We start from the raw sequence: 57,671 nt of genomic DNA, 5'->3' as shown, positions 1-57,671 counted from the left end.
ACAATCCGCCCAAGTGGATCGCCGATCCGAAATTCGCGCTTTCTTCCATCATGATGATTACGGTATGGGTGTCGATCGGCTTCAATCTGATTATTTACATCGCCGGCCTTCAATCTATACCGCGCGACTTGTATGAGGCGGCGGATATCGACGGGGCTAACGCTTGGGTGAAGTTCGCGCGTATTACTTTTCCGCTGCTATCGCCTACGTCCTTTTTCTTGCTCGTAACCGGCATTATCTCTTCGTTCAAGGTGTTCGACATTATCGCGGTCATGACCCAGGGAGGGCCGATCGGCTCTACGAGTCTGATGGTCTGGTATCTATACGATCAAGCCTTCAACAACTTGAAAATCGGCTATGCGTCATCCGTATCCGTCGTTCTGTTCCTGTTCGTTCTTCTAATAACGGCAGGGCAATGGATCGCGCAGAAAAGATGGGTCAATTATTGACCGGGAGGAGAGAACAACATGCCTGAACAATTGCCCCGGCCGGACTGGCGAAAAATGGTCGTAACGGCCGTCCTATTCGTCATAAGCATTCTGTTCCTGCTGCCGTTCTTGTGGATGCTCGCGACTTCCTTCAAGATAGAGAAAGACGTATTCGTCTATCCCATCCAGTGGATCCCGAAGCAATGGAACGCGATTACCAACTATAAGGAAGTGTGGTTCGGCGATTATCCTTTTTACGTCTATTACTTGAATTCGATCAAGATCGGCATCATTACGACCTTGATCTCCTGCGCGACGGCCAGTTTGGCCGCTTACGGGTTCTCCAAGGTTCGCTTTAAAGCCAGCAAGTTTCTATTCGTTATCGTCCTTGCCACTTATATGGTACCGAACCAGGCGATACTCGTTCCTCAGTTCATCCTGTACCGCAATATCGGCTTGTTCGACAGCCATTTCGGGCTTATCATTATCGGAAGCTTCAGCGTTCTGGGAACGTTCATGCTTCGGCAGTTTTTCATGGGAATCCATCAGGAATACATCGAATCGGCCAAGATCGACGGAGCCGGACATCTCCGCACGTTCTGGTCCATCGCGATGCCTCTGGTGAAGCCGGCCATTGCCACTTATGCGATTCTTCGTTTCATCTGGACATGGAACGATTACCAGAATCCTCTCATCTTCTTGCGTACGGATAAGCTGTATACGATTCCGCTCGCGATGCAGAAGTTCACTTCCATGAGCGGCGAGTTCTACTCGTTAATCATGGCTGCTGCGGTATCGGCGATCGTGCCGCTGCTCGTCGTATTCATCATAGGCCAGAAGAGCGTCATCGAAGGGATCGCGCTTGGCGGAGTAAAAGGGTAGCGTCTAGCTCTATATTCAATATTAGAACAAAATAGTAAAAATATTTCACTAAAAGTAAATATAGTTTCATGGAGTGTCCAAGAGTCGCCTTTATAATGTGGATTGTCAATACCAGAACGAGTATCCCATGGGAGGGTGTCAGGCGATGAGAAAAAAGTGGTTGCACGGAATGGCGGCCGGAATCATGCTGGTCGGTTTGCTTGCAGGATGCGGAGGAAATAACAACGGCGAGAATGCCGCCGCAAGCTCAAGCCCGAGTCCTAGTCCTAACGCAAGCTCGAGCGCTCCAGCGGAGTCGGCAGCGCCGGCGAAGGACGTTCATCTCCGGTTGTACACGTTCGGACCGGAAGCGACCTATAACTGGTCCCAGACGCTGAAAGCCTACGAAGAAGCAAACCCAGGCGTTACGGTCGAGGCGTTAGTGCTCAGCGATAAGGGCGATACGCAGGAAGCGATGAAGAAGCTGGATCTTGCTTTCGCCTCCAAGGAAGATATCGACATCTTGATGTTCAGCGACCCTGCCGGATATGCGCAACGCGTATCGCTCGGTATGACCGAACCGTTAGACGATTACATTGCCAAGGACGGGGGCTACAAGGTTGTCGACGAGTACAAGGTAGACACGACTTTGAACGGCAAAGTGTATGCGCTCCCAGGAAAGTTCAACCCATGGTACGTTCTGCTGAACAAAGACCATCTGGACGAAGCGGGACTTGCCGTTCCTACCGATTGGACATGGGATGAATACGCGGAATATGCTAAGCAGTTAACGAAGGGCGAGGGAACTTCGAAGCGTTACGGCACTTACTTCCACGGACCGCAAGGCGGAGGCTGGATGGAGTTTCTGAAGCTGGGAATGTTGAACCAACCGACCAACTCCGACTTCCTGAAGGCGGACGGCTCCTCTAACTTAAGCGATCCGAACTTCAAGAAAACGTTGGAGCTGAGAGTCAAGATGGAGAAGGAAGACAAGTCTTCCGTCCCTTACTCCGACATCATCTCGCAAAAGCTTGCGTACCGTAACCAGTTCTTCAACCAGTCCGCGAGCATGCTGACGATCGGAAGCTGGATGAACACGGAAATCGGCGGAACCGATAAGCTGCCGCTTACGTTCCATGTAGCCGTTGCTCCGTTCCCTAAGAATAACAAGGAAGATACGATCGGTTACGCGCCGGTGACGACGGATTACACGGCGGTATCCTCCATCTCCAAGCAGAAGGAAGAAGCCTACAAATTCGTCCGCTGGTATACGACCGAAGGTCAATTGATCCAGGGCAAGAACGTTCCGTCTTGGAGCAAGGTCACCAACGATCAATTGAATCCGATTATCGATACGATTCTTGCCGGAACGATGAATCCTGAGCTCGTCGACAAGGATTCCCTGATCAAAACGTTGCTGATGTCCAAAGCCTCCGAGATGCTTCCGGGCGCTTCTTACCAAGGCGAGGTCTACAAGGCTATCAACGAAGAATACGAGAAGCTGATCCTCGGCCAACAGGACGTTGACGCGATGGTTAAGAACAGCCAAGACCGGACGCAACAAATCATCGAAGCGAATAAAAAATAAATGTTATACTGGCATTGCGGGGACAGCTTATCGCTGTCTCCCTTTGTCATTGCTAGGGGGACTGCCATTGCTGCGGATGAAGAAATGGTTCGGGTTGCAATCCATGCGACATAAGCTGATGATCGCTGCAATCGCTTGCATTCTTATCCCGGCAGCGTTAACGCAGTTTATCTACACCTCCCTTACGCAAGACGCCGTACAGCGTCAGGCCATTTCCAACGCGCAGGATTCCTTGCTGTTAGTGGACGGCTCCGTCACGAATTTACTTCAAAGCATGATTAACATCGCTAACTATATTCAGATGAACCCGGATATGAACGCTTATTTTAAGCTCGTGGTTTCGGGCAATACGGAAAACGACAACGCCTACCGGAAGTTTACCGATAAAAATCGAATCATCCAGCAGTTGGACAGCTTGACCGTCAGCGAGAAGAGCTACGTGACCGTTTTGCTTACGGACGGGACGACGTTCACGAATTATTCCACAAGCGACTATAATCCGTTGTCTTTGCTTGAAGAACCTTGGTTTAAGGAACTGGGCGACTTAAAGTGGCTTAGCTCCTACTGGATCGGGACGAATCCAACCGTGTTTGCTTATATGTTGGAGGAAAGCCCTTATCAGATTTCCTTGGCCCGCACGCTCCGGCGCGATGATTCGAGGATCTACGGCTATATCGTCGTTACCGTAATGGAGAAAAGGGTGAATCAATTATTCAAGTCTCTGCCATCCGAACAAGAAGTGATGCTTCTCGATGCTAATAATCGGATACTCTCCAGCGGGGACGCGGCGAAGATCGGGCAAACGTTCACGGATGCGGGTACGACGACGGGCGGTTTACATACCTCGATAGCCACTGTGGGGAACAAGAAATATCTGATTACCGAAAAGCCATTCTCGTTCAATGAATGGAGGTTGGTGTCCAAGCAACGATACAGCGAAGCGATCGTCGATATCAGCTCTATTTTCAACCGGGTATTCGTCGTGCAGTTCACGTCACTCGTCATCTTCTTGCTATTATTGCTCGCGTTGCTTCGCGCTTTCACGAAACCGATCGTGTTGCTGGGGAGAACGACCTCTTCCGTGCAACGGGGGAATCTGAGCGTGAGGTCGGGCATTCGCGGGAAGGATGAGATCGGCCGTTTAGGCTTTCTTTTCGACCTGATGTTAGACCGGATACAGGAGATGATCGCGGAAGTTTCGGACACTCAGGCGCGTAAGCGCAAGGCTGAGCTGAAAATGCTTCAGGCCCAGATCCATCCGCACTTTCTGTTTAACGTCCTGAATTCGATTCGAATGAAAGTGATGCGGCGAGGGGATCCGGAAAGCGCGAAGATGATCGGCTCTCTTTCGACGCTGCTTCGGATGACGATCAACGGCGAAGAGGACGAGATCTGCCTGCACGAAGAACTGGAGCTGCTTACGCATTACGTGGAATTGATGAACCTGAGGCAGAAGGAAGAGGTTCGCTTATCTTTGGATATCGCTTCGGAGGCGATGCTCGTCCGGGTGCCGCGTTTCTTCCTGCAGCCGGTCGTGGAGAACGCGCTTATTCACGGCTTCAGCCAGAGAGCCGGACTTATTCGGATCCATGCCGTTATGAGGGAAAGAGTGCTGACCTTGACGGTAGAGGATGACGGAATCGGTATGGATGAACCGGCCGTGGCGGCGCTTAATCAAAAGCTAGTCGCAGCCGGCGGCTCTTCCCAGGCTGGAACCGAAGCGGGGGGCGGCGCCGCGGGGGCATTCTCCGGCATGGGCTTGGTTAACGTGGCCGAGAGGATGCATCTGCTTCAAGGGGAACGGTTCAAGATGGAAGTGGAGAGCGATCCGGGCAAGGGGACGCTGATCCGGATAATCATAGCTTACGAGAGGGCTGATGGCGATGTATAACGTCATGTTGGTGGACGACGATTATCCCGTGCTTGAGCTGCTGTCGGAGACGATAGATTGGGAAGGAAAAGGGCTTCGGCTGCTCGGCACGTTCGAGAACGGGGCCATGGCTTGGGAGCATGCCCAGAACGTCATGCCCGACATTCTCATCACCGATATCGGAATGCCGAGGATGAACGGGCTTGAGCTTTGCGAGAAGATCAAGGAGAGGAAGCCGGAAACCCGCATCATTATTTTGTCTTGCCATAATGATTTCGCATATGCGCAACAAGCGATGAGGCTGAACGTGCAGGAATATTTACTTAAAGAATCGTTGCAGCCGGAAGATCTCGCCCGTATGCTGGATCGGTTTAAGCTAGGGTTGGACGAAGAGCGGCACATCAACGGAGAGAACCTGAGGCTTCATGCATTGGTGAACGATTCGCAGGAATTGCGCAAGGAGCAAGCGTTCAAGAATTTCATTCATCAGCCCTTGCTGACCGCGGACAAGTGGATGCGGGAGGCAAACGGCTTCGGGCTCTTCGTCGAGGATGAAGCGTGCTTGCCGGTGATCGGGTATGTGGACGATTACCAACAGGTTAAACACCGATTCGCTTCGGAGCAGACTTTAAGATTCGCCATTGCGAACGTCATGAACGAAATCCTTGGCGGGGTTGACGCTCGCATGCTGCACATTGCCTATAGCGAACGGAAGCAATTGCTGCTGTTCTCTTATAAAAAGAGCCTGAAGACGAATATTTACGATATGGCCTCCGGCCATATCCGAACCATTCAATCCGCGCTGAGCAAGGTGCTGAAGATTCGGACGACATACCTTCTGGGAACGGAATGCGGTTCCCCGGAATCCCTCAAGCGCAGCCTTCAAATGATGTTAACCGATGAGGACCAACGGTTCTACCTCGACCCGGGTTCGGTAGTCAAAAGCCGAACGGAGCCCATCGCGGAAGAGGATTTGTTTATCCATTACGATACGGCCAGCTCGGAGCTGCGGGAAACGATGGTCGGCAAACGACCCGCCGACGCGCGCAAGTTGGCCGATTCCTGGATCGAGCGGATCGCGGGAGAGCGATATCCGCCCGCCGCGGTTAAGGACTGGGTGCTTAAGCTGCTGCTTGATCTCAAGCTTAAGCTGCGCACGCTGCAGTATGTCCGATCAGGGTACTCCGCGGATACTCTGCATAAGGAAATCTCGGAGATCGATTCGATAGGCGAGCTTCGGGATTGGTTACACGGGCAGCTCATGTCCGCGGCGGAAGGAGAAGGAGCGTTATCCGTCAGCAAGCGACCGGAGATCAAAGAAGCTTGCAAATACGTTTCTCTCCATTTGAATCGCAGGATCAGCTTGGACGAGGTGGCGGAGATTCTTCACTTAAACGCCAGTTATTTCAGCAGAATGTTCAAGAAGGAGACGGGAGAGACGTTCATCGAATACGTGACCCGGATGAAGATGGAGAGGGCCAGGGAGATGCTTGACCGGACCTCCAATACGGTAGGGGAAATATGCGAGCAGCTCGGCTACGACAACCAAAGCTATTTCATCAAGACGTTCAAGGCGCACTCGGGCGTGACGCCTATGGAATATCGGGGATAAGGCGGTGAGGCTATTGGATAAGCATAATGTCAGAGCGGCCGTGGAACGGATCGCTCCCGCGACGGACAGTCTTTATTATGGTCGAGGAGAGATTTCGGACGCTTATTGGCAGCGAGTTGCGAATGCTCCGGAATACGGTTGGATCGTCGATGAAATTCGAGCCGAAGGAGCTAGGTTGCTCAACGAACTACCCCCTGAGCTAACGGATGAATTATTCTCGATTTATGCACGAACGGGCTCCCGTTTAGAGTACGAGAGGGCTTATTTTGAGCGGCGGAGGAGATTGAATACGTTCATGCTCTTGTCCTTGCTTGAGCCGGAAGAAGAGATTAATCGCAACAATCTTCATGAGACGATAAGGGTCATGCTCGACGAGCCGACCTGGTGCTTGCCCGCGCATGTAAAAGGCAGGGATATCGGAAAGACGATCGACTTGTTCTCCGCGGAGACGGGCTTCGCATTAAGCGAGATCGCTTGCGTTCTCGGCGATAGGCTTCCCTCTTCGCTCGTGGAGGAAATCGACAACGCCGTTTCGAAGCGGCTAATCTTGCCTTTCCTGCAGCATGGGCCTCACAACTGGGAGACGGCGCGGCACAATTGGTCAGCCGTATGCGCGGGATCTATCGGTTCCGCGGCTTTGCTAAGGGTCAGCGATACGGACGTATTGTCCGAAGTGCTGGGCAAAGCGCTGACGAGCTTGGAATATTACTTGGAAGGGTTCGGGGAGGACGGAGCTTGTCCGGAAGGACTGGGCTACTGGAATTACGGCTTCGGCTATTACGTTTACTTCGCCGATCTGCTGAAGAAGCTGACCCGGGGGGAGTTGGATTTACTCCGGAAGCCGAAGGTGCGAAGCATCGCGATGTTCCAGCAAGCCGCTTACTTGCACGGCGACGCTGTTGCCTGCTTTTCGGATTCGTTGCCGCGCATACCATTCCATGGTGGCCTTACGCACTACTTGGCCGGGGAGTATTCGGAGATGGAGGTGCCCGCCTTGAGATATGCGGCGGGATTCGCGGATGATCACTGCAGCGGCTGGGCTCCGGCCTTTCGTGATTTGATTTGGTTCGATCCTACGAAAGCGGGAGCGGAGTGGGGCTCGGCATCGCGCTATTTGCCCGACGCTGAGTGGCTCGTCTCCAGGCACGTCACGGCTTCGGGAAGGCGATTCGGCTTCGCTGCCAAAGGCGGGAATAACGACGAACCGCATAATCATAACGATATCGGCCAATTCATGCTGATCGCGGACGGAACGACCGTCGCCGCGGACCTCGGCAGCGGCGAGTATACGGCGGCTTATTTCGGCGAAGGGCGCTACGACTACGATTGCAACGGGTCGCAAGGGCATTCCGTTCCGATCGTGGACGGTTGCATGCAGGCAGCGGGAGCGGACAGCTTTGCGACCGTGTTGGAGGCGATGACCGGAGAACGGGAAGATTTGCTGCGGCTGGAGATGTCGCGCGCTTACCCCATGTCCGGGCTGAAATCGCTTGTTCGCGAGCTTAGGTGGAGCAAGACGGACGATGTGCCGACACTTACGCTAACGGATGAATTCGTTTTTTCGGGGCAATCGCGCGACATTGTAGAGAGGATCGTGACGCTTCATCCACCCGTACTGGCGGGTAACGGAGTAGTTCGCCTTTATCGCGAGGGAGACGACAGCGAGCCTGCCGCGTTGCTTCGTTATGATGACTCGCGGCTTGATGCTTCGATCGAGCAACGGTCTTACCGTGATCATTTCGGTCTGGAAAAGGCTTGGTACGCGATTGATTTCATATGGAGGAGTCCGGAACTTTACAACCGGATTGAGCTTCTATTCGAATTCTAAAATTATATTAGAATAACTGTTTAATACTATTAAAGAAGGGTTAATAAGAAGTAAGAAAGCCCATCGTTAACCGAATTGAATTGCAAAGCAGTACCTGATTGAACGGTTTTACTCGGCTTCAGGCGAATTCGAAAGTGAACCGGAAGTCCTCCGCCGTCGGACAGGTTCACCTTAGCTTAGCTAACCGACTGGAGTCGATTAAAATAATTCCATGACGAAAGGGGATAGTCCATTGGAGAAGGCAAGCGAAGCATGCTAGAACCGAATGGTTTCATGATTCGCGGGCATGCGGGAACTCAGGGAATACGATTTCGAAGACATGCAGCACGCTTGTCGGATTGAGAGGATAGGGAAGTCCATAAATGAATAGCCGAAGTCAAGGATAGCCTCCGTTTATCACGCATATAAACGGGGGCTATTCGCTGCGTTACATAGCGCGATGTTATATAGACTTGTCGCAATTCTTGATATACAGCCGTTTCCAGATTTGATACCCTGATCTTGTCTTAGACCGATATTCATAACGCGGGAGGGAAATTCAAATGAGCAGGTTACGCATCGGCATGATCGGCACGGGAGGCATTGCGCAGTGGCACGGCCGTCAGCTGCTGGAGCTGCCGGAGGTAGACATTATCGCAATCGCAGACACTAGCGAGAAGAGTAGGGAAACTTTCACGGGCAAATTCAACTTGCAAGACGTACGGGAATTTTCCGATTATGCGGAAATGCTTGATCAAGTCGTCGATTTGGATGCCGTCGTCATCTGTTCTCCGCACACGCTGCACTATAAGCAAGCGACCGATGTTCTGAACCGGGGCTTGCATGTCTTGATCGAGAAGCCGATGACTTGCTCCTCCGTGGAAGCGAAATCATTAATCGAGACGGCGAAGCGCTCGGGGAAAATCCTGCAAGTTTCGTACCAGCGTCATTTCCAACCCGAATTTCTATATATTAAGGACGCGATCGCAAGAGGCGAGATCGGTAAGTTGACCTCTATTACCGCCTCGCTCTACCAGGAGTGGAGGCAAGGAACTCCGGGCTCTTGGCGACAGGACCCTTCCTTGTCGGGAGGCGGATTCCTCATGGATTCCGGCAGCCATATTATCGACGTCTTATTGTGGACGACCGGACTTACTCCGATCGAAGTCAAGCCGCAGCTGCATCAGCACGGGTCTCCCGTAGAGATCGATACCTTTACTTCGATTCGTTTCGCCGAAGGGGCGGTAGCAGGCTTGAACCTCGTCGGTTACGCGCCATGCTGGCACGAAACCTATGTTTTCTGCGGAGAAGAAGGCGGAATTTTCTACGATAACGGGAAGATCACGCTGCGCCGCCTCAAGGAGGAGCCTGTCGTGCCTGAGCTCCCGCCGCAGACGACCAATCAGGATAAGAGCTTCGTTGACGCCATTCTAGGTCGGCAAGAGGTAGCGGTTAGCGGACAATTCGCATACAAGGTCGTTAAGTTCTCGGAGATGGTCTACCAAGCTGCAGGATATTCTCCTAACAAGATTGCGAGCGAAGCGGGAGGCGTTAACGCGTGAATTTCAACATAGGCATGAGAATTCCTCCTAAGATCGGGGAGCAAGGGATCCGGAAGGTTGCCGAATGGGCGGCGAAGACGGGTTTGGACGTTCTGGATGTTCCCTCGCTTACAGTAGAAGTAAAAGCAGCATGCGATCAAGCCGGTATCGGGATCGGTTCGGTGGATGCCCAGCGCGTAAGCCAATTGCTTAGCCGGAACGAAGAAAGCCGGGCGAACGCTTCCGAAGCTCTGAAGAAGCAGATGAACGAGATTGCCGCCTTGGGCGGACGAGTACTTTTCATGTGTCTCGTTCCCGAAGACTTGACGCTTCCGCGCGCCGAGGGTTATGCGATATGGAAGGAGACGTTTCCGGAGATCGTCAAGCATGCGGAGAGAACCGGAGTATACATTGCCATCGAAGGCTGGCCGGGGCCGGCGCCGTATTATCCGACTCTGGGGTGTACGCCGGAGATGCTGCGGGCTATGTTCGAAGCGATTCCGTCGAAGCATTTCGGCCTGAATTACGATCCGTCCCACCTGGTACGGCTCGGCATTGATCACCTCCGGGCGTTGTCCGAGTTCGGCGACAGAATCAACCACTGCCACGGCAAAGACACGGAGATCTTGACCGACGAACTGTACGAGTGCGGAACGCTTACGGCGACGTTCGGGGCGAAATACGGTTTCTCCGAAGGCTCTTGGCGGTATACGATTCCCGGGCACGGAGAAGTGGACTGGGGGAAAGTCGCCGTTCGTCTGGAGAGGCTCGGTTATCGCGGAGCGATCAGTATCGAGCTTGAGGATCATCGATACTGGGGTTCGCTGGAAGCGGAGCGGCAGGGCGTGGAGAAAGCTGCGGCTCATCTAGCGAAATTCTTTAAATAACCGATAGATCTCCTTCCGCAATCGCGGAAAAATCGGGAATAGCCACCGTGAAACAGTTGGATAACGGCGGCTATTCCTTTTGCTGTTTTTTATGATAGGATGGACAAATAATACGCTAGAAACTGAAGGTGGAGCACATTGACCAAGAAGACTTTAAGCCGATACGTCCTTACCGACCAGTTGTATCTGCTGATTAAGAATCAAATTCTTACGCATGCCATGCCCGCCGGAGACAAGATCAACATCGACAAATTGGCGAGAGATCTTGGCGTCAGCAACATTCCGATCCGGGAATCCCTTTTCCGGCTTGCATCGGAAGGATTGGTCACTATCGTTCCGTTCAAGGGGATGTTCGTCGCCGAGATGAATCTGAGGGATATCGACGAAATCTTCGAAATCCGTCAGTCGTTGGAGGAGTTGTCCGTCCGCAAGGCAGCTTCGCGCATACCGAAGGAGATTCTGCTTCAGATCTCGCAAGAGCTTTCTGCCGGCAAAAGCGCTGATAATGAGGTAGGCAAAGAAGGCGCCGTCTCGAGAATGAACGAGGATTTGCATGGCACGATTCTGAAATACGCCAAGAATGAAAATCTAAGATTAACCGTAGTGTCGCTTATCGAGCGCATTTATCGGTATTTAAGCCTGCATCAATTTCGAATCGATCTTAGCGCGGAGAAGTCCGAACACGAGAAAATCGTTCAAGCGCTCCTTGAAGAGGATACCGAGAAAGCCGTGCAAGCGATGAGGTCGCACCTGAACAATTCGCATCAACGACTCAGGGATAACTTCGAATAATTCTTATGTACGTTATAAATCGTGTATGATATTATTTAAATCATACACGATTTATAATTTAAAAAGCTTATCATTCAGAAAGGAGGGGTGAAAAGGCCATGGTTCTTTCGGGTAAAGTCTGCTTCATCACGGGAAGCGGTTCCGGTATCGGGGAAGTGACCGCCAAACGATTTGCGGCGGAAGGCGCAACCGTTATCGTAGTCGATATCGATGATCGGGCAGCTAATCGGGTGGCTGAAGAAATCAAACAAGCACACGGTCCAGCCGCGGCTTATGCGATAACCGCGGACGTTTCATCCGAACAAGACGTTCGCAAGCTGGTTGAGGCGATACTTGAGCGGTCCGGAAAGATCGATGTCCTATTCAATAACGCGGCGAAGATCTTGCCGAAAGCGTTGGAAGAAGTTGAAGAGTACGAGTGGACAAAGCTCATGGACGTTAACTTGAAGAGCGTCTACTTAATGACTAAGCATACGATTGCCTCGTTGCGCCTGACGAAAGGGATTATCGTCAATATGGCTTCTTTGAACGGGTTGGTCGGACAGAAGCAGAATTCGGCGTATGCGGCAAGCAAAGGCGCCATCATCGCGATGACGAAAGCGCTTGCGCTTGATTACGCGGAAGACGGCGTACGGGTCAATTGCATTTGCCCAGCAGGCGTGATGACCCCGCTTCTGGAGCAATGGATCAAGGAACAGAACGATCCTCAGGCAACGCGCCAAACGCTGAACGACATGCACGCGTTGGGAAGACCCGCGCATGCAAGCGAAATCGCGGACGCGGCGTTGTTCCTGGCGAGCGAGCAATCGAGATTCATGACGGGAGTCGCTCTGCCGGTAGATGGAGGAGCATCCTTAGGCTACTAAACAAGGGAGGAAATCATAATGAAAATCATAAGCGCGGAAAGCTTTATCCTGCACGTCCCTATCACTCCGCCGATCACGGACGCCATTAACATCGCGACCCATTGGGGAGTAACGGGGATTCGCATTCGCACGGACGAAGGCATCACCGGTTACGGTTATACCGGAACCTGCGCGAATGGAGACGAGATGATCGCTCAGACGATCGATCTGTATTACGCGCCGGCGCTGATCGGCAAGGATCCTTTCATGGTCAAGCAGATTTGGGATGAGCTTCGCTTCGGACCGATGCACTGGATCGGGAGAGCGGGGATTACCCATATGGCGCTGGCCGCCGTCGATATCGCCTTATGGGACATCATGTCCAAATCGGCGAACAAGCCGTTATGGCAATACCTTGGCGGGCATAAGCCGGATAAGATCAAGGCTTACAACACGAACGGCGGTTGGCTGAACTGGAGCAAGGAGAGATTGATCGAGGACATGGGCGCCATTCTAGAGCAAGGCTTCTCCGCGGTGAAAATGAAGGTCGGCAAGCCGGATCCGCGCGAAGACTTCGATCGGGTTCAAGCCGTACGCAAGGCGATCGGCGACGACATCGGATTGATGATCGACGTGAACCAGCAATGGAATATCACGACGGCGATGACCTGGGGCAAGAAGCTGGAGCAGTTCGATCTGATCTGGCTCGAGGAACCGCTTAACCCGGACGACGTCGGCAATCATCGTAAACTGGCCGACGAATTAAACGTGCCTATAGCGCTGGGCGAGCACGTCTATAATAAATACGCTTTCCGAGATTATATCGAGAAGGGTGCCGTCGAATACGTTCAAGTGGACGTAACCAGGGTAGCCGGCATTACGGAATGGCTGCAAGTTGCCGGGCTCGCCGCGGCATACGATCTGCCCGTATGTCCGCACGTCGGCGATATGGGACAGATTCATCAGCATCTCGTTGCCGCCACTCCGAACGCGATCATGCTCGAGTACATTCCGTGGATTCGCCACATTTTCGAAGAACCGGCAACCGTGAAAGACGGATTCTACGCTCTTCCCCAGCAACCAGGGGCTTCGACAACGATCATTCCGCGTTATTTTGACGAATACCGGGTCAAATAGAAGGAAAATCGTACGTTAAAAACCAAAAATGTACCTTACGGGGAATCCGGAAATCGGGTAACATTTCGTATTAGAAAGCGCTAACAAGATTCTAATTACGGGATGGTGCAACATGGATGGAATGAAGCTTCGGTATTCGCGTCCTGCGATGAACTGGTCGGAAGGACTTCCAATAGGAAACGGAAGATTGGGTGCCGTCATCCAAGGCGGGATAGAGTCCGAAATATGGAGCATGACGGAAGTCACTTATTGGTCAGGCCAACCGGAAGAGATCGAGAGCACTTCGCAAGGCAAAGCGGATCTTAAGCGAATGAGGGAGCTTTTCTTTGCAGGAGACTATCGCCAAGGGGAGAAACTTGCCCAGCAAGTTCTTGAGCCCACCAAGAAGAACTTCGGTACGAACTTGACGTTATGCGACGTTAAGCTGCGCTTCAACGACGAGCAAGGCGAACAATTCGGGCGCGAGCTCAATCTAGAAGACGCAATCGTTTATCATTCTTACAAGGTTAACGGGAAAAGCCGCACTCGGGAGGTTTTCTCTTCGCATGCGGACGGCATCGTGGTTTCCCGGATCCGCAGCGAACAATCCGGAGGACTGTCCTTCGTTCTGGGGCTTGAAGGCAGGACGCCGCATTTCACGACTACCGTTTCAGACGATGGAACGATCGAATTCGCGGGTCAAGCAACGGAAGACATGCATAGCGACGGAAGCTGCGGCGTCTTATCCCGGGGAAGAGTCAAAGTAGTCGCCAGGGGCGGAACGGTCGTAGGAGAAGCGGGCAGCATTGCCGTCAAGAACGCCGACGAGGCGATCATTTACTTCGCCGTCGCGACCGAATACGGGAGAAGCGGCGAGGACTGGACCCGGGAAAGCGCCAGGCAGCTGGAGCAAGCGATATCCAAAGGATACGAGCGCCTGAGGGAGGATCACGTTGCCGATTACCGCAAGCTTTATTCGCGGGTGAGCCTCGAGCTTGGGAGTTCCGTTCGTTCGGAGCTTCCGACCGACGAAAGAATACGTATGCTCATGGACGGTCAAGGGGAAGACCCGCAGCTGTTCGCTTTATTTTACCAGTATGGCCGTTACTTAATGATAGCGGGTTCCCGCGAGGATTCTCCCCTGCCGATGAATTTACAGGGAATATGGAACGACGGGGAAGCGAACCGCATGCAATGGAGCTGCGACTACCATCTTGACGTGAACACGGAGATGAATTATTATCCGGCGGAGACGGGCAATCTGGCGGAATGTCATGTTCCCTTGATGGCTTTCGTGGAAAAGTTATCCGTCGCGGGCAAATCGGCCGCAAAAGCATTCTACGGCTGCGAGGGTTGGGTAGCGCATGTGTTCACCAACGCATGGGGATTCGCGTCGCCGGGCTGGGGATATTCCTGGGGGATGAACGTAACGGGCGGTTTATGGCTGGCGACCCACCTTCGCGAGCATTACGAGTTCGGCTTGGATAGCGAATTCCTAAGAAAGACGGCTTATCCCGTTATGAAAGAAGCGGCGGCCTTCTTTCTGGATTACATGAGCGTCCATCCGAAATACGGGTGGCTGGTAACGGGACCATCCAATTCTCCGGAAAATAGCTTCTATATCGGCGAGGAGGAAAGCGAAGTCCACCATTTATCGATGGGATCGACGATGGACCAGATGCTGGTTCGGGACTTGTTCGAATTCTGCTTGACCTCCGCCGAAGCTTTAGATACGGATCCCGAGTTCAGGGAGAAGCTGAAGCAATCGATCTCTTTGCTGCCTCCGCTGCAGATCGGCAAGAGGGGACAGCTGCAGGAGTGGCTTGAGGATTATGGGGAAGCCCAGCCTGACCATAGGCATTTGTCCCATCTGTTCGGACTCTATCCGGGCAATCAAGTAACGCCGCGCGGAACGCCCGATTTAAGCGCCGCGGCGAGAACGACGCTCGAGAACCGAATGGGACGCTCCGACCTGGAGGACGTGGAATTTACGCTAGCGATGATCGCGGCGAGCTTCGCCAGGTTAAAGGACGGGGCGAATGCTCACAAGCAATTAACCTATCTAATCGGAAGATTGTGCTTCGACAACTTGTTTACGTTTTCCAAGGCGGGAATTGCGGGAGCCGAGACGAATATTTTCGTCGCGGACGGTAATTTCGGAGGGACGGCGGCTATCGCGGAGATGCTTCTGCAGAGCCATGCGGGAGAAATCGACTTGCTGCCCGCATTGCCGGAGCAATGGAAGACGGGCGAGGTTACCGGACTGCGGGCCAAGGGGAACGCGGAAGTGGATATCGCATGGAAGAACGGCAGTTTGATTGAAGCTAGGATTAAAGCATACGCGGACGGACAGACTTCGTTGAGGCACGGGAAGCAGACGGTTCACCTCGATCTAGAACAAGGACGCGTCTACAAGATAGATAGTCAACTGCGCATCGTTTAGCGACATTTAACGAAAAAATCTTAGAGAATAAGCAACTACGGTAAGTTCCTTATCGTCAGTTGCTTTTTTCTACGCAAACTATTGCAGAATAGGCTTTGATCGGTTATGATAACGCTCTCAATCGAGAAAGGAGGATTGTTCGTGCCTAGGTATTCCAGAGTGTTCAGAAGATTCCTGATCTCCTATATTATCATTCTGTTAATCCCAAGCATTGCCGGATATATGTCGTACCGTACTTCGATTTCAGTCACCCAATCCGTCTCGATCGAGAACAGCGTGACTCAGCTTCAGAAGAGCAAAGAAATCTTGGAGCGAAGAATGGCCGAAGTTGAAGGGTTTACGAGACAGCTTGCGATTAATCAAGATTTGAGCGTCTTGATGAACGAGAAGAGCTCCGACGATAAGTCTAACGTTTACGGCATATGGAAAATGATGAGGGACGTTCTGACATTTGGTCAAACTAACGATTTTCTTGAGCATTATTTCGTCTACCTCAAAAATTATAATGTCGTGCTAACGCCCGGATCGGCGTATTTCCGACCTGAACATTATTACGATAGTTATAAGTATAGAGATCTCTCCTTTACGGAGTGGAAGAGTAATATTCTTGAAATGACACACAGAAGCGAGACCATGCCTCTTACCCCTTTTGTCAACAAAGACACGCAGACCTCCGTCGTCACCTACATGCAATCGTTACCGCTAGACAGCTTCAACGGTTCATCACCCGCTATCGTAGTCGTCATTATCGATCAAAAAAAGATAACAACCCTGCTCTCGGGCATTACTGACCGATATGGAGGATGGACTCATATAACCGATGCGCAAGGCCATACCATTGGGTTACAGGGAATCGATGAGCAATACGTGGAGAAATTGTCTTCGGATAGTCGCTTCGATAATGAAAAGGTTAGCCAATTTTACGAAGATGATCTTGTCATCACGATCCGTTCTAAGACGAACGATTGGGTATACCGGGCCGGAATTCCGAGGCACACCTTGCTTGAGAATGCGAATAAGATCAAATACATCACTTGGTCTGTAACCGGTATCGCACTACTGATCGGTCTGCTCGTGGGCTTGCTGCTTTCTTACCGGAACAGCGCTCCGATCAATCGGCTGGTAGGCGTCATGAAAGAGCAATTCGGCCAAGACGGGAATGCCGGACGCAACGAGTACGATTTCTTGCACGGAAACATTTCCGAGATGCTCACGAACAACAAGCGACTGGAATCTGAACTGCATCGTCAACTTCCTCTCGTGCGGGACGCTTTTCTCAAGCGACTGATCGCGGGAGAGTTTCAATCGCGGGACGAGATCATTGCCGCAGCCGTCCAGTCGAACTCCGGCTTGAACGGTAATACTGGTTATGTTGGGATTCTACAGATAAATGGCTATTCCGGCATGGATAACGTGGATATACTCAACGAGCTTAACGTGGCAAGATTGATCTTGAAGCAAGCGCTCCTCGCAACGGGAAGTCCGATCCCGATGACGGATATCAGCTCCGATAAGATTGTCTTCTTATTCGCGTTCGAGGATCGGATGACGGCTAATGAAATCGGCAGGGAGGAAATAACGAAAACATTGACTCATCTTTCCGGGCTCGTGTTTTCGGAGTACAGAATATCTGTTACAGCCGCTTTAGGCGATCTTTTCACTTCGGAAACGGAAATAAGCTATTCTTTCGAACAAGCCAAACAGGCGATGGAATACGCCCTACATTCGAATAAAAAAGACATATCATGGTTCGATGAGACTCGAATGGATAGCTCGACCTACTATTATCCTCTTGATATCGAACTTCGGATGATCAGCACGATCAGAGCGGGGGAAATCGAAGAAGCCAAACGGATATTTCAATCCATCATCTCGCAGAACACGGAGCATCGGGAGCTTTCCGTCGAGATGAAACATCAGCTGGTCAGGGAATTGAAAGGAACTTTCTTGAAATTGCTTGACCAGAAAGCTTTCCTGGAATCCGATCTTTTCGAATCCGTCAAAAACCAGATTATAGATATCCAGGAGACGAGCTCGATTGAATCGATTCATGAAGAGATGACAGGAATCATGGAAGCGTTGTGCGGCCTGATTATTAGCAAGAAAAACGAAGGTCATACGAGAATTGTCGAGCAGATCAAACAATATATCAAGGAAACTTACTCCAACTCCGAGCTTACCTTGTACCGGGTAGCCGAACAGGTGGAACGTCCGGAGAAATATATTTCCCAATTGTTCAAAGAAGTGACCGGGATGAATCTATCCGATTATCTGGAGAAAGTCAGAATGGATCACGCCGCGTTGTTATTAAGGGATAACGAATTTACAGTCGACGAAATCGCATCGAGGGTCGGTTATAATAGCTCGCATTCCTTCCGGAGAGCTTTCAAACGGGTCATTGGCATTTCCCCAAGCGTGTATAGATTATCCGCCCAGGAATGACCGATATCAAGGAACCAAATCAAACAAAAAGACCGTTTCCACCTAACGGTCTTTTTTTGATTAAAGCGAAAAATAGTCTCGGATAAGACAACTACAGATAATTGTACGTACCAATGGACATTTGAACCCCCGAAAAAGGGGGATTTGTACGCCAAACTACCTAAATGTACCTGTTCGACAAAAGCCGTCTTCCACTATGATAATTTCTAGAAAGCGCTATCATTTAGCTGTGGCAACTGAATTAGGAGGGATTGTTCTGGAGAAAGAGATGGCATTAAATCGTAATACCGTGACGCGCAATATTAAACGGGGGGTATTCGAAGAAGCTGGAATGAGCTTCAGGAAACATTGGCAGTTATACCTGCTCGTCATACCGCCGGTATTGTTCTTTCTGATTTTTAAGTATTATCCGATGGTGAATGCGGTTCTTGCGTTCAAGGACTACAACGTCATCAAAGGAATTTGGGGGAGTCCTTGGGTCGGGTTCAAGCACTTCAGAATGTTTTTTGAAAACCCCGTCTTCTGGACACTGGTGAAAAATACGCTTGTGATCAGTTTCTACCAGCTGCTGGCGGGATTCCCGATTCCGATTCTGCTTGCTCTGATGCTGAATGAAGTGCGAAGCGCAAAATTCAAACGGCTTGTTCAGCTCGTATCGTTCGCGCCTTACTTTATTTCGACGGTTGTCATGGTATCCATCATCATGCTGTTCCTCGCTCCCAGACTCGGCTTCGTCAATACGGCTTTTAACTACTTCGGACTGGAATCGAAGAACTATCTTGGAGATCCGGGCATGTTCTCCTCCATCTTTGTATGGTCGGACATCTGGCAGACGGCCGGTTACTCGGCGGTCGTCTATCTCGCCGCCCTGGCGGCGGTCGACCCTACGCTGTATGAAGCGGCCAAAGTTGACGGGGCATCCCGCATCCAGAAAATCATGAACGTGGATTTGCCGGGGATCCTTCCCACTATCACCATCATTCTGATCCTCAACGTGGGGAGCGTCATGGCCCTCGGCTTCGAGAAAATCTATTTGCTGCAAAACAAGCTGAACATCTCCAGCTCGGAGGTCATCTCCACCTATGTTTACAAAATCGGCCTGTTGAACGCAAACTACAGCTTCGCCACGGCGGTCGGCCTGTTCAACTCGGTTATCAATCTCGTGCTGCTGGTCGCGGTGAACGCCTTGGCCAAACGTTTGTCCAACAACAGTATCTGGTAGAGAAAGGTGTGCAGGACATGGCATCAATGAGCCGAAAGATCCAAGATTCCACAAATGACAAGATTTTTATGATATTCGTATACGCGATTCTCTGCATCGTGCTGGTTGTCGTGATCTATCCCTTGATTTACATTGTCAGCAGCTCGATTAGCAGTCCGCACGCCGTAACATCCGGCCAAGTATGGCTGTGGCCGGTCGATATCTCTTTCACCGGATACTTGACGTTATGGTACACTCCCATGATCAAGACCAGCTACTTGAATTCCTTCATTTATACATCCGCCGGCACGGCGATCAGCGTCGTGCTGACGATCATGATCGCTTACCCGTTATCTCGCAAGACGTTCTACGGCCGCAGCGCGATCCTCGTTATGGTTACCTTTACCATGCTTTTCAGCGGAGGATTGATTCCGACCTACTTGGTGGTACGGGAGCTTGGGATGATCGATACCCGGTGGGCTGTTCTCATTCCCAACGCGATATGGGTATGGCAGATGATCATCGCGAAATCCTTCTTCCAATCGAACATCCCGGAAGAGCTGCTGGAAGCCAGCGAGATCGACGGCTGCAGCGATTTCCGGTTCATCAGTAGCGTGGTGCTGCCTTTGTCCAAACCAATCATTGCCGTACTGGTCCTCATGTATGCGGTCGGTCAATGGAACGCCTACTTCGATGCCCTGATTTACCTTAAATCGGATAAGCTGTACCCTCTGCAATTGATCCTGCGCAGCATTATTATCCAGAACAACAGCGGCGGCATCGCGGATGTAGGATTGCAGGTGCAACGGCAACAGTTGACGGAGCTGTTGAAATACTCGCTGATCGTCATCGCCACTTTGCCGGTGCTTCTTATTTATCCGTTTGTCCAGCGTTATTTCGTTCAGGGAATGATGGTAGGTTCCATCAAAGGATAAAAACCGCCTGGCTTGAGAGGAGTGATGGGTATGTAGGGTACTACAGCAAGGATATGAATCGAATACCATTTGAAAAGGGAGCGAAGCACATTGAAAAAGAGAGTCTCAGGCTTATTGGCACTAGTATTAATTATAAGCGTAATCATTTCCGCTTGTTCCGGAAGTAAGAATGAACCGTCGGCATCGCAGCCCGCCTCGTCAGGCAGCGCGCCGGCAAGCGAATCCGCACCCGCTTCCCAGGCCGGGCCGGTGGATATCAGCGTGTTTGCGGTACAGGAAAACGGCATCGACCTGCCGACGAATAAATTCACCAAGCATGTGGAAGAAAAGTTTAACATCAAGTTCAAATTCGAGACGGTTCCCTCGGATGGCGCCAAAGAAAAACGGCAAATTTCGCTGGCGAGCGGAGATTACCCCGACGCGTACATCCTGACGGCCTATGTTGACCAATTCTCGCAGGCGGATCTGTTGAAATTTGGCCAACAAGGAGTGCTGATTCCCCTCAACGATCTCATCGACAAGTATGCGCCTAATATCAAAGCTGCACTTGATAGCAATGCGGACTTCAAAGCGTTTGCAACGGCCCCGGACGGAAAAGTTTACGGACTTCCCGCTTACGCCCAATGTTTCCACTGTTCTTATCCGAACAAGCTGTGGCTGAACACCAAATGGCTCGAAAAAGTGGGTCTACCGCAGCCGAAGACGCCGGAAGATTTCAAAAAAGTACTGGAAGCGTTCAAAAACGACGATCCGAACGGCAACGGCAAAAAAGACGAAGTGCCCCTCAGTGGATCGACGGAGGATTTCGGCGTACGCGTGATTCCTTATCTGATGAACGCCTTCGTATACGACGATGACCGGAACCACCTCAACCTGACAAACGGAAAAGTCGAATCGGCGGCGATCAAGCCGGAATGGAAACAAGGCCTCGCTTATATCAAGTCCCTGTATGACGAAGGATTGATCGATCCTGGCGCATTCACTCAAAACGCGGAAGCCTTCAGTAAGATCGGCAAAAACGCGGATGCGCAAATTCTGGGTGCAGGCGCGGGTATGCATCCGGCCATTTTTATCGATGTCGCAAGCAGCAGAGATACGAAGGAATACAATCCGCTTCCTCCGCTGACCGGCCCTGGAGGCGTATCGTACGCCACGCATGATGGCGGCGGCGTCGCTCCGGGAGCGAAATTCGCCATCACGAACAAGGCGAGTGAGGAAGCGCAAATCGCGTTGATCAAAATGGTCGATTACATGTTTACGCCCGAAGGCCAAACGAATGGCGCATCCGGTATGAAAGGCATCGATTGGGAAGATCCGGCACCCGGCGACATGGCGCTTGGAGAAGGAGTCGAACCGAAAGTCAAGCCGATTCCCGGCAAGGAAGGCGAAGAGCCGCGCAATGCCACCTGGAGCGGAGTGGCCCACTTCTATATGCCGAGGGAATACCGTGACAGTTGGGTTCAAGGAACGGATATTTATGATGGTTTCGCCAACTACGAGCGCCGCCTGTACCAAGCCACTCAACTTTACGAAGGCCACGAGCCGAAAGAGCTTTTCCCGATTTGGGCGCTTTGGATAGACCCTGCAGATTCGGATGAGGCAAACATCTTGCAAACCAACATCAAAACTTATATTGACGAGAATTCCCTCCAATTCGTCACCGGCAGCAAAAGCCTGGACAAAGATTGGGACTCCTATGTTAACGGGCTGGAAGATTTGAAATTGGACCGTTACCTCGAAATCCTGCAAAAAGCGTACGACGCATCAGCGAAATAATAAGATTTTCTAAAATCAGGCGCTTTATTGCGAAATAGAGCGCCTGATTTTTACTTTAATGATCAAAGGAGGATGAATAACGCTCTGAGAGTTACACCATAACGGTTCGATTGAGCCCTTCCGTACGGGAGGAGGGCTCGATTCCATATGGGCGGGCACAGAGCGATCGGATATGGGAGTGGGCCAGGAGCCGGTTTACTTGAAAGTCGAACGCAACCTCGAAATCATAATCATAGGAGATGAATCATGTGGCAAAATCGTTAAAAAAATTCAGGATCTGGTTGCTGGCATTCATTATGATTGCTGCTCAATTGGGATTTATAGTTCCGGTTTCGAACGTTGCGAAGGCTGCGGACAACGGATTAGCGCAGAAGCCGTATATGGGCTGGAGCAGCTATAGCATGCAGGTTTACTCCGGCAATGGCCATTGGATAACCGCGGCCCAAATAAAAGCGCAATCGGACGCCATGCACGAGAAATTGCAATCGCATGGCTACGAATATATCAACATTGATGCCGCATGGAACGGGGGCATGGACGGTTACGGCCGCCCCATACCTAGCACGACGCTATACCCTAACGGTTTTCAGGAAGTAATCGACCACGTACATAACAACGGGCAGAAAATCGGAATATACGGAATCCCAGGCTTGTCGCCGCAAGCCTACGCGGATGATCTCCCGATATATGGAGCACCGGGGTGCTCCATGAAGGACATTGCCGCCCAGCCATTGGCGCAATCGGATTATTGGGGTTTCGGCTACAAGATAGATTTCTCCAACCCTTGCTCGCAGAGTTACATTGATTCCATTGCCAACCTGTACGGGGAATGGGGAATCGATTTTCTGAAATTCGACAGCGTCACGCCGGGTTCGGGCATCTCCGACCTTTCCCTCGATGCCCGGGATGACGTGGCTGCTTGGTCCAAGGCGCTGAAGCCGCACGGGATATGGCTCGAATTGTCGTGGGCTCTGGATATTAAATATATCGATACGTGGAAGAAATACGCGAACGGCTGGCGCGTGGATTGGGATGTCGAATGCTATTGCGGGACGAACGGGTTAACGAAGTGGGAAAACATAGCCCGGCTATTCCCGATAGCGGCACAATGGTGGCGGCATGCCGGCCCGGGAGGCTGGAACGACTTCGATTCCCTTAACATCGGCAACGGAGCGATGGATGGCATAACGCCGGAAGAACGTCGGACCGCCATGACCTTTTGGTCTATTTCGTCGGCGCAATTGTATACGGGCAATGATCTAACCAATTTGGACAGCTACGGACTCGAGCTATTGACGAACGACGAAGTGATCGCCGTCAATCAAGCGGGGCGCCCCGCGCATCCCGTGTCGATAGACACGGAACAGCAGGTTTGGTATGCCAACAATGGAGATGGAACCTATACCGTCGGTCTGTTTAACCTTGGAAGCTCGGCCGCGACGGTTACCGTCAATTGGAGCGATATCGGGTTGACCGGCCCCGCATCCGTCCGGGATTTGTGGAGTCATTCCGATCTTGGAACCTTCGACACCGGCTATAGTTCCGTTAATCTGGCCTCGCATGGATCGCGATTGTTCAAAGTAACGTCCCAGGGCGGCACGGCATCTCTCAATGATGACGATACCGGCGTGAAGTATACGGGCTCCTGGAAACGAAACGATGGAATGGAACTTACGGAAGCGAAGCAAAATTTATTAATCTCGGTTAAGGATGCTTCGGCGGAAAACAGCACGATAAGCCCGACAACCGGAAGCTTTGATAAAGAAGTATCCGCTCAGGCCGATGTGACGACAACGATGACGCTTAACGGAAATGAATTAAGCAGCATTGCGAACGGCGGAACGATATTGACTCTAGGTACCGACTACATGGTTTCGGGCGACGAGGTCACGATCAAGAAAGAATATCTTGCGAACAGGCCCGTCGGTATAACCCATCTCACCTTCTCTTTCAGCGCTGGGGCAACGCAGACCTTAGACATAACGGTAAGCGATACTACCATTAGGGACAGCGATGTTACTCCGGCTGCGATAAGCTTCGATCAGAAAGCAACGGCTCAAGCCGACGTAACGACGACGATGACTTTGAACGGAAATGAATTGAGCGGCATCTCTCACGGCGAAACAACTTTGGTACCGGGCACGGACTATACGGTGTCGGGCAATTCAGTTACTGTCAAAAAAGAATACCTTGCCGCCTTGCCGCTGGGAACAACGAACCTGAGCTTCTCCTTCGATGCGGGAGCCGCGCAAACCGTTGCCTTGATCGTTAAAGATTCGTCCAAAGGCGGATCGATTTCCCTTAACGATGACGACGCCTCCATCGTATATACTGGCGCATGGAACCATAGCACGAACAGGGGACTCGGGGATTACAAGAACGACGTCCATTGGACAGAAACCAATAATGATTACTTCGAATACGAGTTTACGGGCACGGGAATCGAAATGATTACGGAAATGGATCCCTCGCAAGGCGAAATGGATATTTACGTTGACAATGAATTCAAACAAACCGTAAGCACTTATAACTTAGGAAGGTTGGCCCAGCAGACCGTTTACAATATTACCGGATTGCCGAGCGGAGCCCATACCCTTAAGGTCGTTAAGAAATCATCGGGATTCTTCATGCTGCTCGATAAATTGACGGTTACCGTCCCCGATCTGATCAGCCCTTCGACGGCTAGCTTCGATAAAGCGGCAACGCAACAGGCTGATGTATTGACGACGATCATCGATGGGAATAACTTGAACGGGATTGCAAACGGTGGAACAAATCTGACTTCAGGCACCGACTACACTGTTTCTGGCGACGAGGTCACGATCAAGAAGGAATACCTTTCGGCTGAGCCGATCGGAACGACCAACCTGACTTTTTCCTTCAGCGGAGGAGCCACGCAAATTCTTGCTATCACCGTTAGTAACACGGGGCAACAGAATAGTACGGCTTCCATCAATGATAGCGATCCCGGCATTACGTACTCGGGTCCGTGGGGACATAGCACGGGCAGGGGACTCGGGGATTATCAGGATGACGTTCATTACACCGAGGCAAACGACGCTTACTTTGAATATTCCTTCACGGGAACCGGGATCGATTTCATTACGGAGAGGGATTCCTCGCAGGGTGATGTCGATATCTACTTGGATAACGAGTTCAAACAAACGGTGAGTACTTATAACGATAGTAGATCCGTTCAACAAACCGTTTACAGCATTTCGGGACTGTCCAATGATTTGCATACGTTCAAGGCAGTGAAAAAATCGGGATCGTATATGCTGTTAGATAAATTGAGCGTCAGCGTAAATGTCGGGATCAGCCCGGCAACGGGCAGCTTTGATAAGAAAGCAACCGCCCAAGCGGATGTCAGCACAACCATGACGCTGAACGGAGACACGCTAAGCAGCATATCGCAAAGCGGAACTCCATTGGTGTTAAACACGGACTACTCGGTATCGGGCACCGAGGTCACCATCAAAAAGGAATATCTCGCAACCCGGCCGGTCGGAACGACCAATCTAACTTTTACCTTCGGTTCGGGAGTCGTGCAAACCCTTGTCATCACAGTTAGCGATTCGACGCCGCTGAACAGCACGATCACCCCGTCCGTATTAAGCTTCGATCAGAAAGCATCGGCGCAGGCGGATATATCGACGACAATAGCTTTCAACGGAAATGAATTGAGCGGCATCGCGAACGGCGAAACCGCATTGGCACTAGGTACCGACTTTACGGTATCGGGCAACCAGGTATCCATCAAGAAGGAATACCTCGCGACTTTGCAGACGGGAACGACCAACCTGAATTTCTCCTTCAGCGAGGGAGCGACCCAGAATCTTGCCGTTATCGTAAGCGATACATCCAGAGGCAGGTATGTAATCGTCAACGATGACGATACCGAAATTTCCTATCATGGCGCTTGGCAGCATAACAGAAACAGGGGACTCGGAGATTACAAGGATGACGTGCACTTCACGGAGGCCGATAACGATTATTACGAATTTACGTTTAAGGGAACGGGAATCGAGATCGTAACCGAAAAGGATTCTTCTCAAGGCGATATGGACATCTACGTGGATAACGAGTTCAAACAAACCATTAGTACTTATAACGTAAGCAAGCAAGCTCTGCAAACGGTGTACAACATTACCGGATTGTCCGATAGCGAGCATACCGTCAAGGTCGTGAAGAAATCGGGCTATTACATGCTGCTGGATCAATTGAAATATAAGATAGCGGATCTTATCAGCCCCGACACGGCAAGCTTTGATAGGAACGCACAGGCTGACGTAACGACATCGTTGAATATCGACGGCAGCAACTTGGCAGGCATAACCAACGGTGAAACAACGCTGGTGTTAGGCAGCGATTACACGCTGACTGGCAATCAAGTTACCATCAAGAAGGAATACCTTGCAACACGACCGGTAGGAACATCTGCGCTGACTTTCTCCTTCCGCGGCGATTACCAGAACGACGTGCATTCCACCGAGACGAACAACGATTACTTCGAATACACGTTTAAGGGCACGGGAATCGAATTCATTACCGCTAAAGGCCCTTCTCAAGGAAACATTGATATCTACGTGGACAATAAGTTTAAACAAACGGTGAACACTTATCACACCGACAGATTAACCGGGCAAACGGTGTACGGCATTTCCGGGTTGACCAATGGCACTCATACGATCAAGGTCGTGAAGAAATCCGGAGACTATATGCTGGTGGATCAGCTGAGATTTACTGTGCCTTCTACGATTTTAATCAACGATACGGACTCCAAAATCAAATATAAAGGGACATGGAGTCACAGCATCGGCAGAGGGTTGGGAGATTATCAGGATGACGTTCATATTACGGAGAAGAACAACGATTACTATAAGTTTAACTTTAAGGGAACGGGAGTCGAATTGATTACGGAAATGGACGCTTCACAAGGAAATATCGATATCTACGTGGACGACGAATTCAAACAAACGGTAAGCACTTATCACCCTACCAGATTGATCGGGCAAACGGTGTACCAGATCTCAGGGTTATCAAAAGGAACACATACGATTAAAGTCGTGAAAAAATCCGGAGAGTACATGCTCTTAGACTCCATAAGAGTCACAAGCTAATTTCACTATCAAGCCCTCCTAAACGATTAGGAGGGCTTGATATAACGAAGGTACATCATGGGGGCGGAAGAGATGAATACAAGGGAACAAGCAAGCAAGCACGCGATATGTTACAACCGTCCGGCACCGGACTTTTTCGAAGGAGCGCTACTTGGGAACGGTGGCTTGGGAGCGGTCGTGACTTCACGTCCCGACGCCGTTGTCATTCATTTCGGACATAACAACGTGTGGGATATTCGAATCGCCGAGAAGCATCAGGACAAGATCGGAACCTTCGAGGACTTATTCGCAAGGTTGAAGGAAATCCCCGCCGGTTATTCCTCGTTAAGCGAGGAAGCCTGGTACAGGGAATACGTAGCGATGACCAGCGAAAATTACGACTTCCCGTACCCGCGCCCGATGCCATGCGGCTCTTTGCTGCTCGGTTTCGATCGGCGGACGACGGAGGTTCTTGGACATAAGTTAAGCATCGACAGCGGATTGTGCGAAATTTTCTTCAACGCAGGGGATTCCTTCGTAACGTTGCTCGTATTCGTCGATCAGAATACGGACCGCTTGTGGGCAACGCTTCGGAACTCGGATGGTGAGACGCCGCGGGCGAATATCTTTAATCGGATAAAATTGATCCCCGACCCGAATACGCCGCCAGAGCTTCCCAAGTTCGCAGCTTCGGTAGACGTTCCGGCTAACCAGCTTGCCTTCCGTCAAGCGCTTCCTTACTCCCTGAAGGAGGAGGGAGTTGCCGGCGATACTTCCAAAGACAAGGCATTCCGGTTATCGGCTCGCGTCTCTCGCGGGATTGCCTTTCAAGGATCCGCCAATGGATTGGAAGCCAAGCTTGGCGAAGGGGCGGAATTCACCGTTAGCGTCGAGCTGAAAGAAGGCTTGGATGCGAACGTTCCCGGAGAGACTTCAATCATCGAATCTCCCGATAAAGAGTCGTTTTCCGCGGCATTCGTTCTTTCCGAGAAGAAGTGGGAGGACTATTGGTCCCGCTCGGGCGTCGCCCTGGAAGACGAATTCCTGGAACGCGTATGGTATCGGAATCTCTATTTCTTCCAATGCTCCGTGAAGCCCGATGCGACGTGCCCGGGGATATTCGCCAATTGGAGCTACGGCAGGATCGGTTCGGAATGGCATGGGGACTACCATATGAACTACAATACGCAGCAGCCTTTCTGGCTTGCGTTCTCTAGCAACCACGTGGAAAAACATCTGGCCTACGCGAACATGGTCGATCACGTTCTTCCCGTTAGCCGAAAGTGGGCGCAGGAGTATTACGGTTTGCGCGGTGCCTATTATCCGCATTCCGCTTACCCCGTCGAGATGAACATGATGCCTTACCCCGTTCCCCACTGGGGCTGGGAAGTCTGCGAAACGCCTTGGACCGTGCAGAGTCTATGGTGGCATTATCTGTACACGATGGACAAATCATTCTTAGCGGATCGCGCTTATACTCCGATAAAGGAAGCGGTTCTTTTCATGGCGGACTATATGAAGAGACCGGACGCAAGCGGGGAATCTTGGGGGGACGACCGCTATCATATTTTTCCGACGGTCGTGCCTGAGCTGTATGAGCTTACGCCGGGGTTCAAGAAAAACAGCGATTGCATCGTCGACTTGACGCTGACGAAGTTTCTGTTTCGGGCATTCGAGCAAGCTTGCGAGGTTCTAGGACATAACGAAGCCGAGACTGAGCTGCTAGCGGAAGTTCGGGATATCCTTAGCCATTTCCCCGATTATCCGACCGCGGAATCGCAGCGCGGAACCGTGTTCGTGTCCGTCCCGGGCGAAGATCCCGAAGTGGTCTACAACGTGCCTAACGGAATCTCGACCGTTTTCCCCGGGGAAGATCACGGCTTGCACTCTTCGCCGGAGCAATACCGGATCGCGGTGAATTCTTATCTGAATCACCGGAACGAGGGAGGGAACGAGCTCGTCTTCCTTAATCTCGCCGGGGCGCGGTTGGGGAAGCTCGATCTGGAACGCTTCAAGCGCCAAATCGACTATTGCCTGCTTCCGAACGGAACGTGCACGGACAAATTGCTGGAATCCGGGGGGAGATATTCGGATACGACCCCGTTCGATTATATGGGCCCGATGGGCATATGGTTCGAGAACTTTGCTTTGCCGGCGGTGGTCAACGAGTGCTTAATGCAAAGCTACAACGGAATCATTCGCTTCTTCCCTAACTGGCCCATGGACAAGCGCGCGGAATTCAGCACGCTCCGGGCCGTTGGAGGATTCCTCGTGAGCGCGACAGCAGATGAGGGAATCGTCCAGGGGATTGAAATCTACAGCGAGGCCGGTTCGCCGCTTCGGGTATACAACCCGTGGGACAAGGCAAGATGCATCCGGAGCCGAGGGGAGAAGACGTTGACAGGGGACGTATTGGTTATGGAGACGGAGATAGGAGAGAAGATCCGGCTGATACCCTCATAGGAGTTGAATGATGTGAAATTGCGATTAAGCAAGCTTCGCATGGGCTTATTAATGTTTATCTTAGCGGTCGCGCAAATAGGTTTTGTCGTTCCGAATGCGCCCGTGGCGCAAGCGGCGGACAACGGGTTGGCGCTAAAACCGTTAATGGGCTGGAGCAGCTTCAGCATGCAAGTGTACACGGGCAATAATCAAATCATATCCGCAGCCCAGATTAAAGCGCAGTCGGATGCCATGCACGCTACTTTGCAGTCACATGGATACGAATACATCAATATCGATGCCGGATGGAACGGAAGCATGGATGGATATGGCCGCCCTATCCCCAGCACGACGTTATATCCCGACGGTTTTCAGGACGTGATCGACTACGTGCACGCCAACGGTCAGAAAATCGGGATATACGGTATCCCCGGAATGTCGCCGCAAGCTTACGATAACGATTTGCCGATCTACGGCGCTCCGGGCTGCTCGATGCAGGATATCGCGGCCCAGCCTTTGAGGACGGCCGATTATTGGAACCTCGGCTACAAGATAGACTTCTCCGAGCCGTGCGCGCAAAGCTATATCGACTCCATCGCGGACCTGTACGGGGAATGGGGAATCGACTTCCTGAAATTCGACAGCGTTACGCCGGGCTCCGGGCACAACGATACGTCCATCGATGCGCGGGACGACGTCAAGGCTTGGGCCGAAGCGCTGGCTCCGCACGGAATATGGCTTGAGCTTTCCTGGGCGCTAGACATCAATTACGTCGACTACTGGAAGGAGTACGCCAACGGTTGGCGCGTCGATTGGGACATCGAGTGCTATTGCGGTACCGGCGGCTTGACGACGTGGGCGAATATCGCGCGCACCTTCCCGAAGGCGGAGGAATGGTGGAGGCACGGCAGTCCGGGAGGCTGGAACGACTTCGATTCCCTGAACGTCGGCAACGGCTCCATGGACGGAATCACCCAGGACGAGCGCCGGACGGCAATGACGTTATGGGCGATGTCGTCTGCTCAACTCTACACGGGAAACGACTTGACCAATTTGGACAGTTTCGGAATCGGCTTGCTCACCAATGACGAGGTCATCGCCGTCAACCAAGCGGGACGGCCGGCGCATCCCGTGTCCACGGCGAACAACCAGCAGGTTTGGTATGCCAATAACGGAGACGGAAGCTACACGGTCGGACTAATCAATCTAGAGAGCTCAGCCGCAACGGTGACAGTGAATTGGAGCGATATCGGGCTCAGCGGAGCGGCTTCCGTCAGGGATCTATGGAGCCATACCGATATTGGCACCTTCAATACGGGATATAGCTCGGTAAACTTGGCGCCTCACGCGTCGAGATTGCTTAGAGTCGTATCCCAAGGCGGCTCCAACGCGGTGAACGACGACGATACGGGAATCAAGTATACCGGCGATTGGCAACGAAGCTACAACCGGGGGCTAGGAGATTTCCAGAACGACGTTCATTACACCGAGACGAACAACGATTTTTTTGAATACACCTTTAATGGCACCGGTATCGACTTGATCACGGAGAAGGATTCCTCCCAAGGCAACATCGACATCTACGTGGACGGCGTTTTCAAGCAAACGGTGAACACTTATAACGCGACACGGCTAGCGCAACAGAAGGTGTACGGCATATCCGGCTTGTCCAACGGACCCCATACGATTAAAGCCGTTAAGAAGTCCGGTACCTTCATGTTGCTCGACAAGCTAAGCTTCAGCGTGGCTTCGCCGATCCAAGTAAACGACGCCGACGCGGGAATCACTTATAGCGGTACATGGTCGCATAGCACGGCTAGAGGATTCGGAGACTTTAAGGACGACGTGCATTACACGATGAACAATAACGACTATTTCCAATACTCGTTCACGGGCACCGGAATCGAGCTGATTACGGAGAAGGATTCTTCGCAGGGCAATATCGACATCTACGTGGACAACGTGTTCAAGGAAACGGTAAACACGTACAACGAGAGCCGGTTGGCCCAGCAAACCGTGTACAAGATATCGGGCTTGACGCCGGGCTCCCATACGATCAAGGCCGTTAAGAAGTCCGGAACCTTCATGCTGCTCGATAAACTGAGCTTCGTCGGAACAAAGGTTCAGTACAACAATACGGACCCTGGCATTTCTTATACGGGCGCTTGGTCGCTTAACGGCAACAGGGGTTTCGGAGACTATAACAACGACGTGCATTTTACCCAAACGAACAACGATTATTTCCAATTTACGTTTACCGGCACGGGTATCGAATTGATCACGGAGAAAGAATCCGACCAGGGTGACATCGATATCTACGTGGACAACGTGTTCAAGCAGACGGTCAGCACTTACAATGCGACGAGATTATCGAATCAAGTCGTATATAGCATTAACGGATTGGCCAGCGGCTCCCATACCATTAAGGGCGTCAAGAAAACGGGAACTTACATGCTGTTGGATTCGCTGAGAGTTACGCCGTAACGTTATCGAACCCTCCCGTTCCGCCGGGAGGGTTTGTTCCCAACAAAATTACGCGGAAGGGGATATTATCATGTCTAATCAAAGCAATCAATTCCGGGGAGGGTTACCTCGCCTTAAAAATAAGCTCAACGGGCAAGATCGGATCGTCGTCGCTTTTCTGGGAGGTTCGATCACGGAAGGAGCCGGAGCGTCGGACCCGGATGCGACCAGTTGGCGGGCCTTGATTGGCCAGTACCTACGGGAACGGTATTCACAAGAACGGGTAACATTCATCAATGCGGGAGTCGGCGGCACGACCTCCACGTTCGGTGCCCACAGGCTGCGTGAACATGTACTCTCCCACGGGGAGATCGATCTGCTGTTCGTAGAATTCAGCGTGAACGACGGCGAGGACCGGGAAGAATCCATCCGGGGCATGGAAGGAATCGTCCGTCAGTGCAGGAGCGAATCTCCTCGCACGGATATCGTATTCGTCTACACCGCCGCGGATAAAAATCTCGTGGAAGGCGTTCCTTTCAACATAGCGGTCCATGAGGAGGTCGCCGCCCGATACGATATCCCTTCGGTCAACTTCGCCTCAAGGATCCGCTTGCTTGCGGAATCAGGTCAAACGAGATGGGAGGAGCTCGCCAACGACCGGGTTCACCCTAACGATGCGGGATATGCGATATATGCATCTTATATGCGGGAATTTCTGGAGCTTGCATTAGGCGAAACGTCCGAGCGCAATATCGGCGAAGACGCTGGAGATTTGCCTTCCCCATTAGTAGAAGGGAATTACGAATTTGCTTCCATGAAGGACTTACAGTTCGCGGATGTTTTGGATGGCTTTTCTGTTAAGGGCGATGCACCGGGACCATTGATGAACTGGCGCTATAGGATCGTCCATTTGCATGCGGAAGAGCCCGGCGCGTCGCTGTCTTTCTCCGTTTCCGGAAGGGGAGCGGGAATATTGCTGCTGCACGGTCCCGATAGCGGAATATTCGAATATTCGCTAGACGGCGTTGAATACCATGAAGTCAACTTGTTCGACGAATGGTGCTTGATGGCCTATCGTCCTATTATCGCGATGTTTCCAAATCTGCCTGAACGGGAAAACGCTCGGATCACGATACGTCATACGGCAAGGAAGGACATTCGCAGCAAAGGGACGGACATTCGCATTTTGAGATTCTTGAATTATTAGACATCGTGTCTTCATATTACAGAATCAAGCCGAGAAAGCCCTTGCCTTCAGGCATGGGATGAATCGGCTTAGGACAAGGGCTGTCTTTAGACAGCTTAATTGTCCTACACATCTCTACTGTTATCGCTTGAGTCAGCGGACATCAAAGTCATTGTGAAGACTTTTTATACGAACATTTGTTTGGTATAATATCCGTGAAGGAGGTGATCAGTTGCAAACCATAACCGTTCAGATTCGAATATTTCCTGACAATCCCACATTGTTACGCGAACATGGTAACGCATATATCGAAGCGACGAACCGACTCACCATGCAAGCAGAAAGAGCAGGAATATTCCCCCATCTAACATCTAAAGACATTGAAGCGAAGTTGCCTTCAGCGGTACGGAATCAAATCATTCGCGATGCAAGAAGCATACATAAGAAGACGAATAAACAAGGGAAACGTCCGATATTAAAACGTAGAGCCTACTACGTGAACAATCAAAATTATTCGTTTAACGGCAACGTAGTCTCATTTCCAGTCATGATTGATGGGAAAGTACAGCGTCTTAGGGTCGCATCCCGTTTGACCGAACGAGAGTATAACATTCTGTCAAGCGGAAAACTTGGACTCATGAAGGTTCATGGAGAAATCGGGCAAATGGTACGTTCAAATTTCTGTTGAAAAACAATTCGGACAAACGACTGGCGATACAACAATGGGTATTGATCTTGGATTGAAAGTGCCGGCAGTCGTTGTCACATCCACAGGCAAAACAAAGTTTGTCGGCAACGGCAGACAAAATAAGTACATCCGCCGCAAGTACAGTTCGTGTCGAAGGAAGTTGGGTAAACTCAAGAAGCTGTCAGCCATCCGCAAGCAACAAAACAAGGAACACCGCTACATGAAAGACCAAAACCATAAAATCAGCCGACAGATTGTGAACATGGCGATTGATGCACAAGTATCGGTCATCAAGATCGAGAAATTAACAAACATTCGCCAGACGACAAGAACAAGTCGTAAAAACGCCAAAAACCTGCACAACTGGTCGTTCTATCAATTGCAAATGTTTATCGCATACAAAGCAGCATTAGCAGGTATTCGGGTAGTAGAGGTGAATCCTGCCTATACCTCACAAACTTGCCCCATTTGTGCGAAGCGAAACAAGGCAATTGACAGAACATAAAGGTGTTCATGCGGGTTTCACGCACACCGTGATCGGGTTGGCGCAATCAATATCGTGCGACAACCTATGGCAGATGGTAAAAGTCTGTCAGCCTAAGATGCTATACGCACTGTCTTAGGATTGGCTGATGGCACAGCCTCAAACTTAGCAGTTGTCCAAACTGGAAACAGACTGCGGACGTACCATCTAGCTAAGAATCCCACGGCTTTAGCCGTGTGGAGTGTCAAACTTGACTATGCTCGGCTGCTCATCTATATCATAAAGTGTAGGTAAAACACGCAGTCTATTTATTTCGAATCGAAAGGAATGTTATTTCATGCCGTTAGTTGATATGCCTCTAGAGAAGTTGAAAGAGTATCAGGGAATTAATCCGCGACCCGCCGATTTCGATGCTTACTGGGATCGGGCGATTGCCGAAATGCGCGCGGTGGATCCGCAGGTCGAGATGGTGCGAAGCTCATTCCAGACGCCGCAAGCCGATTGTTTCGACCTATACTTTACCGGAGTTCGCGGGGCTCGCATTCATGCGAAATACGTTCGTCCGAAGAACGTGTCCGAACCTCATCCGGCCGTCGTATTATTCCATGGTTACACGGGCAGTGCCGGTGATTGGAGCGACAAGCTGGCTTACGCATCTTTGGGTTTCTCGGTGCTTGCAATGGATTGTCGCGGTCAGGGGGGCACTTCCGAGGACGTCGGCGGAGTGAAGGGAAATACGCATCATGGCCATATTATCCGCGGACTCGACGACCAACCGGACAACCTGCTTTTCCGCCATATCTACTTAGATACCGCGCAATTGGCCGGTATTGCGCTTGGTTTGCCCGAAGTCGATCCGGAACGCGTCTATGCGGCCGGAGGTTCGCAGGGCGGCGCACTTACGATCGCTTGCGCGGCACTCGAGCCTAGAGTGAAGAAGCTTGCCCCGGTATACCCGTTCCTCTGCGATTACAAACGGACTTGGCAGATGGACCTAGCAAAGGATGCTTACCAAGAGCTGCGTACATATTTCCGTCATTTCGACCCGCTGCACGAACGCGAGGACGAAATTTTCGAGAAGCTCGGCTACATAGATCTGCAATACCTCGCGAACCGGATTCGCGGCGATGTCTTGATGTTCGTCGGCCTCATGGATACGATTTGCCCGCCTTCCACGCAATTCGCGGCTTACAACAAGATTACCGCTCCGAAGCAGCTTGCGATTTATCCGGACTTCGGACATGAGGGACTGCCGGGATCAGGAGATCGCACTATTCAGTTTTTCCTGAATTCTTAATGATATTAATCCATAAGGATTATCATTCTTCCAGTAAAGTAGGCTTATTTAGATGGCAAATACGGAACAAAAACTCTATCGTTTCAGCGAAGCTCCCTTGTGGGAGCTTCAGCGTTCTTATTATGAGGAGCAGGGAATCAGGGCATGGCAAAGTGAAGAAGTCCCTCAGTATATTACCAGTAATCCCATTATGGCCGTCGCTTATGCGGAAATGATCTTTGGATTTCTTCAAGATAGAGCACGTGCAGGCTTCACCGCTGAAGCCGTAACGATTGTCGAGCTTGGAGCGGGTTCGGGCCGATTGGCGTTTCTGGTTCTTAAGGAGCTATGCGAGCTCAGGGATTATTCGGGGCTACCGCTCCCTCCTTTTCGTTATGTCATGACTGACTTAGCCGTCAAAAATATTGCTTATTGGCAACGACACGCCGGCTTGTTCCCTTATGTTCAGCAGGGGATTCTGGATTTCAGCCCATTCGATGCCGTTAAGGATACGGAACTAAACTTGACGCAATCCGGCGAAAGAATTCGACCGGGAGACTTAGTGCAGCCTCTGCTCGTTATCGCGAATTATTTTTTCGACAGCATCCCTCAAGAACTCATTTACGTGGAAGAAAACAAGGTCTACGAGTGCAAGGTCGCTCTCCAGTATCCGGACGAAGCCGCGGATCTTAGCGTATCCGAACGACTTGGGAAAGTGACGCTAGAGTATCACTATCGCCGGGCAGCCGAATTCGAACAGGAATCGTACCCGTACCGCGACTTGATTGAGCTATATTTACGAAAGCTGGAGGATTCCCATATTCTCTTGCCCGCCATTGGGATAAGCTGTTTAGAACGGCTTGGAGCGCTGTCGCGGCAAGGGTTTCTTCTGCTAACGGCCGATAAAGGCGACCATCGCTTGGAGAACTGGGAATTCGCGGAGCCGCCAAGGCTAATCCACCACGGAAGCTTCTCTTTAACCGCGAATTATCATGCGATTCAAGCCTTTTTCGAGGGGAAAGGCGCCCTGTCTTACTTCACTGCGCATCATCATAACAACTTGAACGTAGGCTGCATTCTTATGCTTCAAGACCCGGCAAGCTATGCCCATACTCGCCTGGCTTATCGTCGGTTCGTGGACTGCTTTGGACCGGATGATTTTTTCAGCATGAAACAATGGTTCGACGGACAGCTGGAGCAAATGGAGTTGCATCAAATTCTGGCCATCTGGCGATTGGGCGGCTACGACGCGGAGTGGCTTCTTCAAAGCGTTAAGCGCATTTCGGCGCTCCTCCCAACAAGCAACGATGCCGAAATGGATGATATTCGCAGCGGGATTCACTTGATGTGGCAATCCTATTACTCCATGGAAGAAAAGCATGATTTGGCTTTAGAGTGCGGGCTGTTATTGTATCAAATGGATTCGTTCGCGGATGCGTTGATATTCTTTGAACGTTCTCCGAGTCTTCAGGCAGCCGAGGTTGATTCCGATGTTCTGTACAGCCTGGCGGTTTGTTCCTACGAGGTTGGGAGTGAAGAAGTTAGTTACGTGAGGAGAGTATTAGCCATGGAGCCCGAGCACGAAGGAGCATTGGCTCTGCTGGCGCTTCTTGAAGGGGAATAGGGGCTGCCCAAAAGTGCCCCCGACCACCAAATACCCGCGCCAGGAACGCTTATTTCACCGAAAGTGCCCCCGATCAACCAAATACCCGCGCCAGGAACGCTTATCCCGCCCCGCGCCGCGAACAAACCCTGGCCCCAATTCCCGCGCGTATACAAGCTGGATTATTGCCAAGAGGAAGCTAAAGCATGCTTTTAGACCGCTGACAGCGGCTTAGAGCACAGATTGACTTCGATTCCTCTCATTTAGACCGCTGACAGCGGCTTAGAGCACAGATTGACTCCGATTTCTCTCATTTAGACCGCTGACAGCGGCTTAGAGCACAGATTGACTCCGATTTATCTCATTTAGACCGCTGACAGCGGCTTAGAGCACAGATTGACTTCGATTCCTCTCATTTAGACCGCTGACAGCGGCTTAGAGCTCGGTGCTTTCGCTTGTCCATAACTTGCTTAAGAAAGCGGTAATAGACTAAAAATGCAAAACGGTTGAGCAGGAATTAACCATCTGCCCAACCATTTCTTAAAATTTCAAAATCCTTTTTGAAACAAGACTGTCACTCAAGATTTGTAATTAGCTTATGGGATAGCCCCTTCTAGTTGAATTTTATGAACGAATTCTCATTTTTTTCTAATAAAGAGACTGAAATCCTTCTCTGGCCTGTTTTTGGTTTCTTCGTGGGATAATTTAGGAAGCCGAAGATCTGGTACATTGGTTACAGGCAGCCTAGACAACCTAACGATATGGAGGACTATACAAATGCAAAACAAATTTTCGTTCGTACGTAAAATCATGACCGTCACTTTAGGTGCAACCATACTTATGTCGGCTTTTAGCGTGGGACAAGCTTCCTTTATTCCGACGGCAGCGGCCGCAGTGTCCAAAGCAGATAGAGTCGTCAGTCTAGCCCTAAGCTACAAAGGACGTATCACCTATGATTTCGGTACCCGGAACCCGTCCCGCTTGATCTTCGACTGCTCTTCCTTTACGGAATTCATTTTCGCCAAAGTCGGCGTGGATTTGAAGTGGGGAACGAAATATCAGAAATACGCAGGTCACTACGTTAGCAAGAGCAACCTTCGCAAAGGCGACCTCGTGTTCTTCGACACTATCGGACGCAATAACAGAGCTATTAATCATGTCGGCATTTACATGGGGAGCGGGAAATTCATCCACGATACGCCTTCCGTCGACGGCCTTGCCATTAGCAATCTAAGCACCGGCTTTTGGTCTACTCATTATGTGACGGGTCGACGGGTTTTATAAATCTATCCTCTCGCATTGGCCGCCAGCTTCGGCTTGGCGGCTTTTTCATAAGAATGCATTGAAAAAGGCAGAACCGGGTTCCTTCCCGGTTCTGCCTTTTACGGTGGTTAACGGACAACGATAACTTACTTGATCTCTTCCAGCAGCACGTCCAGATTGTTGAAAGTCTCGGTAATCCCTTGAAGCATACCCATATCCAGTACGGTCTTGAGAGCTTCGGCGGATGCGTACCGACCATGGTTAAGCAGCTTTGTTTTGCCGTCCATTTCGAAGAAAGTCATGGTTACGATCGTCTGCGGCATTCCTTCATTGATATTGCCTTCCGCATCGGAGAACGAATCGACATAGACGATCCGCTCGGGCTCCAAGATTTCCTTGTACTCGGCTTTGCCCCAAGACTCGTAGCCGAAATATTCCTGTTTCTCATCTTCGCATTTCATGCAGTAATGCCATTCCCCGCCCGGGCGGAAATCGATGTTACAGACAGGTAACGTCCAGCCCTTCGGACCCCACCATCGCTTTAGATGTTCAGCTTGCGAGAATGCCTTGAATACAAGCTCGCGAGGGGCATTGAAAATTCGCTCTAGGTAAAGATCCCGTTCTTCTACCCTCGAAATAATTTGGTTTGCGGCGTTCGGGGTTGTCATTATAATAATTCCTCCTCGATAAGAATCCATTCTTGATCATTTCATGTGTTTAATATACTTTAACAGGAATATTCCTGTCAACGTATATTCGAAAAGATTCTCATTTTATTTGGAGGCGACCGACATCTAGCCAAATATGACGGAGACGTAAACGATAGCTCATGAAACAGCAAACGGAATCTTTGCGATCGGAGTCGGAGTCGACTAAGACAAGGATGCGCCCGTCATTGATGTAGCTGTCATATTGCTTGACTTCGATTTCCGGAATGCCGAGTCCGATCAAAGCTCCGACTAGCCCGCCCGCTCCGCGCCAACGGTGATTGGGCCTGCCGCTAGAATAGGGACAATGCCCGGGATCTCAAGCAATCCTATTCCCGCCAGCAACCCCGTGACTCCGCCGACTACTCCGCCCGTAGCCGCTCCGGAAGCGGCTCCCTCATGTGCTTTTTTGTTCCCTATTAATCGTACTTACCCTCTATAAGCAAATTTTAAGCGGAAGGACTAGCCGTGATTTTTTAACGTTTTTTCAATATAATGATAGTTTAATAGATGAATCGTAAAGAGGTAGCACCCGAATGGAGAGAAAAACGAAAGTTAAGCTTGGCATAGCGGGCATGTTGGTCGTAGTGTTGGGAGTACTCGTCATAACGATTGCATTCCTAGCAGGAAATAGTGGCGTTGCTTCTCGAGACGATGAGATGAACATGCCTAAAGAATATGATTACGCAACGGCTGTTGCCTCCAATGGCATGGAGCTCCACTACTTACGCACCCGCCCTTCAAACGTGAAACTGGAGGCCGTGCACAATAACGTCACTGCGGCGCCTTTCTATGGCATCAACGGAGGTTTCTTCTATCAGATGGCTCTGCTCAGCATTGCCGTGGTGAATGATGTTCCCGTGAACGATGAACAGGAACAATACGGAATCGGTATGGCGAATGCCAAATATGCGCGGGGAACGCTTGTATGGGATGGAAGCCAGGATCGGTTAAGCGTGCAAGTGGTTCGACAGGCGAGCGAGCTCGTCGTCACGGATCGTTCGCGCTTCTGGGCGCAAGGCGGCATAAGCATGAGTCTCGACAGAAATGACCTGTGGCTGAATTAGATAGAGGCCGAGCATGCTCCATTGCCAATCGACTACTGCCTGCGTTCGGCCGTCGTGTACGATACCGATGGAAATTTGTATTTAATCGTGAGTACGACGAAGGGGTTCCTTGCGGATTTCCGCGAAGCCATCTTGGAGAAAATAGGGAACGGTTTGCTTAAGAACGGGATATTCCTGGACGGGGACGGTTCGTCGCAACTCCGCAGCCGTGAGGCCAAGCTGAGAGGAGACGGCCGTCCGGTCGTTCAGATGATGAGGTTAGCGAAATAATTATTCAGTGGATTCCCTGATAAGGGGCTAGCTTTCATTCGGTGAGTTAGTTAAAATATTGTTAGATAGTTATAATGAAACTCGGTTTCATTGAGTGAAACTAAAGGGCGAAGGGCAGGCATTCTATGAGAAAAAGCAAGCTTTACGATAAGCTCGTAACTTTCGCTAGATCCTATCATCCGATTGTCCATTCCTTGTTGCTAGGAACGATTCTAGCACGGCTTGCTTCTTCCATGAGCTTGCCTTTTCTCGCCATCTATCTGTTGAAGCATACGGATGTTAGTACGGTCATGATCGGCTTGATTATCGGTGCGGGTTCCTTGGCCGGGACGGCGGGAGGCTTTATCGGGGGAGCATTGTCCGATTTATTCGGTAGAAGGAAGATCCTACTGGGAGCTTTGTTCGGCTGGGGCGTCGTATTTATCGGTTTTGCGATGGCGGATAATGTCGTGATATTTTTCTTGCTAAGCTTATTGAATGGGCTTTGCCGCTCCTTCTATGAGCCTGTTTCCCAAGCGCTGATGGCTGACCTAACCGAGAAAGAGAACAGGTTCAAGGTATTCTCGTTAAGATATTTGGCGATTAATATCGGAGTGGCGGTAGGTCCCTTGCTCGGCGCTTTATTCGCGGCATTGGACAGCACGCTTCCATTTTTCATAACCGGCTTCATCTATTTCGTGTATGCTATTTCATTGTATTTGCTACTGAACAAATTCGGTATCAAGGAAATCGAGGGAGAAAACAAAACGAATCATACCTTCTTATCCGTATGGAACGTAGTGAGAAACGACATCGTGCTCCGGTATTATCTCTTGGGAGGTATCGTGACCGCGATTGGATATTCCCAGATGACGGTAACGTTATCCCAGTACGTCGGGAGCAAGTTCGCGGATGGAGTCGCATTATTCGCCGTCATGATGAGCGTGAACGCGATCACGGTAGTCGCTTTGCAAGTTCCTTTCACCAAATGGGCGGACAAATACTCTCCATTAACCGTGTTAACGGTCGGCGTCGCCTTCTATGCGTTAGGGAACGCAGGGTTCGGCTTATCGAACGGTTGGCTGACGTTTATCCTCTCCATGATCGTGTTTACTTTCGGAGAAATGCTGACTTATCCCGCAGGCAACCTGCTCACGGACCGAATAGCTCCGGAGGGGATGCGGGGGGCGTATTACGGGGCGCAATCCTTCGGTAACCTCGGACACTTCCTTGGTCCATGGGTCGGGGGAATACTGCTCAGCCATTACAACGGGACCGTGCTCTTTCTTGTCATGGCCGTCGTAGCGGTAAGTGCCATCGTATTCTATAAAGCGGGCGAATCCGTTCGTATATCTGCCGCGAAGCCAGGCTAATTGACGCGTGCGACTTTCACTGATATTGCCGCTGACCAACCTAATACCCGCGCCAGGAACGGCTATTTCGCCGAAAGTACCACCGACTAACTAAATACCCGCGCCAGGAACGGCTATTTCGCCAAGAGTGCCGCCGACTAACCAAATACCCGCGCCAGGAACGGCTATTTCGCGGAAAGTACCGCCAACCAACCAAATACCCGCGCCAGGAACGGCTATTTCGCCGAAAGTGCCACCGACCAACCAAATACCCGCGCCAGGAACGGCTATTTCGCCGAAAGTACCGCCGACTAACTAAATACCCGCGCCAGAACGGCTATTTCGCCGAAAGTGCCGCAGACGGCTGCAACGGCACGGAATGCCGTTACGGGGAGTCGCGGTCGGGTGTTTGGTCGTGCATAACGGCACGGAATGCCGTTAAGGGAGTCGCGGCCGGGTTTTTGGTCGAGCGTAACGGCACGGAATGCCGTTAAGGGAGTCGCGGCCGGGTTTTTGGTCGAGCGTAACGGCACGGAATGCCGTTAAGGGAGTCGCGGTCGGGTGTTTGGTCGAGCATAACGGCACGGAATGCCGTTATGGGTATCGCGATCGGGTGTTTGGTCGTACATAACGGCACGGAATGCCGTTACGGAAGTCGCGGTCGGGTGTTTGGTCGTGCATAACGGCACGGAATACCGTTACAGGAGTCGCGGCCAGGTGTTTGGCCGTGCGTAACGGCTATCACAATAAATCCATAACGCGCAAAAAGGTTGAGAAGGGGGTTCAATCCCCTCTCAACCCTTTTTGTCGTATTGCGACCGAATCGTTATGCTTTGGAAGAGGAGAGCAGTCGCGACTTATTCCACACCGCGAAAACGGCGCAAGCCGCATACAAGACCGCGGAAACGTTCAATGCGTATTGAACGCCCGCGTAATCGGTCAGCCCGGCCATCAGGATGGCGGAAATGCCGAAGGTGGCGAACCCAAGCGTGCCCTTGGCCGAGAAGACCTGAGGCAGTTGATGGGTGGGTATCGCCTTCTGGAACAAGGTGCGTTGGGCGATGTCGCGAAGTTGGAAAGCCGGCCCCATCAGGAAATTCAGAATCAGCGCGACAACTGGAATGGGTATCCATGCGAAGCTGAACGTAAGCGCGCAGAAAATAATCGAGCCGAACATGATCGTGTGGCCGAGCCAGCGGTTGACGAGACGGGACAATAAGATGCCGCACAGCCCTCCGACCAGCGCGCCGACCAAGTAACTGGCGTTAATGAATCCCCACCAATCCTCGCCGCGGTGAAGGACTTCTTTCACGTATACGAGCATGACGCCTCCCACGAAAATTCCGCCCGCCAGTCCTTCCAAGATCTCCAACGCGGAGATGATTTTCAGCACCGGGGTTTGCCACAGGATGACCCAACCTTCCCGAAGCTTATGCCAATTAGATAGGTCTGCCTTGACCGTGGAAGAATCTTGATCCTGCTGTACCTTGTCATTGATTCCGACCATCGCCAAGGCCGACAGCGTGAATAAAGCAGCAGTGACCCATAGGACAGGCATTCCCCCGATCCATACGAAAGCGGCGGCTCCCAGAGACCATCCTGCTAACCGGACGCCTTGATCTACCGTAGCGAGAAGGCCGTTCGCTTGCACTAGCCGTTCCTTGGTGACGAGTTTTGGTACGATGGCGTTCTTGGCCGGCAATATCCACGCTTCAAGCCAGGATATCAGCACGACGAAAACGAGCATCGTAAAGGGACGAAAGGACTGATCGAAGATGTAGAGGCAAGCAAGCAATAAGAACAATAAACCGGCCTGACCGAATTGGGAATAGACAAGCAGGGAACGAAGCGGTAAGCGATCCAAGACGAGCGGCGCTACCAGTCCGCTAAATAGATTGGAGAAGCAACGCAGGAAAGCGACCATCGCCGCATAAGTGGCCGAACCGGTTGCTTCGTATAAAAGAGTAATAATAGCAACGACGTATAAAACGTCGCCGAGGCTGGCGAACGATTGGCCAACCCAAAGAAACCTGAAACCTTGTTTGCTCATGGCAAAATAACCCCTTGATATCATGAAGTTTGAAAAACGCAATCACAACTAATTCGAAGGTGGGTTATCTTTCAAGTTTACAAGGGACGGCCTCTTTTCGTCGGTAAGTTAGGTTGCTTCCGATGGCATGCGCGCTAGAGATAGCGGGCCACGATCCTCTTAATTCGATCAAGTCCGTCCCACATATCTCCGGGTCCGTCATAGATAAGAACGAACGCGCCGTTATAGTCGGTTGCCTTCACGGCTTCGAGGCAGCGCACGAATTCGTCCTCGTCCGGATAGCCGGAATCGTCGTAAGCGGCTTTGGCATGGACGGAGACGCTATGCGGCGTGGTCATGGCGATCTCTTCGTATTTGGCTTGCCCTCGGAAATTGCCGAAGTCCGTTATCATGGAGATAGCCTCTCCTGCCCAATTCAGCAGCTTCAAGCAGCTTTCTCCCGTTGAGGTCAATTCCTTGAAATTCTCGGTAATGACGCGAACATCGCGGGAATCGGCATATTGCGCCAGCTCCGATAATGCGGCAGCGGATTGCCTAATAGCGGATTCGTCCGAATGTCGCGCTTCCCCAGCAATCAGCCGGATTTGCTTGGCTCCGCATTGGGAGGCAACGTCAATCCATTCGCGTATGAACCCCATATCCGCTGTTCTTCGAGCCTCGTCGGTCGTAGTTATATCGCCGTAATCTAGAAGCAAAGTGTCGAATGAAATTCCGGCTTCCGAAAAAGACACGCGCAGTTTATCGAGATAAGCGGCTTCTGTGGAGGGGAAATGGAAGTGGCACACTTCAATAGCCTGATATCCTCGATTCGCGGCCTCTAATGGCAATTCAAGAAGCGTATGTACTTCCGGTTGATCTTGCATAACCGTTTGATGACTGACGGCTTCGGCATTCCATGTCGTCAAACGCAGTGGTCCGAGAAGACGATGTAAGCTCCAAGTACTTACGGATAAATAGGACATGGTTATTCGACCTGCCTTTGCATGTATTCAATATCAATCTGCGGATATTCCAGCTTAAGCTTGCCCAAAGCGGAGACGATGATTTTGAGGACAAGATAGTCGCGGAACCAGCGGTTGTTGGAGGGCACGATATGCCAGGGATTCGTCTTCGTCGCGGTCGCTTTGAAGGCATTCTCGTAAGCTTTCATATAGGAATCCCAGTAGCGCCGCTCCTCCAGATCGTTCGGATCGAACTTCCACAGCTTCTCGGGATTCTCCATGCGCTCGTTGATTTTCTGCAGTTGAAACTCCGGGGAGATATGGAGGAATATTTTGATCAAAACGATGCCGTTGTCCGCGAGCATTTTCTCGAAGTGCTGAATGTGCTTGAGGCGGGAATTTGCCGTTTTCTTGTCGATCAGCTCATGAACCCGGGTAATTAATACTTCTTCATAATAAGAACGGTTAAAGGAGGTGATGTGGCCTTTGGCCGGAGCAACCCTATGAGCGCGCCATAGAAAATCGTGTGCGGCTTCGTCGCCGGTCGGCTTCTTGAAGCTTTCAGCACGAAAGCCTTGAGGGTTGAGACCGGACAGCACTTTTTTCACGACGCCGTCCTTGCCGCTGCAATCCATGCCTTGAAACAAAACCAGAACGCCGTTGGTCTTCGAAGCATACAATCTCTCCTGGATGTCCTGAAGCTGCTCCTTCATTTGCGCGAAGTTCTCAGCGACATCTTCCTTCCCTGCGTATCCCGCAGTGTCATTGGGATCATAGTCTTGCAGAGAAACCTTCCGCTTCTCGTCTAGACGATAGTTCTCCAGCATGCGCATCCTCCTCTTTTACCCAAAGTAATCTAACCGCTTTCCTCTATAGTAGTCTATGTAACCAAATTTTTCTAAACAATTATAAAAGCGAGGGTCCCCGTGTCGCAACACCTTGCTGGCCGTTGCAATTGGCGGCTCTGCGGGGTGTTTTTTATTATGCCGGTATTCTTTCGGTGTAGATCAAGTTTGCATTGCCCATACTGGATTAATAAAACTTGTTAAAGAGGTCTCAGTATGGCGCAACAGATCGGAACGAATCTTCAAGAGAATCTCCGTTCGCTTAAAGAGGCAGTCGGGAACAGTAATGATATCATCTTCAGGGAGTTCAGGACCGGAGATGGCGACGGAATAAATGCAGCCATGTTGTATACGGATGGGCTCGTAGATAAGAATTCCGTACAAGATTTCATAATGGAAACGCTCTTGATAGATGTTCGGAACATAGATATGACAAAAAAAAATATTGCCGATATTCTCACAGTAGGCGACATGCAGCAGCTGAAGGATTTCGATATGCTATTTACGCGCTTGTTCTCCGGTGCTGCGATTTTGCTGCTCGACGGATATGAACAGGGCTTTTCTATCGGCATGAGCGGCATTAAAGATCGGGGCGTGACGGAGTCTTCCGGAGAAGCCGTTATCCGCGGGCCGAAGGAAGCATTCTCGGAATCGATCCTCACGAATACGGCACTAATCCGGCGGAAAATCAAAGATCCTAATCTATGGCTGGAAACAAGACAAATCGGCAGAGTGACCAAAACCGACGTATCCATCATGTACATAAACGGCATTGCAAATGACAAGATCGTGGAGGAAGTACGGAAGCGTATTGAACGCATTGACATTGACGGAATTCTGGAAAGCGGGTATATCGAGGAGCTCATTCAGGACGAAACATATAGTCCGTTTCCAACCGTGTACAACTCGGAGCGCCCCGACACGATTGCTGCCGAACTGTTGGAGGGGAAAATTGCTATCATCGTGGACGGAACCCCGCATGTTCTCATTGTTCCGGCTTTGTTCATTTCATTTATGCAATCTCCTGAGGATTATTCTCAACGTGCGGATATAAGCAGTCTCATTCGCATTCTTCGTTTTCTCGGAATCTTCATTGCCCTGCTAGGCCCGTCATTATATATCGCCATTACGACTTTTCATCAGGAAATGATACCGACTCAATTGTTGATTAGTTTGGCAGCCCAACGAGAGGGTATCCCCTTTCCTGCATTCATCGAAGCGCTAATGATGGAAATCACGTTCGAAATTTTGCGGGAAGCGGGTATCAGAATGCCAAGGGCTATAGGGCAGGCGATATCCATCGTTGGAACATTGGTAATCGGACAAGCGGCTGTCGAGGCGGGAATCGTATCCGCGTCGATGGTTATAATCGTATCCATTACTGCGATCTCCAGTTTTGTTATTCCTTCGATGAATATGACTATATCCTTTAGAATGGTTCGCTTCCTTTTAATGGGGCTTGCCGCTTCATTCGGTTTATTCGGAATCAGCGTAGGGATCGTTGCGCTTGTTCTTCACTTGTGCAGCTTGCGATCTTTCGGAGTTCCTTACATGAGTCCGTTAAGTCCCTTTATCCTGACTGACCAGAGGGATACGCTATTTCGGTTGCCCCATTGGGCAATGTATTCCCGTCCTCGATTGATCAGCCAGAAAAATGTGATTCGCGCGAAAAATCAGCCCCCGAAGCCAAAGCCGAAAAATAGCGAGAGGAAGGGGAAGGCCCGATGAAAACACGAAAGCTGGCCCTCATATTGTTATTCGTCGTCTTAGCTCTAATCGTCACCGGATGTTGGAATCGCCGGGAAATGAATGATCTTGCGATCGCGATAGCTATCGGCATCGATAAATCGGGCAAACAATTTCGATTATCCGCTCAAGTTGTGGATCCGGGAGAAGTAGCCGCGAAGAAAGGGGGCGGTACCCGCACGCCGGTGACGATGTATCAAGCTACAGGGAACACGATCTTTGAAGCGTTACGAAAAATGACAACGGTCGCTCCCAGAAAAATATATATGTCGCATGTACGGATGCTTTCGATTCAAGAAGATGTTGCTAAGGAAGGGATCGGCAAAGTGTTGGATTTCATGTCCAGGGATCATGAAGTCCGAACCGATTTTTTCATCGTCATTGCGAAGGATACAAGTGCCGCAAATACGCTCAAGATATTAACGCATTTGGAATCGATCCCCGCCAATCAAATGTTCTCCTCGCTCCAAACGTCTGAACAAGCATGGGCACCTGCAGTGACAGTTACATTAGATAAACTGATAGCCGACATTGTAAGCGAAGGCAAACATCCCGTAGTTACAGGTCTTCGAATAAGAGGGGAACAAAAAATAGGCGAAAGCAAAAGAAACGTGGAGGAGATTGCTTCTCCTGCTCAGTTACAGTATTCGGGGCTGGCTGTGTTTAACAATGACAAGCTGATCGGATGGTTAAACGAAGAACAAAGCAAAGGATATAACTATATCATCGACAAAGTGAAAAGCACGGTTGGCGTTGTCGCTTGTCCTAATGGCGGCAAAGCTTCAATAGAGGTCGTACGATCGAAAACGGAAGTCAAAGGCAAGCTCATGAACGGAAAACCCCGAATGGATGTAAATGTTCGAATAGAAGCCAATGTAGGGGAGGTGGAATGTTCAATGGATCTGACCAAGACGAAAACGATTTCCGAGTTGGAGAATAGTACGGAAAAAAGGGCTCAATCCATCATTAAAATGACAATTGAAAAGGTACAGGAAAAATACAAAGTGGATATTTTCGGATTTGGAGAAGCGATCAGTCGTTATCACCCTAAATACTGGAAAAAAGTGAAGGGAGAATGGGATCGGATATTTGTCGATCTTCCGGTTCATGTAAATGTGGATGTGAAAATTCGGCGATTAGGTACCGTGGGCAATTCATTTCTGGAAGAAATGAAGAAAAAGGAGTAATCGGCATGTGGGCAATTGCAGGAATCATTGCAGTAATTATTGCAATCATTATGTTCGAAGCCCCTTCTCTTCGGAGAAAACAGTTGCGAAAGGAATTATGGGTATTTTCCATTCTGCTTCTCATTGGGTTTGGACTAGGCGTAGCAATAAGTTTACATATGAAATTACCTCCAGCGTTGGATTGGATAATTGTAATCTACAAGCCGCTCACTGATGCTTTAATTGGGTTATTAAAGTAAAAGGAGATGAGAAAAATGCTTGAGAACGGCAAAATCGGCGTACGTCAATTAACCATACTTGTTATTCTGATCTCCATTGGAGATGCGATTTTGGTTTTGCCGTCCATTCCTGCGATTGAAGCAAAACAGGATGCGTGGATATCGGTTGTGATAGGACTAGCCATTGGATTGCCTATCGTTTATTTATTAACGATTGTAGGTAAGCTCTATCCTGGTTTGACCGTGGTTGAATACAATGAAAAGATACTAGGCACATGGCTCGGGAAAGCCATATCTCTATTTTTTTTATCCTATCTCTTTTTCTCTGCGGCGGCACATCTCAGGGAAAGCAGCGATTTTATGATTACCAACATAATGCCCGAAACACCAATAATGGCCATAAATATCTTATTTCTAGGTATTATAGTCATGGGGGCAAGATTGGGACTTGAAACTTTAACGCGTACGGCGGAAATATTATTCCCTTGGTTTATATTACTTCTTCTGATGTTCATCCTTTTTCTTATTCCTCAAGCGGATATAAAGAATATGCTGCCTGTTTTGGGGGAAGGGATTAAACCGGTAATACGCGGATCTATTGCATCTGCTGCCTTCCCCTTCGCGGAACTTGTCGTTTTTTTAATGGTCTTCCCCTATGTTAATCAAACAAACCGAATAAGAAGAAGCTTTTTATTGGGAGCGTTGCTGGGAGGAATCGTACTGATCGCGATTGTCGCTCTATCCATTCTTGTTCTAGGAGCCGATCTTGTCGCACGAAACATATATCCCAGTTTTTTCATGGCCAAAAAAATAAGCATTGGAAACTTTCTGGAAAGAGTAGAAGCGATTTTGGCAATCATATGGTTTATCTCGATCTATTTTAAGATAACCCTTTATTATTATGCATTCAATTTGGGATTAGCTCAAACGTTAAAACTCAGGGAATATCGGTTTTTAACTCTGCCTTCGGGCATGATCCTGCTTTTACTTTCGCTTATGGTTGCTCCCAATATCACCTACTACAATGAAGTTATATCAAAATACTGGCCAAATTTAGACTTTACGTATAGTATACTTTTACCTTTATTGTTGTTAGGAGTATATGCTCTGCGAAAGAAATTCAAAAGGAACATGTGATGCAAAAGCGACGAACAAAGGATGGCTCGCAAAATTGAACGACTATATCTATAAAACCGTATCTAATGAGGAAGAACGATCTTTATGCGATCTGGAGATGCGAGCTTTTTTCGGTGCCGAGCCGTATCATAACCTCTTGGAAAGTCCGATTAAGGTGGAACCTAGCCGTAGTCCTTTCATTAAGATGAGGATCACAGTGCTGCATGAAGGCGGCAGCATCGAAGAGATTGCGGAACAAGCGAAATTCATAGAGCTGGCTGGAGCGACTTTCAAGGTGATCGCGATTGACAACTATGACCCCGAAGGCGGCGCGATAATGGAGTATGAAGACAAACGCGCGGTAGAGCGGGAGATTGGCTTGCGTATTCGGGGAAAAGCGGAAATGCGCAATCCCGATAGCATATTCGGCGTAGTTCGAACGGGAGGCCGCTGGCGATTGGGAGAATGCGCGATGGGTGAGGCTATCTGGCTGAAGCATAACGATAAGCCGAGAAAATATTCCACCGCGCTAAGTACCCGGGTCGCACGGGCGGTCGTGAATATCGCGATTCCGCAAACGACGGGAATTAAAGCCATTGACCCCTGCTGCGGAATAGGCACCGTATTGGTTGAAGCCTTGTCGATGGGGATCGACATCGTCGGACGGGAAATGAATCCGCTCGCCGCGATCGGAGCAAGGGAGAATTTGGCTTATTTCGGGTACGAGGCGAAAGTGACTTTAGGAGATATGAAAGAGATTGCTGAATTTTATGATGCGGCCATTATTGATATGCCCTATAATCTTTGCTCGGTTCTTGGCCCTGAGGAAAAGCTGGAGATGCTTCGAAGCGCTAGAAATTTCGCTAGAATAGCAGTTATTGTTACTATAGAGTCGATAGATGAGATTATCGAACAAGCCGGGTTCACGATTACGGATCGCGGAACGGTGAACAAAGGGAAATTTACCCGTCACGTTCTAGTTTGCAGGCAATCCATACGGATATGTTGAAATTATGTTTGCTTTCGTCCACAATGGATGGAGAACATTACAAGACGAGGACGAGGAGAGAATTCGAAGATGAAATACAATAGCACGAGAGGGAAGGTAGCACCTATCGGCTTTATCGATATGTTTCTAATGGGACTTGGCGAGGACGGCGGCTTGATCGTTCCGGAGACGATTCCTTCCGTTACGGACGATCAACTGAAGGCATGGTCCAAGCTTTCCTACCAGGACCTCATGCTGGAGATTTTCTCCTTGTTCACGAACGGCGAAATTCCGGAGCGGGATTTAAGACAGCTCATTCAAGATAGCTACGCCGGCTTCACAAGCCCAGCTGTATTGCCTTTAACGACATTAAACGATTCCCTGCACGTGCTTGAGCTTTTCCACGGACCGACCTTTGCGTTCAAGGACGTTGCCCTGCAGTTCATGGGAAATCTGTATGCGTACGTGGCCAAGAAGCAGAACAAAGTTGTCAATATCCTGGGCGCGACTTCAGGGGATACCGGGGCGTCGGCGATTAGCAGCGTTCGGGGCAAGGAAGGCATTCAGATTTGCATCCTCCATCCTAACGGCAAAGTCAGCCTTGTTCAGGAGCTCCAAATGACGACGGTGCATGACGACAACGTGCTGAACCTTTCGGTGAACGGCAACTTCGACGATTGTCAACAGATCATCAAGGAATTGTTCGAGGACATTCCGTTCAAGACGAAGTATCATCTTCGCGCGATTAACTCCATTAACTTCGTCCGTATTCTGGCGCAATCGGTCTATTATTTCTACGCTTATTTGCAATTGCCCGAGAAAGCGAAGGCAAGCGGCGTTAACTTCAGTATACCGACGGGCAACTTCGGCAATATTTTCTCCGGATACTTGGCTAAGAAAATGGGGCTGCCGATCAAACAACTCGTGCTGGCCACGAACGAAAACAACATTCTAGAGCGGTTCGTCCGCGAAGGCGTCTACAAACCGGAAGGATTCCGCAGCACGCATAGCCCTTCCATGGATATTCAAATCGCGAGCAACTTCGAGCGGTATCTTTATTATTTCATGGGAGAGGACGCGGCCGCCGTTACATCCCGCATGGAGAAGTTCAAGTCCGAAGGACAGCTAACGTTCGCCTCCGAGGAAGTCGCGCGGATCCAGCAGGATCTGACGGCATACAGCGTCGGAAACGCGGAGTGTCTGGAGACGATCAGGACGTATCAGGATCGTTACGGCTACTTGCTGGATCCACACTCCGCATGCGGTATCGCAGCCTACGAAGGGGCGGGTAACAAGAATGACGGCGTGTTCGTTTCGCTAGCCACGGCTCATCCGGCTAAGTTCGACGAGGCGATCCGGTTGCTCGGGATCGAGCAGAAGTTCCCGGAACGAATTCAAGAGCTGTTCGACAAACCAAAGCATCAAGTCGTAGTCGATAATTCGAAGACGGAAGTCGTTGCTCAATTAGAAAGCTTCTATCGGGTGAACAAATAGATTCGGGTACAGGCAGGAGGAATTTTCATTGTTAATCGGCGCGGTTGAAGCAGGCGGAACGAAGTTTGTATGCGGTATCGGGAACGAGAAGGGCGAGGTGCTGGATCGGATCAGTTTTCCGACGGAGCAGCCGGAGAAAACGCTCGGTCAGGTCATCGCTTATTTCCGGGACAAGCAGGTGGAGGCGATCGGCGTCGGTTCGTTCGGACCGATCAACATCGATAAGGCGAGCCCTCAATACGGTTACGTCACGACGACGCCGAAGCCGGGATGGGCGAATTACCCCGTGCTTGCGGAGCTAAAGAAGGCGTTAAACGTACCGTTCGGTTGGGATACGGACGTCAATGCGGCTGCCCTAGGGGAAGCGACATGGGGAGCGGCGAAAGGCTTGGATAGCTGCCTCTACTATACGTTCGGAACGGGAGTGGGCGTCGGCGTATTTGCCGAAGGCAACATGGTGCATGGACTCGTGCATCCAGAGGGCGGGCATGTCCTGACCCGGCGTCATCCGAACGATACTTATGCGGGCAAATGCCCTTTCCATGGAGATTGCTTAGAGGGAATGGCAGCTGGACCGGGGATCGAAGAACGGTGGGGCGTTAAAGCGAGCGAGCTGCCCGTGGATCACCCGGCTTGGGAGATGGAAGCCTTCTACATCGGACAAGCACTTGCCAGCGCGATTCTGTTGCTATCGCCGAAGAAAATCATTCTCGGAGGCGGAGTCATGCATCAACTGCAGCTGTTCCCGCTTATTCGCGAGCAAGTAAGAAGCAACCTGAAAGGCTACTTGGTCTCGGCGGCACTAGAGGCTGGCGGGATCGACGAGTACATCGTTCCGCCCGGTCTTGGAGACAACGCCGGATTAAGCGGCTCGATCGCGCTTGGTCTTAGGGCTTATCAAGAATCGCAATCATAAGTTTACTAGGGGAGACCTTCATTCGGAGGTCTCTTTTTTGCATGAGACTAGCGCGAGGCGGACTGTGGTTCCGTTATCTGTTAAGATTTGCGTCGAATTCGCGTAATGTGGACAGGGGTTCCGTTATTCGTCCAAAATGGTGCCAAGTAACCCGATTTTACCTAAAATAACGGAACCATGGTCCAGAAGCGGCGCTGATTGCGAGGTTTTCGACAAAATAATGGATCTCCTGTCTGCTCACAAACATTAACACCCCAGCAACACGATACGCCGCAAGAAGAAGATACCGAATTAACGGAGCAAGTTCGCTAACTCCACCCTCCGCGTGCGGATGTCGCCGAATTAACGAAGCAAGCTCGCTAACTCCGCCCCTTGCATGCGGATATCGCCGAATTAACGAAGCAAGCTTGCTAAACTCCGCCCCCCGCATGCGGATATCGCCGAATTAACGAAGCAAGCTCGCTAACTCCGCCCACCGCATCTGGATGTTGCCGAATTAACGAAGCAAGCTCGCTAACTCCGCCCACCGCATCCGGATATCGCCGAATTAACGAAGCAAGCTCGCTAACTCCGCCCACCGCATCCGGATATCGCCGAATTAACGAAGCAAGCTCGCTAACTCCGCCCACAGCATGCGGATATCGCCGAATTAACGAAGCAAGCTCGCTAACTCCACCCACCGCATCCGGATGTTGCCGAATTAACGAAGCAAGCTCGCTAACTCCGCTTTTTGTTCATCAAGTCCGTTAGAATTTGCCTTTGAATATAATGGGAATGTTATTGACAACAATGAGCGACTATAACATATTATATATGAGTATGTATTCATATGTTAGCGAGGGATCCGCAAGCCATGACCAACGAGAATCAAACTAAAGCGCACGAATCAACCCGCGGCGGTAATCACGCTCATGGTCCATCCGATCATTCCAACCATGATCACGCCCACAATCACTCCGACCACGCCCATCACGGACACGGCCACCATCATCATCACGGCCACGGACACCACCATCACGACGCCGTCCGCGTTGGGAACAAACGCGGCTTAACGATTGCTCTCCTCATCACGGCAGGCATTATGATTCTGGAATTCGTCGGAGGCCTCGTCACGAATAGCCTTGCCTTGCTTTCCGATTCCGGCCATATGCTGAGCGACGTGAGCTCTTTAGCTCTCAGCCTGGTAGCGTTCTGGTTCGCCGCCAAGCCCGCGTCTCCAAGCAAAACCTACGGCTTCTACCGCTTCGAAATTTTAGCGGCTTTATTCAACGGCGTTACGCTTTTCGTGATAGCCGGCTTCATCATGTGGGAGGCCTTACAACGGTTCTATTCGCCGCCGGAGGTATCAAGCTTATCCATGATTCTGATTGCGTCTATCGGACTTATCGCCAACTTATTAAGCGCGCTCGCGTTGCTTAGGCAAGGAGACGTCAAGAACAACCTCAACCTTAGGAGCGCTTATCTTCACGTACTCGGCGACGCTCTGGGATCGGTCGGCGCGGTCGTTGCGGGCATTATCATGCTGGCATTCGGTTGGTATGCCGCGGATCCCATCATAAGCGTTCTAGTGTCGTTTCTAATCCTGAGAAGCGCATGGGGAGTTATTAAGAATACCGTCCATATTCTGATGGAGGGTACGCCGGTAACGATTAACCAAGAGGAAGTCAAAGCAACGCTAACGGAAATCCCGGGCGTTCTAGACGTACACGATCTTCACATCTGGACGATTACGTCCGGTTTGGACTCCCTGAGCTGCCACTTGCTAATCTTGGACGGCGCCGACAGCCAAATCATCTTGCAACAAGCTATCCGCGAGCTAGAGGTGCAATTCAAGATCCAACACACGACGATCCAAATCGAGACCTCGGCCATTCAACATACTGAGCTAAAGGTATAGCGGGTGGAAAACGGTAATATCTTCGATTAAAAGCGTAACAACTAGAGGAGGAAACGAAGCATGAAAATGCTATTTGAATACAATTGGCAAGTACGGAATGATTGGTATAGGTGGTGCGAAGACGTGCCGGAGGAAGAGCTGCTGAAGGTGCGGACCGGCGGAGTAGGCGGAATCCTGAATACGTTATTCCATATCGTCGACGTGGAGTGGAGCTGGATTCGCGCCATGCAAGGGAAATCCGATTTCCAAGAGAAATTCGAGGGATATAGCAGCTTATCCAAAGTTCGCGCGCTCGATGCCGCTTTCAAGGAAGAAGTGTTGGCTTTCGTTGAGACATGGGACCCGAGTTTGGAAGATCGGTTATTCAAGGAGCAGCTTGAGGATGGCAGAGATGTGGTCGACAGCTGGGGAGAAATCATGCGGCATGTCATCGCTCACGAGATTCACCATGTCGGGCAGCTGTCATTATGGGCGCGGGAAGTCGGCAAGAAGCCGGTTTCCGCAAACCTTATCGGCAGGGGATTAAGAGGTTAAATACCCAAATGGGGCGTACTTGTAACAAAATTAACGTTTTCTAACCTATTTCTAAGAAAGCCGGGAATGTGCCTTGTTGCCTGCGTTTGCGCTCTCCTTGGAAAATTATCGGTGAATTTAGATGTGTTATATTTATTTCCGACAACGAAAGGTTCATTCGGAACCAGATCAGTCGGGAGGAAATAGATATGAGCAAAAAGCTTTCGATGAAATTATTGCTAGCCGGCAGCTTGGCAGTCACGGGGTTGTTTGGAACGATGATAAGCGCACCTTCACAGGCGAGCGCTGCGACGCCGGAGTCCTTGAAAGTTATCGCTTCAGGCAAAGCGCATATAGGCACGCCATATCGTTATGGAGCACCAGCGGGCATTACATATGCGTTCGATTGCTCTTCCTTCGTTCAATATGTATTCAATCAATTCGGAGTCAACCTTCCAAGAACGTCGATCTCGCAAGCGTACACGGGCCAAAAAGTCGACAAAGCGTATCTAAGCGTAGGGGATCTCGTATTCTTCAATACGAGCGGTAGCGGAATTAGCCACGTCGGGATTTATGCCGGAAACGGAAAGATGCTCCACGCGAGCAGCAAAAAGGGCATTACGCTATCCAATATGAATTCTACCTACTATAGTAATAAGTTCGTAACGGCACGGAGAGTGCTGTAGTAAAAATAATAAAGCCTTCGAGTTCGCATAGAAATATGTGGATCGAAGGCTTTTTTTATTCTATACATGTATTGACGCAAGGAGTCGGAATAAGGTTACAGCGAATACCGGATTACCAAAAATTGAGGGGGGGTATGGGTGGCCGATTATCTATATCTTATCCGGAAAGCCTTCGGCTTGAAGCCGGTATGGCGGGAGAAGCAGCGTACGAAGTACGGGAAGGAGCCGAAGCCGGTTTCTTCCGCGATCGTTCCGATCGGCTCATTCGTGTTGACGAGCAGTTGCTTCGCTTGTTCCACGCGGTGCCTGGTTAAATATTCGAGCGGGGTGCACCCGAACGATCTCTTCATGCATAGGGCGATATAATTTGCGTGAAAATGAAGCTCCTCGGACAGCTGCTTATAGCTGAGGGGTTCTTTTTGACACTCCACACGGCTAAAGCCGTGGGATTCTTAGCTAGTTGGTACGTCCGCAGTCTGTTTCCAGTTTGGACAACTGCTAAGTTTGGGGCTGTGCCATCAGCCAATCCTAAGACAGTGCGTATAGCATCTTAGGCTGACAGACTGTTACCATCTGCCATAGGTTGTCGCATGATATTGATTGCGCCAACCCGATCACGGTGTGCGTGAAACCCGCATGAACACCTATATGTTCGGTCAATTGCCTTGTTTCGCTTCGCACAAATGGGGCAAGTTTGTGAGGTATAGGCAGGATTCACCTCTACTACCCGAATACCTGCTAATGCTGCTTTGTATGCGATAAACATTTGCAATTGATAGAACTTAGGCTGACAGACTGTTACCATCTGCCATAGGTTGTCGCATGATATTGATTGCGCCAACCCGATCACGGTGTGCGTGAAACCCGCATGAACACCTATATGTTCGGTCAATTGCCTTGTTTCGCTTCGCACAAATGGGGCAAGTTTGTGAGGTATAGGCAGGATTCACCTCTACTACCCGAATACCTGCTAATGCTGCTTTGTATGCGATAAACATTTGCAATTGATAGAACGACCAGTTGTGCAGGTTTTTGGCGTTTTTACGACTTG

Annotated in this window: 44 protein-coding genes and 3 pseudogenes (1 of these 47 running past the window's edge); 37 read left to right on the top strand and 10 right to left on the bottom strand. The window is 50.5% G+C overall.

Features of this window, described 5'->3' with window-relative positions:
• The 24 genes and pseudogenes from E2980_RS11155 to E2980_RS11040 form a co-directional block, all read left to right on the top strand.
• Positions 1 to 449 carry the final stretch of a carbohydrate ABC transporter permease gene (locus E2980_RS11155; RefSeq protein WP_135152260.1) on the top strand. It extends 487 nt beyond the left edge of the window, so 449 of the gene's 936 nt are visible here — the last part of the coding sequence; its start codon lies beyond the left edge, outside the window; its stop codon occupies positions 447 to 449.
• Between the two features lie 18 nt (positions 450 to 467).
• Positions 468 to 1,310 (top strand): carbohydrate ABC transporter permease, encoded by an 843-nt coding sequence (locus E2980_RS11150; protein WP_135152259.1) that lies wholly within the window; start codon positions 468 to 470, stop codon positions 1,308 to 1,310.
• A gap of 145 nt (positions 1,311 to 1,455) precedes the next feature.
• Positions 1,456 to 2,877 (top strand): extracellular solute-binding protein, encoded by a 1,422-nt coding sequence (locus tag E2980_RS11145; protein ID WP_135152258.1) that lies wholly within the window; start codon positions 1,456 to 1,458, stop codon positions 2,875 to 2,877.
• A 76-nt stretch (positions 2,878 to 2,953) separates the two neighbouring features.
• Positions 2,954 to 4,768 (top strand): sensor histidine kinase, encoded by a 1,815-nt coding sequence (locus E2980_RS11140; RefSeq protein ID WP_135152331.1) that lies wholly within the window; start codon positions 2,954 to 2,956, stop codon positions 4,766 to 4,768.
• Positions 4,761 to 6,359, top strand: a complete 1,599-nt coding sequence (locus E2980_RS11135) for a response regulator transcription factor (RefSeq protein ID WP_135152257.1) — start codon at positions 4,761 to 4,763, stop codon at positions 6,357 to 6,359. Before E2980_RS11140 ends, E2980_RS11135 begins: the two co-directional genes overlap by 8 nt.
• A gap of 4 nt (positions 6,360 to 6,363) precedes the next feature.
• Complete coding sequence (locus E2980_RS11130) at positions 6,364 to 8,187, top strand: hypothetical protein (protein WP_420808645.1); 1,824 nt, start codon at positions 6,364 to 6,366, stop codon at positions 8,185 to 8,187.
• Positions 8,188 to 8,729: 542 nt separating this feature from the next.
• The gene (locus E2980_RS11125) at positions 8,730 to 9,728 is read left to right on the top strand and encodes a Gfo/Idh/MocA family protein (protein WP_135152255.1); all 999 of its coding nucleotides are present in this window, start codon (positions 8,730 to 8,732) and stop codon (positions 9,726 to 9,728) included.
• Positions 9,725 to 10,594, top strand: a complete 870-nt coding sequence (locus E2980_RS11120) for a sugar phosphate isomerase/epimerase family protein (RefSeq protein WP_135152254.1) — start codon at positions 9,725 to 9,727, stop codon at positions 10,592 to 10,594. Before E2980_RS11125 ends, E2980_RS11120 begins: the two co-directional genes overlap by 4 nt.
• Positions 10,595 to 10,732: 138 nt before the next feature.
• Positions 10,733 to 11,386, top strand: coding sequence for a GntR family transcriptional regulator (locus E2980_RS11115; protein WP_240702988.1), 654 nt, complete (start codon positions 10,733 to 10,735; stop codon positions 11,384 to 11,386).
• 98 nt (positions 11,387 to 11,484) lie between these two features.
• On the top strand, positions 11,485 to 12,252 hold the full coding sequence (locus E2980_RS11110; RefSeq protein WP_135152253.1) for an SDR family NAD(P)-dependent oxidoreductase: 768 nt from the start codon (positions 11,485 to 11,487) through the stop codon (positions 12,250 to 12,252).
• Between the two features lie 18 nt (positions 12,253 to 12,270).
• A complete protein-coding gene (locus tag E2980_RS11105; protein WP_135152252.1) occupies positions 12,271 to 13,368 on the top strand; it encodes a mandelate racemase/muconate lactonizing enzyme family protein in 1,098 nt (365 codons plus the stop codon).
• 112 nt (positions 13,369 to 13,480) lie between these two features.
• Positions 13,481 to 15,790: a glycoside hydrolase family 95 protein gene (locus E2980_RS11100; RefSeq protein ID WP_135152251.1), complete on the top strand. Its 2,310-nt coding sequence runs from the start codon at positions 13,481 to 13,483 to the stop codon at positions 15,788 to 15,790.
• A gap of 141 nt (positions 15,791 to 15,931) precedes the next feature.
• Positions 15,932 to 18,232 (top strand): helix-turn-helix domain-containing protein, encoded by a 2,301-nt coding sequence (locus E2980_RS11095; RefSeq protein ID WP_135152250.1) that lies wholly within the window; start codon positions 15,932 to 15,934, stop codon positions 18,230 to 18,232.
• A 268-nt stretch (positions 18,233 to 18,500) separates the two neighbouring features.
• Complete coding sequence (locus tag E2980_RS11090; protein WP_135152330.1) at positions 18,501 to 19,454, top strand: ABC transporter permease; 954 nt, start codon at positions 18,501 to 18,503, stop codon at positions 19,452 to 19,454.
• A gap of 17 nt (positions 19,455 to 19,471) precedes the next feature.
• Complete coding sequence (locus E2980_RS11085; protein ID WP_135152249.1) at positions 19,472 to 20,368, top strand: carbohydrate ABC transporter permease; 897 nt, start codon at positions 19,472 to 19,474, stop codon at positions 20,366 to 20,368.
• A gap of 90 nt (positions 20,369 to 20,458) precedes the next feature.
• A complete protein-coding gene (locus E2980_RS11080; protein WP_135152248.1) occupies positions 20,459 to 22,144 on the top strand; it encodes an extracellular solute-binding protein in 1,686 nt (561 codons plus the stop codon).
• Positions 22,145 to 22,392: 248 nt separating this feature from the next.
• Positions 22,393 to 27,264, top strand: a complete 4,872-nt coding sequence (locus tag E2980_RS24670; protein WP_240702987.1) for a X2-like carbohydrate binding domain-containing protein — start codon at positions 22,393 to 22,395, stop codon at positions 27,262 to 27,264.
• Positions 27,265 to 27,336: 72 nt separating this feature from the next.
• Positions 27,337 to 29,706 (top strand): glycosyl hydrolase family 95 catalytic domain-containing protein, encoded by a 2,370-nt coding sequence (locus E2980_RS11070; protein ID WP_167747075.1) that lies wholly within the window; start codon positions 27,337 to 27,339, stop codon positions 29,704 to 29,706.
• 12 nt (positions 29,707 to 29,718) lie between these two features.
• On the top strand, positions 29,719 to 32,169 hold the full coding sequence (locus tag E2980_RS11065) for a glycoside hydrolase family 27 protein (RefSeq protein ID WP_240702986.1): 2,451 nt from the start codon (positions 29,719 to 29,721) through the stop codon (positions 32,167 to 32,169).
• A gap of 70 nt (positions 32,170 to 32,239) precedes the next feature.
• The gene (locus E2980_RS11060) at positions 32,240 to 33,355 is read left to right on the top strand and encodes an SGNH/GDSL hydrolase family protein (protein WP_135152245.1); all 1,116 of its coding nucleotides are present in this window, start codon (positions 32,240 to 32,242) and stop codon (positions 33,353 to 33,355) included.
• 211 nt (positions 33,356 to 33,566) lie between these two features.
• Positions 33,567 to 34,623: pseudogene (locus E2980_RS25125) on the top strand (RNA-guided endonuclease InsQ/TnpB family protein).
• A 220-nt stretch (positions 34,624 to 34,843) separates the two neighbouring features.
• On the top strand, positions 34,844 to 35,803 hold the full coding sequence (locus E2980_RS11050; RefSeq protein WP_135152244.1) for an alpha/beta fold hydrolase: 960 nt from the start codon (positions 34,844 to 34,846) through the stop codon (positions 35,801 to 35,803).
• Between the two features lie 52 nt (positions 35,804 to 35,855).
• Positions 35,856 to 37,406: a tetratricopeptide repeat protein gene (locus tag E2980_RS11045; protein WP_135152243.1), complete on the top strand. Its 1,551-nt coding sequence runs from the start codon at positions 35,856 to 35,858 to the stop codon at positions 37,404 to 37,406.
• 756 nt (positions 37,407 to 38,162) lie between these two features.
• Complete coding sequence (locus tag E2980_RS11040; RefSeq protein WP_135152242.1) at positions 38,163 to 38,669, top strand: C40 family peptidase; 507 nt, start codon at positions 38,163 to 38,165, stop codon at positions 38,667 to 38,669.
• Between the two features lie 125 nt (positions 38,670 to 38,794).
• Here the strand turns inward: E2980_RS11040 and E2980_RS11035 are convergent, their stop codons facing one another.
• Together E2980_RS11035 and E2980_RS11030 are read right to left on the bottom strand one after the other, a co-directional pair.
• On the bottom strand, positions 38,795 to 39,316 hold the full coding sequence (locus tag E2980_RS11035; RefSeq protein WP_135152241.1) for an SRPBCC domain-containing protein: 522 nt from the start codon (positions 39,314 to 39,316) through the stop codon (positions 38,795 to 38,797).
• Positions 39,317 to 39,416: 100 nt separating this feature from the next.
• Positions 39,417 to 39,763 (bottom strand): annotated as a pseudogene (locus E2980_RS11030) (hypothetical protein); the annotation flags it as partial.
• Between the two features lie 128 nt (positions 39,764 to 39,891).
• On the opposite strand from E2980_RS11030, the gene E2980_RS11025 reads away from it, so the two are divergent.
• From E2980_RS11025 to E2980_RS11015, 3 genes are all read left to right on the top strand, one after another.
• Entirely contained in the window at positions 39,892 to 40,422 is a 531-nt protein-coding gene (locus E2980_RS11025; RefSeq protein WP_135152240.1) for a hypothetical protein, read from the top strand.
• A 21-nt stretch (positions 40,423 to 40,443) separates the two neighbouring features.
• On the top strand, positions 40,444 to 40,692 hold the full coding sequence (locus E2980_RS11020) for a hypothetical protein (RefSeq protein ID WP_135152239.1): 249 nt from the start codon (positions 40,444 to 40,446) through the stop codon (positions 40,690 to 40,692).
• Between the two features lie 125 nt (positions 40,693 to 40,817).
• Complete coding sequence (locus tag E2980_RS11015; protein ID WP_135152238.1) at positions 40,818 to 42,044, top strand: MDR family MFS transporter; 1,227 nt, start codon at positions 40,818 to 40,820, stop codon at positions 42,042 to 42,044.
• 90 nt (positions 42,045 to 42,134) lie between these two features.
• Here E2980_RS11015 and E2980_RS24195 read toward each other — a convergent pair whose 3' ends face one another.
• From E2980_RS24195 to E2980_RS10995, 4 genes are all read right to left on the bottom strand, one after another.
• Entirely contained in the window at positions 42,135 to 42,287 is a 153-nt protein-coding gene (locus tag E2980_RS24195; protein WP_167747074.1) for a hypothetical protein, read from the bottom strand.
• Positions 42,288 to 42,849: 562 nt separating this feature from the next.
• Positions 42,850 to 44,073 carry an MFS transporter gene (locus E2980_RS11005; protein WP_167747073.1) on the bottom strand — a complete coding sequence of 408 codons (1,224 nt, stop codon included), beginning with the start codon at positions 44,071 to 44,073 and terminating at the stop codon, positions 42,850 to 42,852.
• Between the two features lie 134 nt (positions 44,074 to 44,207).
• Positions 44,208 to 45,035, bottom strand: a complete 828-nt coding sequence (locus E2980_RS11000; protein WP_135152235.1) for a sugar phosphate isomerase/epimerase family protein — start codon at positions 45,033 to 45,035, stop codon at positions 44,208 to 44,210.
• A 2-nt stretch (positions 45,036 to 45,037) separates the two neighbouring features.
• On the bottom strand, positions 45,038 to 45,841 hold the full coding sequence (locus E2980_RS10995; RefSeq protein WP_135152234.1) for a PPK2 family polyphosphate kinase: 804 nt from the start codon (positions 45,839 to 45,841) through the stop codon (positions 45,038 to 45,040).
• Positions 45,842 to 46,075: 234 nt separating this feature from the next.
• Here E2980_RS10995 and E2980_RS10990 point away from each other — a divergent pair, with 234 nt between their 5' ends.
• From E2980_RS10990 to E2980_RS10960, 7 genes are all read left to right on the top strand, one after another.
• Positions 46,076 to 47,587, top strand: a complete 1,512-nt coding sequence (locus E2980_RS10990; RefSeq protein ID WP_135152233.1) for a spore germination protein — start codon at positions 46,076 to 46,078, stop codon at positions 47,585 to 47,587.
• Entirely contained in the window at positions 47,584 to 48,792 is a 1,209-nt protein-coding gene (locus E2980_RS10985; RefSeq protein ID WP_135152232.1) for a Ger(x)C family spore germination protein, read from the top strand. The genes E2980_RS10990 and E2980_RS10985 overlap by 4 nt, the downstream gene beginning before the upstream one ends.
• Before the next feature lie 5 nt (positions 48,793 to 48,797).
• Positions 48,798 to 49,031, top strand: a complete 234-nt coding sequence (locus E2980_RS10980; protein ID WP_135152231.1) for a hypothetical protein — start codon at positions 48,798 to 48,800, stop codon at positions 49,029 to 49,031.
• Between the two features lie 15 nt (positions 49,032 to 49,046).
• Complete coding sequence (locus E2980_RS10975) at positions 49,047 to 50,147, top strand: GerAB/ArcD/ProY family transporter (protein ID WP_135152230.1); 1,101 nt, start codon at positions 49,047 to 49,049, stop codon at positions 50,145 to 50,147.
• Between the two features lie 34 nt (positions 50,148 to 50,181).
• A complete protein-coding gene (locus tag E2980_RS10970; protein WP_240702983.1) occupies positions 50,182 to 51,135 on the top strand; it encodes a TRM11 family SAM-dependent methyltransferase in 954 nt (317 codons plus the stop codon).
• Positions 51,136 to 51,204: 69 nt separating this feature from the next.
• A complete protein-coding gene (gene thrC / locus E2980_RS10965; RefSeq protein WP_135152228.1) occupies positions 51,205 to 52,608 on the top strand; it encodes a threonine synthase in 1,404 nt (467 codons plus the stop codon).
• A 28-nt stretch (positions 52,609 to 52,636) separates the two neighbouring features.
• Positions 52,637 to 53,524 carry an ROK family protein gene (locus E2980_RS10960; RefSeq protein WP_135152227.1) on the top strand — a complete coding sequence of 296 codons (888 nt, stop codon included), beginning with the start codon at positions 52,637 to 52,639 and terminating at the stop codon, positions 53,522 to 53,524.
• Between the two features lie 410 nt (positions 53,525 to 53,934).
• Here E2980_RS10960 and E2980_RS10955 read toward each other — a convergent pair whose 3' ends face one another.
• Positions 53,935 to 54,204, bottom strand: coding sequence for a hypothetical protein (locus tag E2980_RS10955; protein ID WP_135152226.1), 270 nt, complete (start codon positions 54,202 to 54,204; stop codon positions 53,935 to 53,937).
• A gap of 173 nt (positions 54,205 to 54,377) precedes the next feature.
• Here E2980_RS10955 and E2980_RS10950 point away from each other — a divergent pair, with 173 nt between their 5' ends.
• The 3 genes from E2980_RS10950 to E2980_RS10940 all read left to right on the top strand — a co-directional run bounded on the left by E2980_RS10950 (position 54,378) and on the right by E2980_RS10940 (position 56,620).
• Complete coding sequence (locus E2980_RS10950) at positions 54,378 to 55,421, top strand: cation diffusion facilitator family transporter (RefSeq protein ID WP_135152328.1); 1,044 nt, start codon at positions 54,378 to 54,380, stop codon at positions 55,419 to 55,421.
• Positions 55,422 to 55,481: 60 nt separating this feature from the next.
• The gene (locus E2980_RS10945) at positions 55,482 to 55,955 is read left to right on the top strand and encodes a DinB family protein (RefSeq protein WP_135152225.1); all 474 of its coding nucleotides are present in this window, start codon (positions 55,482 to 55,484) and stop codon (positions 55,953 to 55,955) included.
• Between the two features lie 188 nt (positions 55,956 to 56,143).
• Entirely contained in the window at positions 56,144 to 56,620 is a 477-nt protein-coding gene (locus E2980_RS10940) for a C40 family peptidase (protein WP_135152224.1), read from the top strand.
• A 146-nt stretch (positions 56,621 to 56,766) separates the two neighbouring features.
• Here the strand turns inward: E2980_RS10940 and E2980_RS10935 are convergent, their stop codons facing one another.
• From E2980_RS10935 to E2980_RS10925, 3 genes and pseudogenes are all read right to left on the bottom strand, one after another.
• Positions 56,767 to 56,970 (bottom strand): helix-turn-helix domain-containing protein, encoded by a 204-nt coding sequence (locus E2980_RS10935; RefSeq protein ID WP_135152327.1) that lies wholly within the window; start codon positions 56,968 to 56,970, stop codon positions 56,767 to 56,769.
• 200 nt (positions 56,971 to 57,170) lie between these two features.
• Positions 57,171 to 57,401, bottom strand: a pseudogene (locus E2980_RS10930) (transposase); the annotation flags it as partial.
• Between the two features lies 1 nt (position 57,402).
• Positions 57,403 to 57,671: RNA-guided endonuclease TnpB family protein (locus tag E2980_RS10925; RefSeq protein ID WP_135152222.1), on the bottom strand; the 269-nt coding region annotated here is incomplete at its 5' end.

The organism is Cohnella luojiensis (assembly GCF_004564235.1).
Lineage (GTDB): Bacteria > Bacillota > Bacilli > Paenibacillales > Paenibacillaceae > Cohnella > Cohnella luojiensis.
Note: the sequence above shows the minus strand (reverse complement) of the source record. Positions and strands in the feature narration are given on the sequence as shown.

What these genes read in the sequence shown, in the direction of transcription:
- E2980_RS11100 (WP_135152251.1), top strand. Translation starts at nt 13,481, where the DNA reads ATGGATGGAATGAAGCTTCGGTATTCGCGTCCTGCGATGAACTGGTCG.
- E2980_RS11005 (WP_167747073.1), bottom strand. Translation starts at nt 44,073, where the DNA reads ATGAGCAAACAAGGTTTCAGGTTTCTTTGGGTTGGCCAATCGTTCGCC.
- E2980_RS10950 (WP_135152328.1), top strand. Translation starts at nt 54,378, where the DNA reads ATGACCAACGAGAATCAAACTAAAGCGCACGAATCAACCCGCGGCGGT.
- E2980_RS11000 (WP_135152235.1), bottom strand. Translation starts at nt 45,035, where the DNA reads ATGTCCTATTTATCCGTAAGTACTTGGAGCTTACATCGTCTTCTCGGA.
- E2980_RS11085 (WP_135152249.1), top strand. Translation starts at nt 19,472, where the DNA reads ATGGCATCAATGAGCCGAAAGATCCAAGATTCCACAAATGACAAGATT.
- E2980_RS11045 (WP_135152243.1), top strand. Translation starts at nt 35,856, where the DNA reads ATGGCAAATACGGAACAAAAACTCTATCGTTTCAGCGAAGCTCCCTTG.
- E2980_RS11110 (WP_135152253.1), top strand. Translation starts at nt 11,485, where the DNA reads ATGGTTCTTTCGGGTAAAGTCTGCTTCATCACGGGAAGCGGTTCCGGT.
- E2980_RS10995 (WP_135152234.1), bottom strand. Translation starts at nt 45,841, where the DNA reads ATGCTGGAGAACTATCGTCTAGACGAGAAGCGGAAGGTTTCTCTGCAA.
- E2980_RS11135 (WP_135152257.1), top strand. Translation starts at nt 4,761, where the DNA reads ATGTATAACGTCATGTTGGTGGACGACGATTATCCCGTGCTTGAGCTG.
- E2980_RS11035 (WP_135152241.1), bottom strand. Translation starts at nt 39,316, where the DNA reads ATGACAACCCCGAACGCCGCAAACCAAATTATTTCGAGGGTAGAAGAA.
- E2980_RS11060 (WP_135152245.1), top strand. Translation starts at nt 32,240, where the DNA reads ATGTCTAATCAAAGCAATCAATTCCGGGGAGGGTTACCTCGCCTTAAA.
- E2980_RS11040 (WP_135152242.1), top strand. Translation starts at nt 38,163, where the DNA reads ATGCAAAACAAATTTTCGTTCGTACGTAAAATCATGACCGTCACTTTA.
- E2980_RS10990 (WP_135152233.1), top strand. Translation starts at nt 46,076, where the DNA reads ATGGCGCAACAGATCGGAACGAATCTTCAAGAGAATCTCCGTTCGCTT.
- E2980_RS11105 (WP_135152252.1), top strand. Translation starts at nt 12,271, where the DNA reads ATGAAAATCATAAGCGCGGAAAGCTTTATCCTGCACGTCCCTATCACT.
- E2980_RS10945 (WP_135152225.1), top strand. Translation starts at nt 55,482, where the DNA reads ATGAAAATGCTATTTGAATACAATTGGCAAGTACGGAATGATTGGTAT.
- E2980_RS11050 (WP_135152244.1), top strand. Translation starts at nt 34,844, where the DNA reads ATGCCGTTAGTTGATATGCCTCTAGAGAAGTTGAAAGAGTATCAGGGA.
- E2980_RS10985 (WP_135152232.1), top strand. Translation starts at nt 47,584, where the DNA reads ATGAAAACACGAAAGCTGGCCCTCATATTGTTATTCGTCGTCTTAGCT.
- E2980_RS11145 (WP_135152258.1), top strand. Translation starts at nt 1,456, where the DNA reads ATGAGAAAAAAGTGGTTGCACGGAATGGCGGCCGGAATCATGCTGGTC.
- E2980_RS10940 (WP_135152224.1), top strand. Translation starts at nt 56,144, where the DNA reads ATGAGCAAAAAGCTTTCGATGAAATTATTGCTAGCCGGCAGCTTGGCA.
- E2980_RS11090 (WP_135152330.1), top strand. Translation starts at nt 18,501, where the DNA reads ATGGCATTAAATCGTAATACCGTGACGCGCAATATTAAACGGGGGGTA.
- E2980_RS11140 (WP_135152331.1), top strand. Translation starts at nt 2,954, where the DNA reads ATGAAGAAATGGTTCGGGTTGCAATCCATGCGACATAAGCTGATGATC.
- thrC (WP_135152228.1), top strand. Translation starts at nt 51,205, where the DNA reads ATGAAATACAATAGCACGAGAGGGAAGGTAGCACCTATCGGCTTTATC.
- E2980_RS11070 (WP_167747075.1), top strand. Translation starts at nt 27,337, where the DNA reads ATGAATACAAGGGAACAAGCAAGCAAGCACGCGATATGTTACAACCGT.
- E2980_RS11015 (WP_135152238.1), top strand. Translation starts at nt 40,818, where the DNA reads ATGAGAAAAAGCAAGCTTTACGATAAGCTCGTAACTTTCGCTAGATCC.
- E2980_RS10975 (WP_135152230.1), top strand. Translation starts at nt 49,047, where the DNA reads ATGCTTGAGAACGGCAAAATCGGCGTACGTCAATTAACCATACTTGTT.
- E2980_RS10980 (WP_135152231.1), top strand. Translation starts at nt 48,798, where the DNA reads ATGTGGGCAATTGCAGGAATCATTGCAGTAATTATTGCAATCATTATG.
- E2980_RS11150 (WP_135152259.1), top strand. Translation starts at nt 468, where the DNA reads ATGCCTGAACAATTGCCCCGGCCGGACTGGCGAAAAATGGTCGTAACG.
- E2980_RS11025 (WP_135152240.1), top strand. Translation starts at nt 39,892, where the DNA reads ATGGAGAGAAAAACGAAAGTTAAGCTTGGCATAGCGGGCATGTTGGTC.
- E2980_RS10935 (WP_135152327.1), bottom strand. Translation starts at nt 56,970, where the DNA reads ATGAAGAGATCGTTCGGGTGCACCCCGCTCGAATATTTAACCAGGCAC.
- E2980_RS11125 (WP_135152255.1), top strand. Translation starts at nt 8,730, where the DNA reads ATGAGCAGGTTACGCATCGGCATGATCGGCACGGGAGGCATTGCGCAG.